A 56,465-nucleotide genomic window follows, 5' to 3' on the forward strand; every position below is an offset into this window, starting at 1 on the left:
GAACGGCAGCCCGACGCGGTAGCCCTCGCGGGCGCCGCCGGAGAAGTTGGCGATGCACGCCAGCACCGTCGGCTTCCCCTCGGCGTCGACGCCGTGGCGCAGGAAGCTGAACACGTTGCCCGCGGTGTCGTTGGCGTCGATCCAGGAGAAGCCCTCCGGCGACACGTCCTTCGTCCACAGCGCCGGGTGGGCCCGGTAGGCGCGGTTGAGGTCGCCGACCATCGTCTTGATCCCGCCGTGCAGCGGGTCGGCGAGGGTCTCCCAGTCCAGCGAGCGCTGCTCGGACCACTCCCGCGGCTGCCCGAACTCGCTGCCCATGAACAGCAGCTGCTTGCCCGGGTGGGCCCACATGAACGCCAGCAGCGCGCGGATGTTGGCGGCCTTGTTCCACGGGTCGCCGGGCATCCGCTCCCACAGCGAGCCCTTGCCGTGCACGACCTCGTCGTGGCTGATCGGCAGCACGTAGTTCTCGCTGAACGCGTACATCAGCGAGAACGTCATCTGGTTGTGGTGGAAGCCCCGGTAGACGGGGTCGCGCCCGGTGTAGTCGAGCGTGTCGTGCATCCAGCCCATGTTCCACTTGAACCCGAAGCCCAGGCCGCCCAGGTGCGTGGGGCGCGTGACGCCGGGCCACGCCGTCGACTCCTCGGCGATCATCACGGTGCCGGGGTGCTCGCGGTAGACCGTGGCGTTGACCTCCTGCAGGAACGCCACCGCGTCGAGGTTCTCGCGGCCGCCGTGGATGTTGGGCAGCCACTGCCCGTCCTTGCGCGAGTAGTCGAGGTAGAGCATCGAGGCGACGGCGTCGACGCGCAGCCCGTCGATGTGGAAGGACTCCAGCCAGTACAGGGCGTTGGCGACGAGGAAGTTGCGCACCTCCTTGCGCCCGAAGTCGAACACGAGCGTGCCCCAGTCGGGCTGCTCGCCGCGGCGGGGGTCGGCGTGCTCGTAGAGCGGGCCGCCGTCGAACCTGGCGAGCGCCCACTCGTCGCGCGGGAAGTGCGCGGGCACCCAGTCGACGATGACGCCGTAGCCGGCCCGGTGCAGGTGGTCGACGAACCACCGGAAGTCGTCGGGGGTGCCGAACCGCGCGGTCGGCGCGTAGTAGCTGGTGACCTGGTAGCCCCACGACCCGCCGAACGGGTGCTCGGCCACCGGCAGCAGCTCGACGTGGGTGAACGCGGTCTCGTCGAGGTAGTCGACGAGCTGGCGCGCGGCCTCGCGGTAGTCCAGGCCCTGGCGCCACGAGCCGAGGTGCAGCTCGTAGACGCTCATCGGCTCGGCGTGCGCCTGCTTCTGCGCCCGCGCGGTCATCCAGTCGCCGTCGGCCCACTCGTGCGCGGCGACGTCGACGACCGACGCGGTGGCCGGGGCCAGCTCGGCCCGGAACGCCATCGGGTCGGCCTTGTCGCGCCAGCGCCCGTCCTGCCCGAGCACGCGGAACTTGTAGCGCGTCCCCGGCTCGATGCCGGGGACGAACAGCTCCCACACGCCGGAGCTGCCGAGCACCCGCATCGGGTGCGCCCAGCCGCTCCAGCCGTCGAAGTCGCCGGTGACCCGGACGCCCTGCGCGGACGGGGCCCACACGGCGAAGCTGGTGCCGGTGACGGGACCGGCCGGGGTGTCGTAGGAACGGACGTGCGCGCCGAGCACGTCCCAGAGCCGTTCGTGACGCCCCTCGCCGATGAGGTGCAGGTCCATCTCGCCCAGGGTGGGCAGCCAGCGATAGGGATCGTCCACGATGTCGACGCGCTCGCCGTAGCGCACGGCCAGCCGGTAGTCCGCCGCCGGGCCGGGCACGACGCCGGAGAACAGCCCCGCGTCGTGCACGCGCACGAGCGGGTGGCCGTCACCGCCCTCGTGCACCACGTGCACCTCGTCGGCGTGCGGCCGAAGGACGCGGACCACGGTGCCGTCGGGGTGCGGATGGGCACCCAGCACGGAGTGCGGGTCGTGGTGCGCCCCGCCGAGGACCCGGTCGACGGTGGCCGGGTCGGGGGGGCAGGCGTCGATCATCGGGTCGATCGTCTGGGTTCGGTTCTCCTCGCGATCCACCCGCGCACCCTATTGCCCCGCTCTCCGCGTCGCCGACCCTGGCGGCAACGATCGGGTTGCCGATGCGGTGCCAGCCCCTGATCGGAGTATGGCCCGGGTCCCCGCCGCGCGGAACCCTCGGCCGCCGGATCCGGGGACGTGCGTCGCCGTGGGCGCCCGGGCGAGGTCCCGCACGGCCGCGGGGAACGCCCGCAGGCCGGCCCGTCGCAGGCGGACCGCGGTCGCCGCGACGTCCGCGGGCGCGGGTACGCGGTCAGCGCACCGTCTCCTCCGAGGTCAGCCGGGCGATCGAGGCCAGCGGGATCGGGGCCCAGGCGGGGCGGCTGCGGGTCTCGTAGAGCAGCTCGTAGACGGCCTTGTCGAGCTCGAAGGCGCGCAGCAGCATGCGCTGCTCCCGCGGGTCGCTGCCGGCCCGCAGCGCGTAGCCGTCGCAGAACGCCGACCGGTTGCGCTCGGCCCACTCGTTGGCCCGCCAGACCAGCTGCGAGTCGTGGTCCGGTTCGGCGAACGACGCCGGCTCCCACTGCAGGATCTGGTGGAACGCCGCGTAGTCGAAGGAGCGGAGCATCCCGGCGACGTCGCGCAGGGGCGAGTCGGGCCGCACCCGCTCCTCCAGCGGGGCCGCGGGCTCGCCCTCGAAGTCGATGACCAGCCAGCCGTAGGGGGTGCGCAGGGTCTGGCCCAGGTGCAGGTCGCCGTGGACGCGCTGCGCGGGCAGCGGCGCGCCCAGCCCGGCGACGGCGTCGTAGGTGGCCCGGATCGCGTCGACGTGCGGCGCGAGCGCGGGCACCTCCGCCGTGGTGACGGCGAGGCGCTGGTGCCACACCGCGGCGAGCTCGCGGGCGTCGCGCTCGGAGGTGCCCAGCGCGCGGCGCAGCTCGTCGTGCACGACGCCGACGGTCTCGCCCAGCCGGGACGCCTCCCCGGCGAAGTCGCCGCCCACCTCGTCGGCGCGCAGGTCGCCCTCCGCGAGCAGGTCGCGCACGCTCGCCAGGGCCATCGCCCAGCCGTCGGCGGAGTTGGCCGCGAAGTCCTGCAGCATCCCCAGCGTGGCGGGTGCGCCGCCGAGGGTGCCCTCGATCGCGCCCTGCAGCGCGGCGACCTCGCGCGAGTCGACCGACCGCAGCGCGCGGTGCAGCTCCAGGTCGGGGTTGAGCCCGGGGACGACCCGGCGGAACACCTTGAGGATCGACCTGTCGCCCCACGCCACCGACGTGTTGGACTGCTCGATGCCCAGCACCCGCCCCGGCACGCCCTCGGCGATCTCCGCGCCCGGCTCCGGCACGAACGCGATGCCGTCGACCGTGCGCCCGCCGCGGATCGCCTCGATCAGCCACGCGGTGACGTCGACGTCGAACAGGGCGTCGTAGGCGACGAGGCCGTCGAGGTGCCCGATGACGACGTGCTCCAGGTCGGCCCGCGACTGCTCGCGACGGCCCAGGAGGAGCTGGTAGTGCTGCACGGGCGAGCCGTCGTCGAAGGAGACGGCGAGCAGCAGGTGGTCGACGTGCGGCTCCCCGCCGGTGAGCAGCGGGGTGCGCTCGGCGATCTCGACCGACCGGACGGGCCGGCCCTTCGCGGCGAACCAGCGCTGCTGGGGCAGCCAGACGGAGAGCAGGTCGGGGAGTTCGTTCACGCAGATTCCTCCGCCGGGGTGATCGAGAACCAGTAGAAGCCGTGCCCCGGCAGCGTCAGCAGGTAGGGGAGCTCTCCGATCCTCGGGAACGGGACGCCGCCGGTCAGTTCGTGGGGTGCGCAGCCCACCCAGGCCGAGAGGTCGAGCTCGACGGGCTGCGGGAAGCGGGACATGTTGTTGACGCAGAGCACGACGTCGTCGCCGTGCTCGCGGACGTAGGCGAGCACGGTCGGGTTGGTGCCGCCCAGCTCGTGGTACTCGCCGAGCCCGAACGCCTGGTGGCGCTTGCGGACCTCGATCATGTGCCGCGTCCAGTGCAGCAGCGACGTGGAGGAGTTGAGCTGCGCCTCGACGTTGACGGCCTGGTAGCCGTAGAGCGGGTCCATGATGATCGGCAGGTAGAGCCGGCCGGGATCGGACATGGAGAACCCGGCGTTGCGGTCGGGGCTCCACTGCATCGGGCTGCGCACCGCGTCGCGGTCGCCGAGCCAGATGTTGTCGCCCATGCCGATCTCGTCGCCGTAGTACAGGACGGGGGAGCCGGGCAGCGACATCAGCAGCGCCGTGAACAGCTCCAGCTGGTTGCGGTCGTTGTCGAGCAGCGGCGCCAGCCGTCGCCGGATGCCGATGTTGGCCTTCATCCGCGGGTCCTTGGCGTACTCCGCGTACATGTAGTCGCGTTCCTCGTCGGTGACCATCTCGAGGGTCAGCTCGTCGTGGTTGCGCAGGAAGATGCCCCACTGCGCGTTCGCCGGGATCGCGGGCGTCTGCGCGAGGATCTCCGAGATCGGGAACCGGTTCTCCCGGCGCACCGCCATGAAGATGCGGGGCATCAGCGGGAAGTGGAACGCCATGTGGCACTCGTCGCCGCCGACCTCGGGGTCGCCGAAGTACTCCACGACGTCCGAGGGCCACTGGTTGGCCTCGGCGAGCATGACCCGGCCGGGGTACTCGTCCTCCATCACCTTGCGGGCGCGCTTGAGGAACTGGTGGGTCTCCGGCAGGTTCTCGCAGTTGGTGCCGTCGCGGGCGTAGAGGTAGGGCACCGCGTCGAGGCGGAAGCCGTCGATGCCGATGTCGAGCCAGAAGCGCAGGACGTCGAGCATCGCGTCCTGGACCTCGGCGTTGTCGTAGTTGAGGTCGGGCTGGTGGGAGAAGAACCGGTGCCAGTAGAACTGCCCGCGCACCGGGTCGTAGGTCCAGTTCGACTGCTCGGTGTCGACGAAGATGATCCGCGCGTCGGGGTAGCGGGAGTCGTCGTCCTCCCACATGTAGTAGTCGCCGTAGGGCCCGTCGGGGTTGCGGCGCGACTCCTCGAACCAGGGGTGCTGGTCGGAGGTGTGGTTCATGACGAGGTCGGTGATCACGCGGATGCCGCGCTTGTGCGCCTCGTCGAGCAGGTAGACGAAGTCCTCGACGGTGCCGAACTCGGGCAGCACCTGACGGAAGTCGCGGATGTCGTACCCGCCGTCGCGCAGCGGGGAGTCGTAGAACGGGGGCAGCCACAGGCAGTCGACGCCCAGCCACTGGAGGTAGTCCAGCTTGGACGTCAGCCCGCGCAGGTCGCCCGTGCCGTCGCGGTTGGAGTCGCTGAACGCGCGGACCAGCACCTCGTAGAAGACCGCGCGTTTGTACCAGTCGTGGTCGACGTCGAGGGTGCGCGCATGTCCGTAGTCATCGGCGTCCTGCTCGACCACGACGCCCGGCTCGACCTTGTCACTCATCGGGCCCGAGGCTAATCGGACTCGCCCCGGTTCACAGCACGTGGGGCGAGACCGATTCAGATCCCTACCGCCGGACCCGCAGGATGTGCGCCACGTGGTGCCACGGCTGCAGGTCGACGTAGTTGAACTGGCCCCAGTCCCACGTCTCGCCGCTGACCTCGTCGTGCACGGTGAACCGGTCGTTCCAGCCCAGGCCGAGCGCCGGCATGTCGAGCGAGGTGGTGCCGGACTGGCCGTTGTAGGAGTCCAGCGTGCAGATCACCAGCACCGTGTCGCCGGTGGCCGGCTCGGTCTTGGAGTAGGCGATGATCTGCTCGTTGTCGACGTGGTGGAACGTGATGTTCCGCAGCTGCTGCAGCGCGGGGTGCGCCCGGCGGATCTCGTTGAGCCGGGTCAGGTACGGCTCCAGCGAGTTGCCCGCCGCCGCGGCGGCCTCGAAGTCGCGCGGGCGCAGCTCGTACTTCTCGGAGTTGTTGTACTCCTCGCTGCCCGGCTTGACCGGGTCGCCCTCGTAGAGCTCGAAGCCGGAGTAGACGCCCCACGTGGGGGACATCGTGGCCGCCAGCGTGGCCCGGATCGCGAACATGCCCGGCCCGCCGGTCTGCAGCGACTCGTGGAGGATGTCGGGGGTGTTGACGAACAGGTTCGGCCGGGCCTCGTCGGCCCGCTCGGCGTGCATGAGGGCGAACTCGGTGAGCTCCGCCTTCGTGGTGCGCCAGGTGAAGTAGGTGTAGCTCTGGGTGAAGCCCAGCCGGGCGAGGCCGAACAGCCGCGCGGGACGGGTGAACGCCTCGGCCAGGAACAGCACCTCGGGGTGGCGGGACTTGACCTGCCAGATCAGCCAGTGCCAGAAGTTCGGCGGCTTGGTGTGCGGGTTGTCGACGCGGAAGATCTTCACGCCGTGCTCGACCCAGTGCAGCACCACGCGCAGCGACTCGGCGTAGATGCCGGCCGGGTCGTTGTCGAAGTTGACCGGGTAGATGTCCTGGTACTTCTTGGGCGGGTTCTCCGCGTAGGCGATCGAGCCGTCGGGGCGGACGGTGAACCACTCCGGGTGCTCGGTGACCCACGGGTGGTCGGGCGCGCACTGCAGCGCGAAGTCGAGCGCGATCTCCATGCCGAGGTCGTTGGCGCGCTGCACGAACGCGTCGAAGTCCTCCAGCGTGCCCAGCTCGGGGTCGATGGCGTCGTGGCCGCCGTCGGCCGAGCCGATCGCCCACGGCGAGCCGACGTCGCCGGGCCCGGCGTTGACGTTGTTGTTGCGGCCCTTGCGGTGCTTCGTGCCGACCGGGTGGATCGGGGGCAGGTACACCACGTCGAAGCCCATCGCGGCGACGCGGTCGAGCGCCTTCGCGGAGGTGACGAACGAGCCGTGCACGGCGCGGCCGGTCTCGTCGCGGCCGCCGGTGGAGCGGGGGAAGAACTCGTACCAGGAGCCGTAGAGCGCGCGCTCGCGGTCGACGTAGACCTGCTGGGCGCGGCCGCGCGTGATGAGCTCGCGGACGGGGCGCTCGGTCATGATCTGCTGCACGGCCGGGAACAGGGCCGGTGCGACGCGGGCGTGCAGCGGCATCGCGGTGTCGCGCAGCGCGTTGGCGGCGCCGAAGAGGAGGTCGCGGTTGCCGCGCTCGGCGGGGCGGCGGCCCACGCGCTGCAGCAGGCGGGCGCCGATCTCGAGGTCGTTGGCCAGCTCGTCGGGGCTCTGCCCGGCCTCCATCTTCTTGGTGACGGCGTGGCGCCAGGTCGCCCACGGGTCGCTCCACGCGTCGACCCGGAACGTCCACATCCCCGGCTCGTCGGCGGCGACGGTGGCGGCGAAGGTGTCGCCGCCGACCCCGACCGGCTCCATGCGCACGTGGTGCGCGGTGCCCTTGCTGCCGACGCGCTTCCAGACGACGTTGGCGGCGACCGCGTCGTGGCCCTCGCGCCACACCGCTGCGGTGATCGGGACGACCTCCCCGACCACGGCCTTGGCGGCCTGGCGGCCCCCACTGACCGAGGGCGTGACGTCGTCGATACCGATTCGTCCGGTCATCTCGGCACACACCCCCACTGAGCAGCCGTCGCAAGAGTCACAACCGTACCTACCCCGTCCAGCCACGAGAGGAACGGGTCGGAACCGATTCCGGAAGGTTCACGTGATCGTCACCCGGGCTCGCGGAAGCGCTGCTTGAACGATCACGGGATCGGTTCCTCTATCCTGCCGCGCGTGAGAGCTCTCCGCCGTTTCACCGTGCGCGCCCAGCTGCCTCCCGCCCTCGCGCCCCTGCAGGCGCTGGCCACCAACCTGCGGTGGAGCTGGCATCCGCCCACCCAGGACCTGTTCGCCGCGCTCGACCCCGACGCGTGGGAACGGGCCGGGCACGACCCCGTCCGGCTGCTCGGCGAGATCCCGACCGAGCGCTTCGAGGTGCTCGCCAAGGACGCCGACACCGTCGTCACCGTCCGGGAGCTGGCCGACGACCTCGCGGCCTACCTCGACGGCCCGCGCTGGTACCAGTCCGAGCGCGAGGACGACGAGACGCTGCCCGAGGCCGTCGGCTACTTCTCGATGGAGTTCGGCGTCTCGGAGGTGCTGCCCAACTACTCCGGCGGCCTCGGCGTGCTGGCCGGCGACCACCTCAAGGCGGCATCGGACCTCGGGGTGCCGCTGATCGCCGTCGGCCTGCTGTACCGCTCGGGCTACTTCCGCCAGTCGCTGTCGCTCGACGGCTGGCAGCTCGAGCACTACCCGGCGCTGGACCCGCAGGGCCTGCCGCTGCAGCTCGTCACCGCCGCCGACGGCAGCCCGGTGCTCGTGACGATCGCGATGCCCGCGGGCCGCACGCTGCACGCGCGGATCTGGCAGGCGGCGGTCGGGCGGGTCCCGCTGCTGCTGCTCGACTCCGACATCGAGGAGAACGACCCCGATCTGCGCGGCGTGACCGACCGCCTCTACGGCGGCGACCAGGACCAGCGCATCCGCCAGGAGATACTGGTCGGCGTCGGTGGCGTGCGGGCCGTCCGCGCGTTCTGCGAGGTCACCGGCCACCCCCGGCCAGCGGTGTTCCACACCAACGAGGGGCACGCCGGGTTCCTCGGCCTGGAGCGCATCCGCGAGCTGCAGGACGCCCACGGCCTGTCGTTCGACGAGTCGCTCGCCGCCGTCCGCGCCGGCACCGTGTTCACCACGCACACCCCGGTGCCGGCGGGCATCGACCGCTTCCCCGTCGACATGGTGCGGCACTACTTCGGCGAGACGCTGCTGCCCGGCGTCCCGATGCAGCGGGTCCTCGCGCTCGGCGCCGAGGACAACCCGAACATGTTCAACATGGCGCACATGGGGCTGCGGCTCGCGCAGCGCGCCAACGGCGTCTCGCAGCTGCACGGCGCGGTGTCCCGCGGCATGTTCGGCGGGCTGTGGGAGGGCTTCGACGCCGACGAGGTGCCGATCGGCTCGGTCACCAACGGCGTGCACGGCGCCACCTGGGAGGCCAGGGAGATCACCGAGCTGATCGGCACGCCCGACGCCCCGGCCGCCGAGGTCTCCGACGGCGAGCTGTGGGACCTGCGCACCGCGCTGCGCGCCCGGCTCGTCGCGGAGGTGCGCCGCCGGGTCCGCAAGGCGTGGCTGGAGCGCGGCGCGTCGCTGCCGGAGCTGGGCTGGACCGAGCACGTCTTCGACGAGAACGTGCTCACCGTCGGCTTCGCCCGCCGCGTGCCCACCTACAAGCGGCTCACGCTCATGCTGCGCGACAAGGACCGGCTGCGCGACCTGCTCCTGGACCCGCACCGCCCGGTGCAGCTCGTCGTCGCGGGCAAGAGCCACCCCGCCGACGACGGCGGCAAGGCGCTGATCCAGGAGATCGTGCGGTTCGCCGACGACCCCGCGGTGCGCCACCGCATCACGTTCCTGCCCGACTACGACATGTCGATGGCCCGCTACCTCTACTGGGGCTGCGACGTCTGGCTGAACAACCCGCTGCGCCCGCTGGAGGCGTGCGGGACCTCCGGCATGAAGTCGGCGCTCAACGGCGGGCTCAACCTGTCGATCCGCGACGGCTGGTGGGACGAGTTCTACGACGGCGCCAACGGCTGGGCGATCCCCACCGCCGACGGCATCGAGGACCCGACCCGTCGCGACGACCTCGAGGCCAACGCGCTCTACGAGCTGCTGGCCACGCAGGTCGGGCCGGCGTTCTACGACCGCACCGACGGCGTGCCGCCGCGCTGGGTCGAGCTGGTGCGCCACACGCTGACGACGCTGCGCCCGCAGGTGCAGGCCGCGCGGATGGTGCAGGAGTACACCGAGACGCTCTACGCCCCGGCCGCCCGCGCCGCGGCGGGGATCGTCGCCGACTCCTTCGGGCCCGCGCGCGAGCTGGCCGCCTACCGGCAGCGGCTCGGGGACGCCTGGAACCGGGTGCAGGTCGTGGGCGTCGACGCGTCCGGGCTCCCGGACACCCCCGTCGTCGGGGCGCCGATGACGGTGCGCGCGGTGGTGGAGCTGGCCGGGCTGGACCCGGCCGACGTCGTCGTCGAGGCGGTGGTGGGGCCGGTCGACGAGACCGACCAGCTCGACTCGCGCAAGCGCACGGCGGCGATGAAGCACGTCGGGCCCGCGGACGGGGCGGGGCAGCGGTTCGAGGCCGTCGTCCCCCTGCCGCACGCGGGGCTGACCGGCTACACGGTCCGCGTGCTGCCGTCGCACCCGCTGCTCGCCTCGCCGGCGGAGCTCGGCAAGGTGGTGCTGGCGGGCTGAGCACCACCCCGGGATTGCAGCAAGGCCACCTTCCCGCAACGAGAGTGCGGGAAGGTGGCCTTGCTGCGACGAGGGGGCGGGCCGCTCAGGGGATGAGCAGGTCCTGGCCCGGGTGGATCAGGTCGGGGTTCGCGATGTTGTTGGCCTGCGCGATGCGCGGGTACTCGCTCGCCTTGCCGTAGAACTCCTTGGCGATCTTGGACAGCGTGTCGCCGCGCTGCACGGTGTAGCGGCGCTCGGCGGGCGCCGGCGGGGCCGCGGCCGCGGCGGCGGCCGCCTCGGCCTCGGCGCGGCCCTTCGCCTCGGCGGCGTCCAGGGCGGCCTTGTCGGCCTCGCTGATGTAGGAGTTCGGCGACCAGGCCACCGACCGGTCGGCCTTGTAGATCACCAGGTTGCGGTCGTCCTGCAGCTCCAGCACGCCGCCGGGGGCGTCGGTGTCGGAGGCCCACACCACGCCGTTGTCGGCGGTGTAGAGCACGAAGTTGCCGTCGGCCTGGAAGTCGGCGCGCGCGGCGCCCTTGCCCGCGGTGCCGGAGTCCCAGGCGACCGTGCCCGAGGAGTCGGTCAGGGTCAGGTTGCCGTCGGCCTGCAGGGCCAGGCTGTAGCGGCCGTTCGCCGAGGTGATGCCCGCCTGGCCCGCGGCGAGGCTGCTTCCGCCGGTGAGAGTGCTCACGAAGTGTCCTCTGCTCGTCCCGGAGTCCCGCCCACGCCCGCGTCTGGACGCGGGCCGCTCCGGCCGCGGGCAGAGTAGTGGGGCCCCCGGCCCCGGGTGATCACGGGTCAGGGCTCAGCCGCAGCAGCCGCCCCCGCAGCACCCGCCCCCGCCGCCGCCCGTGCGGGCGGGCACGCGCGGGGCGCCGCTGCGGCCGCCGACGGCCACCGTCGTGAGCAGCTTGACGGTGTCGGCGTGGCCCGCCGGGCACGCCGCCGGGTCGCCGGACTCGCTCATCGGGCGGGTGACCACGAAGGTGTCGGCACACTCGCGGCAGCGGAAGTCGTAGCGCGGCATGGCGGGAGGATACCGCCCCGCGGCCCTCCTCAGGGGGTCCGCAGGAGCAGCAGGGAGCGCGGCGGCTGGGTGATCGTCGCACCGCCCGGCACCGGCCGGACGCTCGCGGGCGCGCCGTCGGGCCGGGTCGAGTCGAGCTCGGGGACGTACGGGCCGCCGTCGGGCAGCGTCACCGCGAGCGCTTCCCACCCGGCGTGCAGGAGCAGCAGCCACTCCCCGCGCAGCAGGCCGAGGCTGTGCAGCCCGCCGTCGTGCCAGTCGTGCCCGCGCAGCCGACGCCCGGCCGGGTGCCACCACAGCACCTCGCCGTCGCGGTAGAAGCTGTCGCGGTGCAGCGCGGGGGAGCTGCGCCGGATCGCGGTGACGCGCGCGACGAACGCGGTGAGCGCGTCGGCGTCGGCGCCGACGCCCCAGTCGACCCAGGACGTGGGGCCGTCGAGGCAGTAGGCGTTGTTGTTGCCGCCCTGGGTGCGCCAGAGCTCGTCGCCGCCGAGCAGCATGGGCGTGCCGGTCGAGAGCAGGGTCGTGGCGAGCAGCGCCCTGGCCGCCGACCGGCGCCGCTCCGCGATCACCGGCGACGTCGTCGGGCCCTCGACGCCGAAGTTCTGCGACCGGTTGTCGTCGGTGCCGTCGCGGTTGCCCTCGCCGTTCTCCTCGTTGTGCTTGTGGTGGTAGGACACCAGGTCGCGCAGGGTGAAGCCGTCGTGGGCGGTGACGAAGTTGACCGACGCCCACGGCCGGCGCCCGTTGGCGGCGTAGAGGTCGGAGCTGCCGGTCAACCGGGACGCCACCTCCCCGATGCCGCCGTGGCCGCGCCAGAAGTCGCGCACGGCGTCGCGGAAGCGCCCGTTCCACTCCGACCACGCCACGCCGAACCCGCCGACGCGGTAGCCCTCGCCGGTCGCGTCCCACGGCTCGGCGATCAGCTTGACCCGCGACAGGACCGGGTCGACGGCGATCGCGGTCAGCAGCGGGGCGTGCGGGTCGAACGCGCCCGACCGCGGCCGTCCGAGCACCGAGGCGAGGTCGATCCGGAACCCGTCGACGCCGAACGTCGTCACCCAGTGCCGCATGGCGTCGCAGACCAGCCGGATGACGGTGGGGGAGCCCGCGTCGAGGGTGTTGCCGGTGCCGGTGATGTCGGCGTCGTGGCCGTTGCCGCCGAGGGAGTAGTACGCGGGGGCGTCGAGGCCGCGGTAGGACAGCGTCGTGCCGCCGACCCCGCCCTCCGCGGTGTGGTTGGGGACGATGTCGAGGATCACCTCGATGCCCGCGGCGTGCAGCGCGCCGACCATCGTCGCGAACTCCTCGACCTCCCGCCCCGGCACGCTCGCGTACCCGGCGTGCGGGGCGAGGAAGCCGAGCGTCGCGTAGCCCCAGTAGTTGGGCAGCCCCCGCTCCAGCAGCGGCGGCTCGTCGGCGATGGACGTGACCGGCAGCAGCTCGACGGCCGTGACGCCGATCCGCGTGAGGTGCGCGACCACCGCAGGGTGGGCGAGGCCGAGGTAGGTGCCGCGGTGCTCCGGGGGGACGTCGGGGTGGCACTTCGTGTAGCCGCGGACGTGCAGCTCGGTGATCACCGTCTCCGACCACGGGACGTCCGGGCGCGGGTGCGCCGGCGAGCCGTCCGGCCCGCTGACCACCGACAGCGGCACGTGCCCCAGCGAGTCGCGCTCGTTGAGCGCCCCGGTCATCGGGTCGTCGACCCAGCCGCGCGCGGCGCCCAGGTCGGTGACGCGACCGGTGATCCGCCGGGCGTAGGGGTCGACGAGGATCTTCGCCGGGTTCGCCCGCAGGCCCTGCCACGGCCGGTAGGGCCCGTGCACGCGGTAGCCGTAGCGCTGCCCCGCGACGACGCCGGGGACGTGCCCGTGCCAGACGCCGAACGTGCGCTCGGTCAGCTCGACCCGCCGTTCGGTCGGCGCGTCGTCGGGCCCGTCGACCAGGCAGACCTCGACGGAGTCGGCACTCGTGGAGGCGACGGCGAACCGCACCCCGGCGTCGTCGACATGGGAACCCAGGGGGAAGACCGGCACGACGGGTCAGGATAGAGGGCACCTGGAGGGCGGGGCCGCACGATCGGCGAGGATGGCACCGTGGCTGCTCCCGGATCGCCCGCGCCCGACCTGACCGACCTCGTCGTCCGGATGGACGGCGTGTCCGTCCGCCGCGGCCCGGCCACGCTGGTCCGCGACGTCGACTGGCGCGTCGAGCTCGACGAGCGCTGGGTCGTGCTGGGCCCCAACGGCGCGGGCAAGACCACCCTGATGCGCCTCGCCGCGGCCGAGCTGCACCCGACCGTCGGCACCGTGCACGTGCTGGGGGAGCGGATCGGGCGGGTCAACCTCGCCGAGCTGCGCACCCGGATCGGCCTGACCTCGGCCGCGCTCGGCCTGCGCATCCCCAACGACGAGACGGTGCGCGACGTCGTCGTCAGCGCCGGCTACGGGGTGCTCGGCCGCTGGCGCGAGGACTACGAGAGCGCCGACACCGACCGCGCCGACCACCTCCTCGACGCCCTCGGCGTCCGCGCGCTCGCCGAGCGCACCTACGGCACGCTGAGCGAGGGCGAGCGCAAGCGCACCCTGATCGCCCGCGCGCTGATGACCGACCCGGAGCTGCTGCTGCTCGACGAGCCCGCCGCCGGCCTCGACCTCGGCGGCCGCGAGGACCTCGTCTCCCGGCTCACGGCGCTCGCCGCCGACCCCGACGCGCCCGCGTCGATCCTGGTCACCCACCACGTCGAGGAGATCCCGGTCGGGTACAGCCACGGGCTGCTGCTGCGCGACGGCGCCGTGGTCGCGGCGGGCCTGCTCGACGACGTGCTCACCGACGACAACCTCACCGCGACCTTCGGTCTGCCGCTCGGCGTGCTGCGCCGCCGCGGGCGGTACACGGCGTGGCTGCGCTGAACCCGGGTGCTGATCTAGGGTCCGGTCCGTGACCGAATTCGTGAAGCTCGAGGTCGAGGGTGGGGTCGGGACGATCCGGCTGGACCGCCCGCCGATGAACGCGATCAGCCGCCAGGTGCAGGAGGAGCTGCTCGCCGTCTCCGCCGAGGCCGCGCAGCGCGCGGACGTGCGCGCGGTGGTGCTCTACGGCGGGGAGAAGGTGCTCGCGGCGGGCGCCGACGTCAAGGAGATGGCGAACATGAGCTACGCCGACATGTCGGCGGTCGCCCGCCGGCTCTCGGCCGGCTTCGGCGCCCTCTCGACGATCCCGAAGCCGACGGTCGCGGCGATCACCGGCTACGCGCTCGGCGGCGGCCTGGAGGTCGCACTCGGCTGCGACCGGCGCGTCTGCGGCGACAACGCCAAGCTCGGACAGCCCGAGATCCTGCTCGGGATCATCCCCGGCGGTGGCGGCACGCAGCGCCTCACCCGCCTGATCGGCGCCCCGAAGGCCAAGGACCTGATCTTCACCGGCCGCATGGTGAAGGCGCAGGAGGCCCTGGAGATCGGGCTGGTCGACGAGGTCGTGCCGGCCGACGAGGTCTACGCCGCCGCCCGTCGCTGGGCCGAGCAGTTCGTCAACGCCCCGGCCGTGGCGCTGGCCGCAGCGAAGAAGGCCATCGACGGCGGCCTGGACACCGACCTGCGCACCGGGCTCGACCTGGAGGCCGAGGTGTTCGCCGCCCTGTTCGCCACGGACGACCGGAAGATCGGCATGGACTCCTTCGTGGCCAACGGCCCGGGCAAGGCGGAGTTCACCGGTCGCTGACGCGGCCGCCGCGCGCACCCCGCGTCGCCGCGGCGTGCGCGCGGCCGCTCTGGAATGCTGTTACCCATGAGTACGGACCCGGCCCCGAACCCGCACGCCACCGCCGAGCAGGTGGAGGCGGCGCGGCACGACGCCAAGCTCGCGAACGTGCTCTACCACGACTGGGAGGCCGGCTCCTACGACGAGAAGTGGTCGATCTCCTACGACGAGCGCTGCATCACCTACGCCGCCGACCGCTTCCGGCTCGTGGCCGGGGACACCGGGTGGCCGTACGGGCGGGCGTTGGAGCTGGGCAGCGGCACCGGGTTCTTCCTGCTCAACCTCATGCAGGCCGGGGTCGCGACGCGGGGGTCGGTCACCGACCTGTCGCCCGGGATGGTCGGGGCCGCGCTGCGCAACGCCGAGCACCTGGGCCTCGACGTCGACGGGCGGGTCGCCGACGCCGAGCGCATCCCCTACGACGACGCCACCTTCGACCTCGTCGTCGGGCACGCGGTGCTGCACCACATCCCCGACGTCGAGCTCGCGCTGCGCGAGGTGCTGCGGGTGCTCAAGCCGGGCGGGCGGTTCGTGTTCGCGGGCGAGCCGACGCGGATCGGCGACGCGTACGCCCGCCGGCTCGGGGCGCTCACCTGGAAGGCCACCACGACGCTGACGAAGCTGCCCCCGCTGCAGGGGTGGCGGCGGCCGCAGACCGAGCTCGACGAGTCGTCGCGGGCCGCGGCGCTCGAGGCCGTCGTCGACATCCACGTGTTCGACCCCGCCGAGCTGGAGGACACCGCACGGCGCGCCGGGGCGATGGACGCGCGGGTCGTCACCGAGGAGTTCAGCGCGGCGATGCTGGGCTGGCCGGTGCGCACGTTCGAGGCCGCGGTGCCCCCCGGGAAGCTCGGGATGCGCTGGGCGATGTTCGCCTACCGCAGCTGGCAGCGGCTGTCCTGGCTCGACGAGAACGTGCTGTCCCGGGTCGTGCCGCGCGCGTGGTTCTACAACGCGCTGGTGACCGGGATCAAGGGCGGGCCGGTCGGGTAGTCCTACGGATCCCGGCCACCGGCGCGGACGCGAGGATGGCGGCATGACCGCACTGCGCAGGCGCCTCCCCGTGCTCGTGGGCGCCGTCAGCGCGGCCCTCGCCGTGGTGCTGGCCGTCGCGGCCGGCCTGCTCGCCGCCCAGTCCGCGCCGACCGAGACCCTCGCCCAGGCGCGCACGCACCTGACCGGGCTCGTGCTCGGCGTCGGCGGGGCGGGGGAGCCAGTCGTCGCCGAGGGGGCCGCGTGCCCGTGGCTGGGGATCGGGCCGGCCAGCCGCCAGGTGCGCCCGCGGGTGGAGCTGCACGTGCCGGGCGACCCCTCCGCCGTCCTCGACGCGGCGGCGCGGGCGGGCGAGGTCGTCGAGCGCGGCGCGGCGGGGGTCGAGGTCCGGGCCGCGGGTGGCTACGTTCTCACCGTCCGGTCGTCGCAGGGGGGCGAGGTCGTGCTGGTGGGGGAGTCGCCGTGCGTGTGGCCGGGCGGGACGCGCACGCCGTGAACGAGGCCGAGCGCCCGCTGGAGCCGCTCTGGCGCGGGTTGCTGTTCTACCGCGTGCTGACGCTGGTCAGCACCACCGTCGTCGTGCTCGTGACGCTCGACGACTTCGCGTCCCCGGCCGGTGCCGTCGCGGTGCAGGCGGGGATGGCCGCGTGGACCGCGTTCCTCGCCCGCGGCTACTTCGGCGGGCGGCCGCGGCGGCGGCTCGCGCTCGTCGACCTGGTCGTCACCTGCGGGGTGATCGCGACGACGCCGCTGGTGCAGTCGGCCGCCCAGATCGCCGCGGACGCCCCCGTCTCCGGCTCGATCTGGACGCCGTGCGCGGTGCTCGCGTGCGCGCTGGCCTCCGGGCTGCGCGGCGGCCTCGGCGGCGCGGTGGTGCTGTGCTCGGTGCTGCTGGCGGTGTCGGCGCGCTGGCAGGACGAGGTCGGCGACATCCAGCTCATCGTGCTCGTCGCGGCGAGCATCGGGTTCGCCTCGACGGTGCTGCGCCGCCAGGCCGAGCGGCTGCGCGTCGCGGTGGCCTCGCAGGCCGCGATGGCCGAGCGCGAGCGCCTCGCCCGCGCCGTCCACGACGGGGTGCTGCAGGTGCTCGGCTACGTCCACCGGCGCGGCGCGGCCATGGGCGGCGACGCCGGGACGCTCGCGGTGCTGGCCGGGGAGCAGGAGGTCGCGCTGCGGACGCTGCTCACCACCGGCGGCGCCCCGACCGACGACCACGGCGACCGCGACCTCGCCGACGCCGTGCGCATGCTGGGGTCCGCCCGCGTCAGCGTCTCCACCCCCGCCTACGCGATCCGGATGCCGGCGCGCGTCGTCGAGGAGCTGGTGGCCGTCGTCGGGGCGGCGCTGGCGAACGTGGCGCTGCACGTCGGCCCGGACGCGCCCGCGTGGGTGCTCGTCGAGGACCTGGGCGACGCGGTCGAGGTCAGCGTGCGCGACGAGGGCCCCGGCATCCCCGACGGGCGGCTCGCGGCGGCGGCGGAGCAGGGGCGCCTCGGGGTGTCGCGGTCGATGGTCGGCCGCGTGCGCGACCTGGGGGGCACGATCACGTGCGAGACCGGGCCCGGCCGGGGCACCGAGTGGATCGTCCGGATGGCGAGGGAGAACGCATGACCGACGAGATCACCGTGATGGTCGTCGACGACCACCCGATCTGGCGCGAGGGCGTGGCCCGCGACCTCACCGAGCGCGGGCTGCAGGTCGTCGCCACCGCCCCCGACGCGGCGGCGGCCGTCCGGATCGCGCTGGCCACGCGCCCGCAGGTGGTGCTGATGGACCTCAACCTCGGCGCCACCTCCGGCGTCGAGGCCATCGAGGGGATCCTCGCGAAGCTGCCGGGGACCCGCGTGCTCGTGCTCTCGCAGAGCGGCGAGCAGGCCGACGTCCTCGAGGCGGTGAAGGCGGGGGCGACGGGCTACCTGGTGAAGTCGGCGGGGGTCGAGGAGCTGCTGGCCGCGGTGCGGCGCACGGCGGCCGGGTTCCCGGTGTTCACGCCGGGGCTGGCCGGGCTGGTGCTGGGGGAGTACCGGCGCCTCGCCGGCGAGCCCGCGGCCGAGGAGGCCCCGGTGCTGACCGAGCGCGAGACCGAGGTGCTGCGGCTGGTCGCGAAGGGCCTCACCGCCAAGCAGATCGGGGAGCGGCTCGTCGTCTCGCACCGCACGGTGGAGAGCCACGTGCAGAACACCCTGCGCAAGCTCCAGCTGCACAACCGCGTGCAGCTCGTGCGCTACGCGATCGACCAGGGGCTGGCCGACGACTGAGCCCCACCTCCCGGACGGGTGACCGGCCCGTCGGGAGGTCCGGCGTCGTGTCCGGGATGCCATGATCGGACCATGATCGGGCGGATGGCCGTGTCCGCCGTGCTGCTGCACGGCCACGCCCGCGCCGAGGGGCTGCGCGCCGAGGGGATCGCGGTGCTCGGCGTCGTCGACGCGGTGGCCGACGCGCTGGCCCTGCGCCCCGACGTGCTCGTCGTCGACCTGACCGGGCCCGACGCGCTCGCCGACATCGCGGCGGCCAGCGACGACGGCGCCGCCGTGCTGGCCGTGTCGGGCTCCGGGGAGCACACGGAGGTGCTCGCCGCGGTGCGGGCGGGCGCGACCGGGTACGTCGTCGACGGCGGCCGCCCGTGGGACGTCGCCGACGCCGTGGCGCGCCTGGCCGCGGGCGAGCCCGCGTACGGTCCGGGGCTCGCGGCGACCGTGCTGGAGGCGAGCGGCGGCGCGGCCCCCGACGTGCGGCTGACCGGGCGCGAGTCCGACGTGCTGCGGCTGGTCGTGGAGGGTCTGACGGCCCGCCAGGTCGCCACCCGGCTCGGCCTCTCGCCCCGGACGGTGGAGAACCACGTGCAGCACCTGCTGCGCAAGCTGCCGGTGAGCAACCGGGCCGCCCTCGTCCGGTACGCGATCGAGCACGGCCTGGCCTGAGCGGCGCGGCCGTCAGCCGAGCCGGCCCACCCGCTCCAGGACGTCGGCGAGCACCGCGTCGAACTCGGCGTCCAGCGCCACCCGCACGGCGGGCCCCTCGCCCCCGGGGACGGTCGCGCCGCGGGCGGGGCCGAGGTCGCAGGCCACCTGCACCGGCATCCCCTCGGGCCGCAGGGTGCCGGGCCGGATCGCCTCCAGCACCGCGACGGCGTCGTGCAGCGCCACCGCGTCGACGCCGTAGCGGGTGCGGAAGGCCGCCCGGTAGTGCCCGACGACCTCCGCCAGCCGGTGCCCGCGGGAGCCGCCCGCGTCGAGGGCGGCGACCCAGTCCGGCCCGGCCGTGCAGCGGTGCGTCAGGTCCAGCGGGACCATCGTGACCGGCACGTCGGCCTGGGTCAGCACGCGGTGCGCGGCCTCGGGGTCGCAGTGCGCGTTGAACTCCGCGGCCCCGGTGACGTTGCCCGCGCCCAGCGAGCCGCCCATCCACACGATCCGCCCGATCCGCGGCACCAGCTCGGGGTGCACGGCGAGCAGCAGCGCGACGTTGGTGAGCGGGCCGATCGGGGCGATCGTGACGGGCTCGGCCGCGTCCCGCAGCACCCCGGCCATCACGGCGACGGCGCCGCGCGGGTCGGGCTCCGCCGCGGGGTCGGGCAGGGCCGACGCGTGGCCGCCGAGGCCGTCGCCGCCGTGCCACTGCTCGGCGCGCTCGGCCCGGTCGTGCACCAGCGGCCGGGCGGCCCCCGCCGCGACCGGGACGTCGGGGCGACCGGCGAGCGCGAGCACCCGCCCCGCGTTGCGCGTGGTCTGCGTCAGCGCGACGTTGCCGAAGACGGTGGTGACGGCGCGCAGGTCCACCTCGGGCGAGGCCACGGCCAGCATCAGCGCGATGGCGTCGTCGACCCCGGGGTCGGTGTCGATGATCAACGGGATCGGCATGGCGTCAGCGTAGGGGGGTTTCCCGGCCGTAACCGTCCGTTAACCGCCTGGCGCCGTCGGGGTTCCTAGATTCACCGGGTCGACGGCCGTCCCCCGCTCGCCGTCACCCGATGTCAGGAGTCCCCGCATGATCGTGTCCCGTCGTGACGTGTTCCGCCTCACCGGCCTCGGCGCCGCCGGGTGGGTGCTGACGGCCTGCGGGGGCGGGTCGGCGTCGTCGGCCCCGGCGGCGGGGGGCGGATCGCTCGGCGAGGTCTCGGTGCAGCTGTCGTGGATCAAGAACATCGAGTTCGGCGGCGAGTTCATGGCCGACTCGAAGGGCTACTACACCGAGGCGGGCCTGTCCGGCGTCGAGCTGGTGAGCGGGCCCGTCGACAGCGCCGACGCCCTCGTGCTCGCCGGCAACGTCACCGTCGGCGTCTCCGCCCCGGACGCCACCGCCCGCTTCATCGTCGAGCAGGGCGCCCCGCTGAAGATCATCGGCAACACGTTCCAGAAGAACCCGTTCTGCATCCTCTCGCTCGAGGAGGGCACCCCGATCCGCACGCCGGCCGACCTCGTCGGCAAGCGCGTCGGCATCCAGGCCGGCACCAACCAGCAGATCTTCGCCGGGCTGCTGGCGGCGAACGGGATCGACCCGGCGTCGGTCGAGCAGGTCGTGGTCCAGTACGAGCCGACGCCGCTCACGGAGAAGACCGTCGACGGCTTCATGTCCTTCCTCACCAACGAGCCGTTCCTGGTGAAGGCCGACGGCTTCACGCCCGTCACGCTCGCCTTCGCCGACAACGGGCTGCCGCTGACGTCGGAGTCGTTCGTCGTGCTGCAGGAGACGATCGACGACCGGCGCGACACGCTCAAGGCCTTCCTGCTCGCCGAGGTCCGCGGCTGGAACGACGCCGTCGCCGACCCGGCCGCCGCGGCCGCGCTCGCCGTGAACACCTACGGCGCCGACCTCGGGCTCGACCTGCCCGGCCAGACCGAGCAGGCCATCGCGCAGAACGACCTGATCGTCAGCCCGGACACCGCCGTCAACGGCCTGTTCACCGCCACCGACGCCGCGATCGCCGACGTCATCGAGGCCCTGTCGGTCATCGGCATCACCATCACCGCCGAGGAGCTGTTCGACTTCTCGCTCCTCGACGAGGTGTACGCGGAGAACCCCGGGCTGATCGTCGGATGACCTCCACCGCCGCCCGCTCCACCCTCGACCCCGCCGCCCAGCCGGCGTCGGCCACCGGCATCCACATCCGGGGGCTGACGAAGACGTTCACGATGGGCCGCACCGCGGTGGAGGCGCTCGCGCCCGTCGACCTCGGCACGGTGCAGAACTCGTTCCTGTCGCTGCTGGGGCCGTCGGGGTGCGGGAAGTCGACGATCCTGCGGATCCTCGCCGGCCTGGAGTCCCCGACGGCGGGCGAGGCGCTGATCAACGGCCGCTCGACCCGCGAGATCCAGCGCGACCACCAGCTCGGCATCGCGTTCCAGGAGGCGGCGCTGCTGCCGTGGCGCAGCGTCGCGGGCAACATCCGGCTGCCGCTGGAGGTCGCCGGGATCACGCCGGAGCCCGGTCTGGTCGAGGGGCTGATCGAGCTGGTCGGGCTCACCGGGTTCGAGAGGGCGAAGCCCGCCCAGCTCTCCGGCGGCATGCGCCAGCGCGTCGCGATCGCCCGCTGCCTGGTCGTGCAGCCGACGGTGATGCTGCTCGACGAGCCCTTCGGCGCCCTCGACGACATGACGCGCCAGCGCCTCAACGTCGAGCTGCTGCGGATCTGGACCGAGCGCCCGGCCACCACGCTGATGGTCACGCACGGCATCTCCGAGGCGGTGTTCCTGTCCGACGTGGTGGCGGTGATGAGCGCGCGGCCGGGCCGGATCGCCGAGCTGGTGGAGATCGACCTGCCCCGGCCGCGGCACCCCGACCTCATGCGCACCCCGGAGTTCCACGCCTACGTCGACCGGCTCTCCGAGATCCTCTTCGGGGGCGCGGAATGACCCGTTCGCGGCTCGGCGGGCTCGCAGGCGTGCTGGTGATCGTCGCCGTCTGGTGGCTCGCCTCGATCGCGCTGTTCCGGGGCAGCGGGTCGATCCCGACCCCGCCGTCGGTGTTCGCCGAGTTCGCCGACCCGCAGCGCTGGTCCTCGACGGTCACCAACGCCACGTCGACGGTGTCGGCCGCCGCACAGGGCTACCTGTGGGGCAACCTCGCCGCGATCGCGCTGGCCGTGCTCGTGCTGCTGGTCCCGCGGCTGGAGGCACTGGCCAACCAGGTCGCGATCGTCAGCTACTGCATCCCGCTCGTCGCGATCGGGCCGGTGATCGTCATCGTCGCGGGCCGCGACGCGCCGAACGGCGCCTCGATCGTGCTGGCCGCGATGAGCGTGTTCTTCACGACGGTCGTCGGCTGCCTGGTCGGGCTGCGGGCGGCCCCGCGGGCCAGCATCGACCTGGTGCGGGCCTACGGCGGCTCGGCGTGGACGACGCTGCGCAAGGTCCGGGTGATCTCCGCGCTGCCCAGCCTGTTCGCCGCGCTGCGGATCGCCGCGCCCGCCGCGTTCCTCGGCGCGATCCTCGCCGAGTACCTGGGCAGCGGCGGGGACTCCACGCTGGGCCGGGCGCTGATCGCCGCGCAGACGCAGTCGGACGCCCCGCTGCTGTGGTACCTCGCGCTGGTCAGCGGCCTCATCTCGGGCATCGGGTACCTGCTGGTCGGGCTGGTCGCGCGGGTCGTGACGCCCTGGACGAGCGCGTGATCGCCGCGCGGCTGGGGCGGGCCGTCCTGACGATCGGGATCGCCGTCGTGGTGCTGGTGGCGCTGTGGGCGGCGCTGCTCGCCCTGTTCGACGTCTCGTCGTTCGTCGGCAAGTCGCCGTGGGACGTGTGGGCCTACCTGTTCTCCGACGCGCCCGCCCGCGGCGTCCGGCCGGCGTCGCTCACCGCGGAGCAGGCCCGCGCCGACAGCCTCGCGGCGCTGGGAACCACGCTGGTCAACGCGGCCATCGGGTTCGCCTCCGGCATGGTGGTCGCCACCGTCGTCGCGATCGGGTTCGTGCTGTGGCGCCCGTTCGAGGTGGCGTTCCTGCCGATCGCGATGCTGCTGCGCTCGGTCCCGCTCGTGGCGATGGCGCCGCTGCTGCTGCTGGTGTTCGGCCAGGGCAAGCTCGGGATCGCGGTGATCGCGGCGATCGTCGTGCTGTTCCCGGCGCTGGTGAACATCGTGCTCGGGCTCGGCGCGGCCCACCCCCAGGCCCTCGACGTCGTGCGCGTCAACGGCGGGTCCGCGATCACCGCGCTGGTGACGGTGCGGATCCCCTCGGCGCTGCCGCAGTTCCTCGCCTCGGCACGGATCTCGGTGCCCGGCGCGATCGTGGGCGCGATGCTCGCGGAGTGGCTCGTCGGGTTCGAGGGGATGGGCGGGGTGCTCTCGGGCTACAAGGGCTCGGGCAACTACGGCGGGGTGTGGACCGTCGTCGCGATGTCGGTGCTGGTGTCGATCGTGCTCTACGAGGTGATGACGGTGGTCGAGGCCGCGCTGCTCGCGCGCTGGGGCCCGGAGGCCGGGGTGGCCACCCGGGCGTGACCGCGCTCGGCACCACGGGACCCGCCGGGGACGCGCCCGTCGACACCGTGCGGGTGGGCCGGGTGCCGACGGGCGCGGACCGACGGGCTACTCCGACCGCGTGGGCTCGCTCTCGTCGTCGGAGTCGAGGTCGGTGGCGGCCCGCTCGGCCGCGCCCCCGCTGCCGCCGGAGTCGGTGTCGGGGGAGTCCTGCGCGGAGGCGTCCGCGGCGGCGTGCACGCGGTCGTCACCCGGCTCGGCCTCGGTGGGGTTGTCGACGCGGCGGGAGACGACGCGGTCGAGCTCCTCGTCAGATGTGCTCATCCCGCCGGGTACCCCGGCCGGCCCGGGACGACACCGTCCCCGGCCCGGTCCGGCCGCGTCCGGCATCATCGGCGCATGACGAGCATGTGGGGGTCGCCGCTGCGCGACCGCTGGGCCGGTCGGCGCGACCCGCGCCAGGCCCGCTTCCTCACCCTCGCCTCGCTGCGCTGGGTGCTGCGCAACCGGGCGTACACGCCCTGGTACCTGGTGCGCTACTGGCGGCTGCTGCGCTTCCGGGCGGCGAACCCGCACGTGGTGCTGCGCGGCATGGTGTTCCTCGGCAGGCGCGTCGAGCTGCACGCCCGCGCCGGCTACGGGCGCCTGGAGATCGGCCGGTGGGTGCACATCGGCGACGGCAACTCCCTGCGCTGCCACGAGGGGTCCCTGCGGATCGGTGACAAGGTCGTCTTCGGCAAGGACAACACCGTCAACTGCTACCTCGACGTCGAGATCGGGGCGGCCACGATCGTCGCCGACTGGGTGTACGTCACCGACTTCGACCACCGCATCGCCGACGTCACGATCCCGATCAAGGACCAGGGCATCGTCAAGACGCCGGTGCGGATCGGGCCGGACTGCTGGATCGGCACGAAGGTCTCGGTGCTGCGCGGCACGCGGGTGGGCCGGGGGTCGGTGCTGGGCGCGCACGCGGTGGCCCGCGGTGACATCCCCGAGTACTCGATCGCCGTCGGCGCGCCGGCGCGGGTCGTGCGCAACCGGCTCGACGACTACCGCGCCGCCGCCGACGAGCGCGCCGCGATCGCCGACATCGCCCGCAAGACGGCCGCGGCCGTGCAGGACCGGATCGCGCAGGCCGGATCCTGACGGACTGAATCGATGTGACCTGCGTCCGAGCTGGTAACAGCCGGCCCGTGCCGACCGTTGGCCAGGGTGGAAGCGCTCACCGATCCGAAGGAGCTCCCCGATGAACGACCGCACCGTCGCCCGCCTGCAGGAGCTCGAGGTGTCCTACACCGTCGCCGTCAACGAGGCTGTCGCCGAGGACCGCGACGACCTGGTCCGCGAGCTCGTCGCCGAGTACCCGAACGCGATCGCCGAGGCGCTCACGAGGGACGCCGCCTGACTCACCTGCCGAACACGTTCCCGGTGGGGATCTTCGGGCGGGCCAGTTCCCTGGGGCCGCCCGCCGTCGTGCGGTCGTAGACCTGCGCGGTCGCCGCGGCGATGTGCGCCCAGTCGAACTCGACGCCCAGCCGCGCCCGCGCGGTCCGGGCCCGCCGCCGTGCCGCCGCCGGATCGGCGAGGACCCGTCCGACCGCCCGCGCCAGCGCCGGGACGTCGCCGGGCGGGAACGAGACCCCACTGACGCCGTCGACGACGATGTCGCCCAGCCCGCCCGCGCTCGACGCCACCAGCGGCGCCCCGGCCGCGGCCGCCTCCAGCGCGACGATGCCGAACGGCTCGTAGCGGCTAGGGAGCACGACCGCGTCGACGCCCGCGAGCAGCGCGGCCAGGTCGGCGTCGGGCAGGTGCCCGAGGAACCCGACGCTGCGCCGCACGCGGTGGGTGCGCACGGCGTCGTCGAGCAGCTCCGTCGCGGTGCCGGTGCCGGCGACCAGCAGCCGCGTGCCCGGGTGGGCCCGCCTGATCCGGGGCAGTGCCGCGATCAGGTCGTGGACGCCCTTCTCGTACTCCAGGCGGCCGAAGTAGAGCAGCAGCGGGGCGCCGTCGGGGGAGTGGCGCTCGCGGGCCGCGGCGACCCGGCGGCGCGGGACCCGCCAGCCGCGGGGCTCGATCCCGTTGTGCAGCACCGCGATCGGGGCGGGGTCGAGGTCGAACAGCTCGGCCACCTCGGCCCGCATCGCCGCCGAGCAGGTGACGACGGTGTCGGCGCGGTTCGCCAGCCACCACTCCGTGGAGTGCACCTGGCGGCTCGTCGCCGAGGACAGCCAGCCGTTGAACCGGCCCGCCTCGGTGGCGTGGATCGTGGCGACGAGCGGGGTGCCCAGCACGTCGGCGAGCGCGATCGCGGGGTGGGCGACGAGCCAGTCGTGGGCGTGCACGACGTCCGGGCGCCAGTCGCCGAGGCGGGTGAGGGCGGCGCGGACCATCGCGTGGCCCATCGCGAGCGTCCACGCCACCATGTCGCGGGCGAACTCCAGGTGCGCGGGGTCCTCGGCGACGCGCAGCACGCGCACGGCGCCGTCGGTGTCGAGGCCGGTGGGGTGGGTCCCGGCGTCGCTGCCGGTGGGGTGGCGGGACAGCACGACGACCTCGTGCCCCGCCGCGGCCAGCTCGGTGGCCAGCGCGTGCACGTGCCGGCCCAGGCCGCCGACCACGACCGGGGGGTACTCCCAGGACACCATCAGCACCCGCATCGACAGAACCTACTAGCCGGTAAGCAACGCCCCGACACACCCCACCCCGGCGAGTTTGCCCACCGCCCTCGGCGAGTTTGCCCACCGCCCTCGGCGAGTTTGCCCACCGCCCTCGGCGAGTTTGCCGCTGGCGCCCGGTGAGTTGTCCGGCCGTGCAGGTCGGGCCGGGGCGGGCGGCGGAGGCCGGCCGGTCGGCCACCGGGTGGCCGCAGCGATGGGACGCCCCCGTTCCCGTGTTCGAGCCAGCCGACTCGCCGGACGGGGTCGGCCAATTCGCCGGGTGTGGGCGGCAAACTCGCCGGGTGTGGGCGGCAGACTCGCCGAGGGGAAGCGGCAGACTCGCCGGGGGCGACGGCACACTCGCGGGGTGGGGGGCGTCAGATCAGGGGGTTGAGTCCGCTCGCGACCACGGCCCCCGGCTCCGCGCCGGGGATGAACTTGCGCCAGTCCCCGCTCACCATCGTCGGGGCGTCGACCACGCGCACGCCGTCGGCGAAGTAGGTGGTGGCGAGCACCATGCGGGGAGCGGTCGTGCGGTTGGCGCCCGCGGTGTGGAAGCAGTGGGCGGAGTGGAAGCTCATCTCGCCCGCCGCGAACGGCCCGTCCTCGACGTCGACCTCGCCCGCCCGGAACGCCTCGGACACCCCACGGTCGTAGGACGTGCCGTGCTTGTCGAACGCGACGTCCTCCACCAGCCGCCACGTGTCGGCGCCGCGCGCGAACGCCAGCGGCCCCATCTCGCGCGGGGTGGGCTGCAGCGGGATCCACGCCGTGAGGACGTCGGCGGAGGCGAGTGGGAAGTGGTGGGCGTCGAAGTGCCACGGGGTCCGCCCCGCTCCGGGCTCCTTCGACAGCGCGTTGTCGTGGTAGAGCCGGACGTGCCCGACGCCGAGCAGCCCGGCCGCGATCCCGCCGATCCGCGGCGAGAGCACCGCGGCGCGCAGCAGCGGGTCGTCGAGCCACATCATCTCCAGGCTCTGGAACCCGACGGCCGGGTCGACGGCCGCGTCGAGCATCTCCCGCAGCCGCACCCGCAGCCGCTCCAGCCCGCCCGGCGAGAGCACCCCCGGCAGCTTGACGAACGAGTCGGCGCGGTACGCCGCGACCTGGGCGTCGCTGAGCGGGTAGGGCTCGGCCAGCTCGGCGGCCAGCGCGTCGTCGGAGGGGAGGGGGCCGGGGTCGTGCGGCGCGGGGTCGCTCAGCGGCCCGGACGGCGCGGGGCCGTCGGCCAGCGACATGTACCAGTCCCACCACTGGTCGTTGCCGCGGTCCCACTCCACCGCGACGTCCGATGCGGCACCCGCCGCGGTGGTGGCGGACAGGTACGGGTTCACCGGCTCTCCCAGGTCATCAGGTGGGTCTCGTGGGTGAAGGTGTAGGCGCCGTCGGCGTCGCGGCACCCGGCCAGGTAGATGCCCAGCGGGCCGTCGGACTCCATCGCGTCCAGCGAGACGGTGGAGTCGAACGCGCAGCGCTGCAGGAACCCCTCGACGACGCCCCGGTCGGCCGACCCCGTCGTGTAGTGGATCGGGACGGTCTGCGGCGCGACCCCCGCCGCGCGCAGGGCCGCGTCGACGCCCTCCGCGTCGGTGTAGGGCGTGACCTCCGGTGCGAACTGGGCCCGGTAGGCCTCGTAGAACGCGAGGTAGTGCGACCGCGCGCAGGCCTGGGCGATGACGCCGAACCCGCCGGGCCGCAGCGCCGCCACCATCCGCGCCACGCCCGCGTCGAGCTGGTCGGGCGGCAGTGCGTAGAGCGCGTGGGTGGCCCAGGCGACGTCGTAGGCGCCGCGCGCCCGGAAGTCCTGCAGGAACAGCTCGTGCTCACCGGCCGCGGCGAACGGGGTGCGCAGCACGGCGCGGGCCTCGGCGATGCTGAAGCCGGAGGGATCGAGCAGGTCGACGGCGACGGGCGGGTGCGACGGCAGGCCCTTCTTCAGCAGCGCGGCCGGGAACTTCCCGCTGCCGCACGCGACGTCGAGCAGGCGGATGCGGCCGTCGAGGGTGTGGTCGCGCAGGTCGGCGGCCCAGTCGCGGGCGTCGGCGAGCTGCCGGTAGTCCTCCGTGGCGAGCGCGTAGAAGGCCTCCATCTCCGTGCGGCCCGCCTCGCTCCAGTGGTCGAGACTGCGTCGGGCCGTGTCGGGAGTGGTCACCGACGAACCCAACCACGCCGTTCGCCGCGCCGCGACCGGTCCGGGCCCCTACGTTGAGGTGTGACCACCCTGGGCTCGACCCTCCCGCTGGACCGTCTGCGCGACGAGCTCCGCGGGGCGAGACCCCTGCCGGCGCTGACCGGCGAGCGGTACGCGCTCACCCACGCCGCCTACGAGGCGGCGAGCGACCAGCGTCCCCGGCTGCAGGAGTGGATCTCCACGGTCCTGCCGCCGCTGCTCGACGGGCACGACCCGGTGCGGGTCGTCGGGGTCGGGGTGGGCGACGGCAGCGTCGACGCCCGGCTCGCCGCCGCGCTCGCCACGGGCGAGCGCCGGGTCCACTACACGGGGGTGGAGCCGCACGGGCCGTCGGCGATGGGGTTCGTCGGACGGCTGGTGGCGCTGCCCGCCGTCGCGCTCACGCCGGCGGTCGTGGTGGGGGACTTCGCCGACCACGACGCGGGCACCCCCGCCGACCTCGTGCACTTCGTCCACTCCCTCTACTACGTCGACGACCTGGGCGCGGCCCTCGACCACGCGCTGACGATGCTGCGGCCCGGCGGCCTGCTCGTCGCCGCGACCGCCCCGCTCGCCCCGCTCTGCGTGCTCACCGAGCTGCTCTGCCCCTGGGGCGAGCACCGGCCGTGGTTCGCCGCCGACGTCCTCGACGAGCTCGACCTCCGCGCGCTGGACGTCCGCACCGAGACCCTGGTCGCCCACCTCGACGTCACCGACGTCCTCGCCGACCCGTGCGGACGGGGCGAGGCGGTGTTCGACTTCCTGGTCGGGGCCCGCACCGCGTCGATGACCCCGGCCGTCCGCGGTGCGGTGCTCGACTACCTGGGCGGCATCGTCGTGGACGGGCGCGTCCCGCACCCGCTGGACATCATGATCGCGCGGGTCCGCTGACGCACGAGGGGCGCGGGCCCCGCCGCCGCGCGGCTCAGCGGTCGAGGTCGCGCGCGTCGAGGTGGCCGAACGGCTGCGCGGGCCACCGGCCGACCAGGCGCGCTGCGGCCCCGCGGCGGCCGCCGTGCAGCAGGGCCGCCAGCTCGTCGACGCGGTGGGCGTGGCCGTGGGCGCGGTCGCGCGCGTACCCGGCCGCGGAGTCCTTGGTGACCATGAACGCCCAGTCGCTCGACAGCGCCAGCAGCGCCTCCTGGGCCAGCGCGTCGCGCAGCGGGTCGCGGCCGGGACCGGCCGGCGGCACCGACAGCAGCGTCTTCTGCACCGCCGCGTTGAGCGCGACGAGGTCCTCGACGCCCGCCCACACCCGCCAGTCCTTCCCCGACCCCCACGACGACGGCGGCAGGTCCACCGGAGCACCGACCAGGCCGGCGTCGACGGCCCCGCGCAGCGTCGTGACGCGCACCCCGGCGTCGGGCAGCGCGCGCAGCACCGCCTCCAGCCACGCCGGGCCCTCGTGCCACCAGTGGCCGAACAGCTCGGTGTCGAACGCGGCGACGGTCAGGGCGGGCCGGCCGTGCTCCGCGCGCAGGCCCGTCAGCCGCTCGCGGACCACGGCGACGAAGTCGGCGGCGTCGCGCGCCACCGCGGCGGCCGCCCGCCGCGGGTCGTAGGGCGCCTTGTCGCCCGGCTCGACGGCGTGGCCGGTGACGCGCGCCGGCTTGAGGCCCGACGGGTGGTCGTAGGTGTGGAAGTCGCGGTAGTCGCGCCCGCCCGGGTAGCCCTTGCGGGGCGACCACACGCGGTAGGTGACGTCGAGGTCGCGGGCGAACGCGAGCACCCCCGACCCCCCGACGGGGCGGGCGAACGCGGTGTCGCCGCGCACCGCCGGACCGTCGACGAGGAACCGCGCCACGCCCGCGTCGGCGTACCCGTGCTCCATCCCCGGCGCGTACCCGCACTCCGGCGCCCAGATCCCGGACGGGCGGGTCCCCAGGCGCAGCTGCGCGTCGGCCAGGCCCGTGGCCAGCGCGAACTCCCGCACCGGCGGTTCCAGCAGCGGTGCGAACGGGTGCGTCGCGGGCCCGCCGAGCAGCTCCAGTGCGCCGGCGTCGGACAGCCCGCGCAGCAGCGGCGACGCCCCGTGCCGCCAGCGCCGCCCGAACAGCTCCAGCGCGGCGGTCGCGGCGCGGTGCTCGTGCGCCCCCAGCTCCGGCAGCCGGGCGGCGGCCTCGTGGGCGCGCAGCAGCCAGCCGCCGAGCCAGTCGTGGACGCCGCGCAGCGAGTGCGGGTCGTCGAGCTGGGCGGCGAGGACGGGGGTGACGCCGAGCGTCAGCAGGTCGCGGCGGCCCTCGGCGGCCAGGCGCTCCACGACGTCGAGGACGGGGAGGTAGGAGTGCGCCCAGGACTGGTAGAGCCACTCCTCGCCGACCGGCCAGCGACCGTGGTGGGCCAGCCAGGGGAGGTGGCTGTGCAGGACGAGGCAGAAGGTGCCGACGGGTTCCGCCACCCCCGCACGCTACGGGAGGCCGCACTCAGGGGCGGACCGCGATCGCGAGCAGGTCGAGGCCGGCGTCGACGTCGTCGGTCCGCAGCTCGAAGTCGGCGCAGGTGACCGAGGCGACGTCCGCGCGCAGGTCGTCGGGCCACGGTGCGCCGTCGACCACCACCGCCACCTGCGCGTCGACGATCGACCCGCCGTGCCGGGCGTCGAGCTCGCGCAGGCGGGGCCCGTGGTGCAGCCCGAGCACCTCGACGTCGGCGAACCCGGCGTCGCGCACCAGCCCGGCCAGCTCCCCACCGGACAGCTCGCGCGTGTGGAACGGGTTGAGCGGGGTGTCGCGGCCGGGGGAGAAGGTGATCCGGTTGGGGGTGGACAGCAGCAGGGCACCGCCCGGGCGCAGCACGCGCAGGCACTCGCGCAGGAACCGCTCCTGCTCCCAGAGGTGCTCGACGACCTGCAGCGACACCACCGCGTCGACGGCCCCGTCGCGGACCGGCAGGGCGACGAGGTTGGTGCGCGCCACGTCGACGCGGGGGTAGCGGCGGGCGACGTGCGCGGCGGTCGGGGCGTCGTAGTCGAGCCCGACGACCCGGCGCGCGACCCCGGCCAGCAGGTCGGCGCCGTACCCCTCGCCGCAGCCCGCCTCCAGCACGACGGCGTCGCGGCACCGCTCGCGCAGGGCCTCGTAGACGACCTCGTGCCGGCGGAACCAGTAGTTCTCCTCGGCGATGCCGGGGACGGTGCGCTCGCCGGTCAGCGGCAGCGTCTCGACGTCGGACAACGACCCTCCCGCGGCGCCCCGGTCGGTCGCCGGGCCCCGGCGAACGTACCCGGTTCCCGGTCCCCCTCCGGACCGGGAACCGGGGGTCAGCGGGCGGTCACCCCGCGCGCAGCGGAGACCTGCGGGCCCCGGCGCTCGGCGCCGGTCGGCTCGTGCCTGGTCATCGTCGTCTCCGCGGCGTCGCACCGGGGTCACCCGGTCGTGGTCACTCGACCGGGGACGCTAGGGAGATCGGGCGGGCGGCGGAAGGGACCTGGGTCCCGTGTCCGGGCTCAGCGCTCCGGGCCGCCCGCGACCGTCAGCACGCCGCCGACGGTGTGCCGCAGCCACGCGAGGAGGACGCGGTCGTCGAAGGTGAGGGGCACCTCGGGGCCCGACCAGCCCAGCAGCGCGACGGGCCGGTGCGCGAGCGCGTCGCGCAGGGCGGCGGCGAGCTCGGGGGTGGCGCGGACGGTCACGCCGTCGTGCGTGACGGCCTGCGAGTGCGGTGTGGCGGAGGTGGCGTCCGGCCCGGTGCTGAGGACGTACCCGCAGCCGTGACGGTCGTCGTAGCCGGTCACCACCACGGCCGCACCCCTCTCACCCGCACCCCGTGGGCGGGTGTCCCCGCCGGCCTGTCCGGGACGTCCGGGAGGTACGCGCGGACCCTATCGGCTCCCGCGCCGGGCCGGGAGGGCCGAGCGCGGGCGGAGACGACGGACGGCGCCCGCTCATCCGGGCGCCGTCCGTCGGGGAGGAGTGGTCTACAGGCCGCGGCGGCGTCCGCGGTTGCCGAGCAGCGAGGTGACGAGGCCGGCCAGGCCGCCGCCGCTGCGTCCGCCGGCGGCGGGGGCGCCACCGGCCGGGCGGGCGCCGCCGCGGTGTCCGGGGTTGGCCGCACCGCGGAGGGCGCCGAGAAGTCGGTTCATGAGAGGCATGGGTAGCTCCAGTGTCCGTGCGGGGCGGTCCGGCCGGGACGAGCCGGACCGTCACCCGATCCGGTGAGGGGGTGCCCGGTTCGTCCGGTCCGGAAACCCGCGGTGCGGACCCGGTCACGCGCGGTTCCCGCCGGGTCGGTGAGCAGCCTCACCTCGCCGCCCGTTTGCCGCGGGGATACCGCCCGGTAACAATGGCGGGCAGAGCCGCCCGCCGTGCCCGACGGCGGCACCGGGTGGCAGAGTCGTTTCATCCGTGGGGCTCTACGACCCCGCGAGACCCACGAGCGGCAGCGGCCGCACCGGCAGGAGGTCGAAGAGGTCCGATGAACATCGTCGTGCTGGTCAAGCAGGTGCCCGACACCTACTCCGAACGCAAGCTGAACCCGTCGGACGGGGTCCTGGACCGGGACGCCACCGACGCGGTCCTGGACGAGATCAACGAGCGCGCGGTCGAGGCGGCGCTGGTCCTCAAGGAGGCCAACGACGGCTCCGAGGTCACCGTGCTGACGATGGGCCCGGACCGGGCCACCGACGCGATCCGCAAGGCGCTGTCGATGGGTGCGGACAAGGCCGTGCACCTGTCCGACGAGGCGCTGGCCGGGTCGGACGCGGTGTCCACCGCCAAGGCGCTCGCGAAGGCGATCGGCACCGTCGACGGCGTCGACCTGGTCATCGCCGGCAACGAGGCCTCCGACGGCCGCGGCGGCGCGATCCCCGCGATGGTCGCCGACGTGCTGGGCTTCCCGGCGCTGACCCACGCCCGCGAGATCACCGTCGACGGCTCCGCGATCACCGTGAAGCGCGAGACCGACGAGGGCGTCACGTTCCTCTCCGCCGAGCTGCCCGCCGTCGTCTCGGTCGGCGAGAAGATCAACGAGCCGCGGTACCCGTCGTTCAAGGGGATCATGGCGGCGAAGAAGAAGCCGGTCGCCACGATCACGCTGGCCGACGCCGGCATCGACGCCTCCGAGGTGGGCCTGGCCAACGCGCTCACCACGGTGACCTCGGCCTCGCCGAAGCCGCCGAAGAGCGCGGGCGAGAAGATCGAGGACGAGGGCGACGGCGGCTCGAAGATCGCCGCGTTCCTCGTGTCGCAGAAGCTCATCTGAGAGAGGGAGAAGAGAACATGGCTGAGGTTCTGGTCCTCGTCGACCACCTCGAAGGTGAGATCAAGAAGTCGACGTTCGAGCTGCTGACCGCCGCGCGGACCCTGGGCGAGCCGTCCGCGGTCGTCGTCGGCCCGGCGGGCACGGCGGCGAAGCTGGCCGACGGGCTCACCGAGCACGGCGCGGAGAAGATCTACGTGGCCGAGACCGACGACGCGGCGTTCCTGACGCCCGAGGTGTCGGTGCTGGCGTCGCTGATCGAGTCGGCGTCCCCGGCCGCGGTGCTGATCGGCGTCTCCGCCGACGGCAAGGAGATCGCCGGGCGCCTGTCGGTGCGCACGAACTCCGCGTGGCTCAACGACGTCGTCGGGATCTCCGGCGCCAGTGACGGTGGGGCGGGCGTCACGCACTCGGTGTTCGGCGGCGCGTACGTCGCGGAGGCCAAGGCCAACACCGAGCACCCGGTGATCACGCTGCGCCCGGGCTCGGTCGAGATCGAGGCCGCCGCGGGTGCGGGGGCCGAGGAGACCGTCACGGTGTCGGTCGACGGGCGCAACGCGTCGGTCACCAGCCGGGAGCCGATCGTGGGCGGTGACCGTCCGGAGCTCACCGAGGCCTCGGTGGTCGTCTCCGGTGGTCGCGGTGTGGGCTCGGCCGACGACTTCGGTGTCGTCGAGGGTCTGGCCGACACCCTCGGTGCCGCCGTGGGCGCCTCGCGCGCCGCGGTCGACTCGGGCTACTACCCGCACCAGTTCCAGGTGGGGCAGACCGGCAAGACGGTCTCGCCGCAGCTCTACATCGCGCTGGGCATCTCCGGTGCGATCCAGCACCGGGCCGGGATGCAGACGTCGAAGACGATCATCGCGGTCAACAAGGACACCGAGGCGCCGATCTTCGAGATCGCCGACTTCGGGGTCGTGGGCGACCTGTTCACCGTCGCCCCGCAGCTCAAGGACGAGATCGCCAAGCGCAAGTCCTGACGCTCGTCGCACGACCGGAAGGCCACCTTCACGTGAAGGTGGCCTTCCTGCAATGAGGGGGAGGGTCCCGGGCCACCTCCGGGGGCTACGAACACCGGTGTGACCGCATCGCAGGTACTCGCCGCGACCCCGCCGGCCGCCGCCTCCCGCTACTCGCTGCTGCTCACCACCGACGACGCCGAGGTCAGGGCCGCGCAGCGGCTGCGGCACCGGGTGTTCGCCGGCGAGCTCGGGGCCGTGCTGCACAGCCCCGAACCGGGTCTCGACGTCGACCGGTTCGACGCCTTCTGCGACCACCTCGTGGTCCGCGAGGACGCGACCGGCGAGATCGTCGGGACCTACCGGATGCTGCCGCCGCCGCGCGCCGCGGCCGCGGGCGGGCTCTACGCCGAGGGCGAGTTCGCGATCGACGCCCTCGACCCGCTGCGTCCCTCGCTCGTCGAGACCGGGCGGTCGTGCGTGCACCCCGACCACCGCGACGGCGCCGTCATCAACCTGGTGTGGGCCGGGATCGCGCGCTACATGCTGCTCACCGGCCACCGCTGGCTGGTCGGCTGCGCGAGCGTGCCGCTGGGCGACGGGGGCGCGCTCGCCGCGTCGGTCGCGGAGCGGGTGCGGACCTCGCACCGGGCGCCGGCGCACCACCGCGTGACGCCGCACCGGCCGTGGGTCGCGGACGTCCCCGCCGGGCGCGCCCCGCTGCCGCCCCTGCTGCGCGGCTACCTGCGCCTGGGCGCCTGGGTCTGCGGGGAACCCGCCCACGACCCCGACTTCGACTGCGCCGACTTCCCGGTCCTGCTCGGGCTCGACCACATGGACCCCCGCTACGCCCGCTTCTTCCTGGGCGCCGACGCATGACCCCCGCGAGCCGTGCCCTCCCCGTCCGCGGGTCGCGGTTCCCGGGCCCGCGGGTCGCGGGGCCCGCGGGTGGCGCGGTGCACGACGGCGCCGCGCCGGCGGCCTGGGTCCCGGCCCCGGTGTGCACCCCGTCCTGCCTGCCGCCGGCCGAGGGGTCCGTCGGGGTGCTGCGATTCGCGGCGCGGTTGGGGGCGCTGGTGGCGGTCCTCGGCGCGGCGGTGACGGGTGTGGCGGTGCTGCGCGGCCGGGCCCGACAGGCCTGGTTGCGGACCTGCGCGACCGGTGCCCTGCGCGCGGCGGGGGTGCGCCTGGTCGTCACCGGTGCGGACGGGCGCCGACCCGCGGGCGGCGCGACGGCGACCCGCGGGGGCGGGGTGCTCGTCGTCGCCAACCACCTGTCCTGGATCGACGTCCTCGCCCTCTTCGCGACGGCCCCGGTGCGGTTGCAGGCCAAGTGCGAGGTGCGGGACTGGCCGGTGATCGGGCCGCTCGCCGCCCGGACGGGGGCGCTGTTCGTCGACCGCGCGGGGCTGCGCGACCTGCCCCGCACCGTCTCCGGCACCGCCGACGCCCTGCGCGCCGGGGCCGTCGTCGGCGTCTTCCCGGAGGGCACGACGTGGTGCGGGGCCGCGGGCGGGACGTTCCGCCGGGCCGCGTTCCAGGCCGCGATCGACGCCGGCGCGCCCGTCCGGCCCGTGGCGCTCGTCCTGCGGCGCGCCGACGGCGGCCCCGGTACCGCGGGCGCGTTCGTCGGGGACCAGACCCTGTGGGACTCCCTGCGCCGCACCCTGCGCACACCCGGACTGACCTGTGAGCTGACGGTCCTGCCCGATCTCGACCCGGCCGGCGCCGACCGCCGGACGCTCGCCGCGGCGGCGGCCGCGGCCGTGGGCTCGGTCACCGGCGTGGCGCACCTCGCCCCGGCCCGCCGCCGGAGGATCCCCGTCGCCGCGTAGGTCCCCGGACGGGCGACTATCCTCGGGTCGACCCAGCGACACGGGAAGGCCATGTGACGTGACGCCACCGAGCGCCGGCTCCACCTACCTCGACCACGCGGCGACCACGCCGATGCTGCCCGAGGCCGTCGCCGCGATGAGCGGGGCGCTGTCCCGCACCGGGAACGCGTCGTCGCTGCACTCGGCCGGGCGCCGCGCCCGCCGCGACGTCGAGGAGTCCCGCGAGCGCATCGCCGCCGCCGTCGGCGCGCGGCCGTCGGAGGTCGTGCTCACCACGGGCGGCACCGAGAGCGACAACCTGGCGGTCAAGGGCCTGTTCTGGGCGCGGCACGCCGCCGACCCGCGCCGGGTCCGCGTCCTGATCCCCGGCATCGAGCACCACGCCGTCCTCGACTCCGCGCAGTGGCTCGCCGAGCACTCCGGCGCCACCGTCGAGCTGCTGCCCGTCGACGGCACCGGCCGCGTGCTCCCGGAGACGCTGCGGGCCGCGCTCGAACGGGCGCCGGAGACCGTGGCGCTCGTGTCGGTGATGTGGGCCAACAACGAGGTCGGCACCGTCAACCCGATCCGGGAGCTGGCCGCCGTCGCGCACGGGTTCGACGTGCCGCTGCACACCGACGCCGTGCAGGCCGTCGGGATCCTGCCGGTCGACTTCGCGGCCTCCGGCGTCGACGCGCTCACCCTCACCGGGCACAAGCTCGGCGGTCCGTACGGCGCGGGCGCGCTGCTGCTGGGCCGCACCGTCGAGCTGACGCCGCTGCTGCACGGCGGCGGCCAGGAGCGCGACGTGCGCTCCGGCACGCTCGACACCCCGGCCGTCGTCGGGCTGGCCACCGCCGTCGAGCTGTCGGTGGCCGACGCCCCGCGCCGCGCCGCGATGCTCAGCGGCCTGCGCGACGACCTGATCGGCAAGGTCCGGGCCACCGTCGGCGACGCCACCCTCAACGGCGACCCGGGCACCGGCGAGGTCGACGGGGGCCCGTCGCGGCTGCCCGGCAACGCCCACCTGTCCTTCCCCGGCTGCGAGGGCGACTCCCTTCTGATGCTGCTCGACGCGCACGGCATCGAGTGCTCCACCGGCTCGGCGTGCACGGCGGGCGTCGCGCAGCCCAGCCACGTGCTGCTCGCGATGGGCACCGACGAGGCGACGGCGCGCGGCTCCCTGCGGTTCTCACTCGGCCACACCTCCCGCCCCGAGGACGTCGACGCGGTGGCGGCGGTGATCGGTCAGGTCGTCGAGCGGGCACGGCGGGCGGGGGTCTCCCGCTGATGCGCGTGCTCGCGGCGATGAGCGGCGGCGTCGACTCCGCCGTGGCCGCCGCCCGGGCCGTCGACGCCGGGCACGACGTCGTCGGGGTGCACCTCGCGCTGTCGGAGACCCCGGCGGCGCTGCGGGGCGGGTCGCGCGGCTGCTGCTCCAAGGAGGACGCCGCCGACGCCCGTCGCGCCGCCGACGTCCTCGGCATCCCGTTCTACGTCTGGGACTTCGCCGCCCGGTTCGCCGAGGACGTCGTCGACGACTTCGTGGCGGCCTACGCGGCGGGGGAGACCCCGAACCCGTGCCTGCGGTGCAACGAGAAGATCAAGTTCGCGGCGCTGCTGGACCGGGCGCTGGCGCTGGGCTTCGACGCCGTCTGCACCGGGCACTACGCCCGCCTCCGCCAGGGCGAGCTGAGCCGGGCCGTCGACGGGGACAAGGACCAGTCCTACGTCCTCGCGGTGCTCACGGCGCACCAGCTGCGGCACGCGATGTTCCCGCTCGGCGACACCCCCAAGCCCGCGGTGCGCGCGGAGGCGGCGACGCGCGGGCTGCGCGTCGCCGACAAGCCCGACAGCCACGACATCTGCTTCATCCCCTCCGGCGACACCCGCGCGTTCCTGACCGAGCGGATCGGGACCCGCCCGGGGGCGATCGTCGACTCCTCGGGGGTCGAGCTGGGCCGCCACGACGGCGTGCACGGCTTCACCGTCGGCCAGCGCAGGGGGCTGGGCGTCGACGCCCCCGCCGCCGACGGCCGCCCCCGCTACGTGCTGGGGATCGAGCCGGTCTCGGGCACGGTGCGGGTGGGCCCGGCCGACGCGCTCGACGTGCACGGCATCGATGCGGTGGCCGCGGTGTGGAGCTCGGGCACGGCCCCCGCGGGTCCGTTCGACTGCACGGTGCAGGTCCGGGCGCACGGGGGGCTGGCCCCGGCGGTCGTCCACCCCGGCCCCGACGCCACCGTGCGCGTGGAGCTGGCCGAGCCCCTGCGCGGGGTGGCCCCGGGCCAGGCGGTGGCGCTGTACGACGGTGACCTGGTGCGCGGCAGCGCCCGCATCACGTCGACCCGCTGAGCCCGGCCGCGCCCCGCGGGTCCGCCCGGTCGCAGTGGGGTGGCTGCACTCCGACCGGACTGCAGTGAAGCCACCCCACTGCGACGTCCGAGCGGGCGTTCGGACGCATCCGGCCTCCACCGGTGGCGTCGCGGCGCCACCTGCTGCCACCATGCGGCGACCCCGGGAGGCCCGAGATGTCCGACATCACCGCCGATGTCACCCGCGACGACGCCGCGGAGGGGGTCGGTGTGGTCCTGCGGTCCGTCGGCCGCGTCGGTCTCGTGTCCTACGGCCTGGTCCACGTGCTGGTCGCGGCCCTGGCCGTGCAGGTCGCGTTCGGCGACCGCGAGCGCGCCGACAAGAAGGGCGCGCTGGCGGCCGTCGCCGCGACCGGGCCGGGGCTGGTGCTGCTGTGGGTCGTCACGGTCGGGCTGGTGGCGCTGGTGGTCTGGCAGCTCGCGGAGGCGGTGCTGGGCCACCGCGGCAGCCCGCCGCGGCAGCGCGCGCTGCGCATCGCGATCAACCTCGCCGAGGCCGGGCTGTTCGGGGTGCTCGCGTGGTCGGCCGGGTCGACGGCCGCGAAGGGCGGGGCACCGTCGACGGGGCCCTCGTTCACCTCGGTCGTGCTGGGCTGGCCGGGCGGGCCGTGGCTGGTGGGGATCGCGGGCGCCGGGGTCGTCGTCGGGTCGGCGTACGCGGTGCGCCGCGGCGTCCAGCACACGTTCCTGCGCGAGCTCGACCTCCGCGGGGTCGGCCTGCGCCGCTCCACCCTGGTCACGCGCGTCGGACAGGTCGGCTGGACGGCCCTCGGCGTCGCCTACGGCGTGCCCGGGGTGCTGATCGTCATCGCCGCGGTCCGCTACGACCCCGCCGCGCCCACCACGCTCGACGCCGGCCTGCAGGCCCTCGCCGACGAGCCGTACGGGCCGCCGCTGCTGGTGCTGCTCGCGCTCGGGCTCGTGGCGTTCGGCGTCCACTGCCTGTTCGACGCCCGCTACCGCAGGGCCTGACGGCCCGCCTGGTAGACAGCGCAGCATGAGCACCGACGATCCGCTGGCCGCCGCGCTCGCCGCCGCCGGGCTCGCCCCCGCCCCTCCCGAGCCGGAGGACCCGCTGGCCGCCGCCCTCGCGGCCGCCGGCCTCGGCGACGCGCGCCCCGGTGCCGCCCCGCCCCCGCGGGCCTCGGTGTCCGTCGTCGAGGAGGAGGACGCCGAGCCCGTCGCGCTGCCGCGGTGGCCCGACGGCGCCGCCACCGGCGTCGGCTCGATGCCCGGCACCGACGTCCGCGAGTCCGCCGGCGTCGTCGTGGGGGAGCTGCCGCTGCTGCCGCACCTGCCCGAGCTGCCCGCGCGCGGCGTCGGCGCCGACATGATCGGGCGCACCGCGGCGCTGCTCGTCGACATCGCGGTGGAGGTGCGGCCGTCGGGCTACCGGGTCGCGTCGCGGCCGGGTCGCGACCACTCCCGGGCCGTCGACCTGCTCCGCTTCGACCTCGACGCGCTCCAGGAGGCCTGCGAGCGCGTGCGTCCGGGCTGGGTGAAGGTGCAGGCCACCGGCCCGTGGACGCTGGCGGCGGGCGTCGAGCTGCGCACCGGGCACCGCGTCCTCACCGACCACGGGGCCGTGCGCGAGTTCGCCGCGAGCCTCACCGAGGGCCTGCGCGCGCACGTCGCCGAGGTCGCCGCCCGCACCGGCGCGCAGGTGCTCCTGCAGCTCGACGAGCCGTCGCTGCCCGCCGTCCTCGGCGCCCGCATCCCCACGCCGTCGGGCTACGGCACGGTGCGCGGGGTCAGCGACCAGGCGGCGTCGGACGTGCTGCGCGACCTGATCGCCGCCCTCGGGGTGCCCGTCGTGCTGCACTGCTGCGCCGACGACGCCCCGCTGCAGCTGCTGGCAGGCGTCGGGGCGTCGGCGGTGTCGGTCGACGCCACCCGGCCCGCGGTCTCCGGCCGCACCGCCGAGCCCGCCGCGCTCGACCGCATCGGCGAGATCTGGGACGCCGGCACGCCGCTGCTGCTCGGGCTGGTCCCGTCGGTCGAGCCGGCGGGGCGCGTCACGTCGCGGCGGCTCGCGCAGCCGGCGTTCGACCTCGCCGACCGGCTCGGCTTCGACCGCGTCCGCCTCTCCGCGCTGTGCGTCCCCACCCCCACCTGCGGTCTCGCGGGCGCCTCCCCGCACTGGGCCCGCCGCGCGCTGGCCCTGTGCCGCGAGCTGGGGGCGGCGTTCCTCGACCCGCCCGACGAGGACCCGTCCGTGGACGCCGACGGCCGGTGAGTGACAGGGGTCCTCGGTAACCTCCCGACCGTGAGTCCAGTCTCTGCCGCGGAGCGGCACGCGCAGCTGGCCGAAGAGGTGTCCGGACACCTCTTCCGCTACCACGTCCTCGACGCGCCGGTCATCTCCGACGGCCAGTTCGACGAGCTGTGGCGCGAGCTGCTGGCCCTGGAGGAGGAGCACCCGGAGCTGGTCACGCCCGCGTCGCCGACGCAGCGGGTCGGCGGCTTCTCCACGGTGTTCACCGCGCACGACCACCTGGAGCGGATGCTCAGCCTCGACAACGCCTTCGCCGCCGACGAGCTGCGCGCCTGGGCCGAGCGGGTGGCCCGCGACGTCGGGACGGAGGAGGTGCACTACCTCTGCGAGCTCAAGATCGACGGGCTCGCCGTCAACCTGCTCTACGAGGACGGGCGGCTCACCCGCGCGCTCACCCGCGGCGACGGGCGCACCGGCGAGGACATCACCCTCAACATGCGCACGCTCGAGGAGGTCCCCGAACAGCTCACCGGCACCGCCGAGTTCCCCGTCCCGGCGCTGGTGGAGGTCCGCGGGGAGGTCTACTTCCGGCTGGAGGACTTCCAGGCCCTCAACGCGCAGATGGTCGAGGCGGGCAAGCCGGTCTACGCCAACCCGCGCAACACCGCCGCCGGTTCGCTGCGGCAGAAGGACCCGCGCGTCACGGCCTCGCGGCACCTGCGGCTGATCTGCCACGGCTTCGGCAAGCGGGAGGGCTTCACGCCGGTCCGCCAGTCACAGGGCTACGACGCGCTGCGGGCGTGGGGGCTGCCGGTCTCGGAGCGCACGGTGGTGCTGTCGGGGGTCGACGAGGTCGTCGCGCACACCGTGCACTGGGGCGAGCACCGCCACGACATCGAGCACGAGATCGACGGCATCGTCGTCAAGGTCGACGAGGTCGCGCTGCAGCGGCGGCTCGGGTCCACCTCGCGCGCCCCCCGCTGGGCCATCGCCTACAAGTACCCGCCGGAGGAGGCCGTCACCACGCTCCTCGACATCCAGGTCAACGTGGGCCGCACCGGCCGCGTCACCCCGTTCGCGGTGATGGAGCCGGTGGTGGTGGCGGGGTCCACGGTGTCGATGGCCACGCTGCACAACGCGCAGGAGGTGGTGCGCAAGGGCGTGCTGATCGGCGACCGCGTCGTGATCCGGAAGGCGGGCGACGTCATCCCGGAGGTGCTGGGCCCGGTCGTCGACGTGCGTCCGGCCGACGCGCGCGCCTTCGTCATGCCCACCCACTGCCCGGAGTGCGGCACCGCGCTGGCCCAGCAGAAGGCGGGCGACGCCGACCTGCGCTGCCCCAACTCGCGGTCCTGCCCCGCGCAGCTGCGGGAGCGGCTGTTCCACGTGGCCGGGCGCGGCTCGTTCGACATCGAGGGGCTCGGCTACGAGGCCGCCGTCGCGCTGCTCGCGGCCGGCGTGGTGCGCGACGAGGGCGACGTCTTCGCCCTCACCGAGGACGACCTGCTGCGCACCGACCTGTTCCGCACCAAGGCGGGGGAGCTCTCGGCCAACGGGCGCAAGCTGCTGGTCAACCTGGAGGCGGCGAAGGACCGGCCGCTGTGGCGGGTGCTGGTCGGGCTCTCGATCCGCCACGTCGGTCCCACCGCGGCCCAGGCCCTGGCCCGCGAGTTCACCTCGATGGAGGCGATCGAGGCGGCGGCCGAGGAGGTGGCGCGGGCCACCGAGGCCGTCGGCCTGGCCATCACCTCCGACGGGTCCGCGGCCGAGGCGGAGGACCTGGCGGTCGTGGAGCCGACGGCCGCCACCGCCGCCGCCACCGATGCCGCCGCCACCGATGCCGACCCCACCGATGCCGACGCCACCGACGCCGCGGACACCGCCGCCCCGGACGTGGACGTCGACGCCCCAGATGCGGACGTCGACGCCGCCGCGGACGCCTCCGTGGACGCGACGGCCGGCGGGGAGGCCGCCGAAGGGGCCCCGGCCGAGCCGTCCGCCGAGGAGCGGGCGCTGGCCGCCGAGAAGCAGGCCAGGGCCGAGGCCCGGGCGCGGGCGAAGGAGCTGGCCGCGGCACTGGCGCCGATCGCCGGGGTCGAGGGCGTCGGGCCCACGATCGCCATGGCCCTGCGCGACTGGTTCTCCGTCGACTGGCACCGCGACGTCGTCGCCCGCTGGCGGGCGGCGGGCGTGCGGATGGTCGACGAGGTCGACACCTCGGTCGGCCGCACCCTCGAGGGCCTGTCGATCGTCGTCACCGGGTCGATGGAGTCCTTCTCCCGCGACGAGGCGAAGGAGGCCATCACCGCGCGCGGCGGCCGGGCCGCCGGGTCGGTGTCGAAGAAGACGGCGTTCGTCGTGGCGGGGGAGGCCCCCGGCTCGAAGTACGACAAGGCACTGGAGATCGGGGTCCCGATCCTCGACGAGGCCGGGTTCCGGATCCTGCTCGACCGCGGGCCCGACGCGGCCACGGAGGTGGCGACGATCGGCGGCTGACCCGCCGCCCGGCCACCACCCGCCCCGGATCGGCCCCGCCGTTCCCCGACCGTGACCCCGGCGCCGGGGCCGGTCGACGGGCTCTCCACTCGGACGGGGTGGGGGATCGGGGCGAGGGCTAGGATCCGCCTGTGACGGGGGTGCGCTGGTGCTGCAGGCAGTTCTGAACGGCTCGCGTCCCGCCGACGCGCACCCCGCGCTGCCCGTGCTGGCCCGCCACCTCGCGCGCGACGCGCGGGCGGTCGCCCTGCACGGCATCGCCTCGGTGCACGTCCACCCGCGGGGCCCGGACGCCGAGGAGACCCTCGACCCGGTGCACGTCGCCGACGCGGTGGCGGCGATCCGCAACGAGGTGCCGCACATGGAGATCGGGGTGACCACCGGCCGGTGGATCCAGCCCGACCCGCGGCTGCGGATCGAGGCGGTGCTGGCCTGGGGCCGGCTGGGCATGGGCAAGCCGGACGTCTGCTCGGTCAACGTCCACGAGAAGGGCTGGACCGACGTGTGCGCGGCCGCCGCGTCCGTCGGCATCGGCGTCGAGCTCGGGGTGTGGACCGGGGGCGACGCGGTCACCCTGCGCACCACCGGCGTCCCGCCCGGCACGGTGCGGGTCCTCGCGGAGTCCACGGTGCCGGATCCGGACACCGCCGTCGCCGAGGGCGTCCGCATCCTGCGTGCGCTGGGTCCGCTGCAGGTCCCGGTCCTGCTGCACGGCGAGGAGGACGGCGCGTGGCCGGTCCTCGAGTACGCCATGCGCAACAACCTCGACACCCGCATCGGGTTCGAGGACGTCCTGGTTCGGCCGGACGGCTGGCTGGGTACAGGTAACGACGACCTCGTGGAGACGGCCCTCAAACTGCGCTTCTGACAAGCGCTTTTGGCGTTCGCAACAGAAACGACCGCTTCGTCGTGGCTCAGGCCGTGGTGTCTCGTCGAAAAGCGCAATACCGTTGCGGACATGGGTGTTCTGGGTGCGATCGGCCGACAGGCCTACACGGCGGCGGGATGGCTGACTCAGCCCCTGCTGCCCGACGACGTGCTCGGCACGCTCAACCCGATGTGGTCCGCGAGCGAGCCGCACGCGCGGGTCGTGGGACTGCGTCGGGAGACCGCCGACACCACGACGCTGCTGCTCAAGCCCGGCCGCGCGCGGACCCGGCACCTGCCGGGCCAGTTCGTCGGCATCGGCGTGCGGCTCGACGGCGTGTGGAACTGGCGCACGTACTCGGCCACCTCCCGCCCCGCCGACGACCTGCTCGCCGTCACGGTCACCGCGATCCCCGGCGGAGCGGTCTCCGGGGCGCTGGCCCACCGCACCCCGGTGGGCACGGTGGTCCGCCTTGGACCGCCCGCGGGCGAGTTCGTGCTGCCGCACCCGGTGCCGGAGAAGCTGCTGTTCGTCACCGCGGGCAGCGGCATCACCCCCGTCATGGGGATGCTGCGCGAGCTCGCCGCGTCCCGTCCCGAGACCCTCGACGGAGCGGTGCTCGTGCACTGCGACCGCACGCCCCGCGACATGGTCTTCGGCCTGGAGCTGCGTGCCCTGGCCGCGTCCACCGGGCTGCGCCTGGTCGAGCGGCACACCGCGCTGGAGGGCCGCCTGACCCCCGAGTCGCTCGGCGACTGCGTGCCCGACTGGGCCGCGCGCCAGGCCTGGGTCTGCGGCCCGGCCGGGATGCTCGACGACCTCACCGCCCACTGGGCGCGCTCCGGCGACCCGGACGCGCTGCACGTCGAGCGCTTCGTCCCGCCGGCCTTCGCCGGGGACAGCACCGGCGGCACCGTCTCGTTCACCACCAGCGGCATCGCCGCCGAGGCCGCCCCGGGCACGCCGCTCATGGTGGCCGGGGAGGCCGCGGGAGCGGTCCTGCCCAACGGCTGCCGCATGGGCATCTGCCACACCTGCGTCGGGCGCCTGCGCTCGGGCGCGGTCCGTGACCTCAACACCGGCGAGCTGTACGACACCCCGGGCGACACCGTCCGGACCTGCGTGTCCGGCGCCGCCGGCGACGTCGAGATCGAGCTGTAGGGAGATCCGCATGACCATCGCCATCGACCGGCCCACCCCCCGCACCGCCCCGGTGCGCACCACCTCGGTGAAGAAGGTCGAGCCGCTCGTCGTCGAGAACCCGCTGCCGAGCCGCATCGCCGGCACGGTCCCGACGATCGCGCCCAGCGCGGCCGCACACCTGACCCCCGAGCAGCTCGACGCGCTCGCCGCCGAGCTCGACGGGATCCGCGACGAGGTGCTCGGCGGCCTCGGCGAGTCCGACGCCCGCTACATCCACAACGTCATCAAGCTGCAGCGCAGCCTGGAGATCGCCGGCCGCGGCGCGTTGATCTTCTCGTTGAACCCGGCGGCCTGGCTCGCGGGCACCGCCGCGCTCTCCGTGGCCAAGATCCTCGACAACATGGAGATCGGGCACAACGTCCTCCACGGCCAGTGGGACTGGATGAAGGACCCGAAGATCCACTCCACCACGTGGGAGTGGGACCACGCGTCCACGTCGAAGGCCTGGCAGAAGTCGCACAACTTCGAGCACCACACGTTCACCAACGTGCGGGGCAAGGACCGCGACCTGGGCTACGCGGTCATGCGCGTCACGCCCGAGCAGCCGTGGAAGCCCACGGACCTGTTCCAGCCGCTCACGAACGTCGGCCTCTCGCTGATCTTCGAGTGGGGCATCGCGATCTACGACATCGAGCTGGAGAAGGTCGGGGAGGGCACAAAGCCCTGGTCCGAGGCGAAGGCCGACCTGAAGAACCTCTGGCGCAAGACGCGCAAGCAGCTCGCGAAGGACTACGTGCTGTTCCCGCTGCTGTCCGGCCCGGGCTTCGTGCAGACCGCCGCCGCGAACCTCACGGCCAACACGATCCGCAACATCTGGTCGCACGCCGTGATCTTCTGCGGCCACTTCCCGGACGGCACGGAGACGTTCGAGGAGTCGCGGCTGGAGAACGAGACGCAGGGCGAGTGGTACGTCCGCCAGATGCTCGGTTCGGCCAACCTCACCGGCAGCCCGACGTTCCACCTGATGACGGGCAACCTGAGCCACCAGATCGAGCACCACCTGTTCCCGGACGTGCCGAGCAACCACTACGCGAAGATCGCCCCGCGGGTGCGCGAGATCTGCGACCGCTACGGCCTGCCCTACACCGCGGGCCCGCTGCCCAAGCAGTACTTCAAGGTGCTCCGCAAGATCTTCCGCTACGCGTTCCCGGGCGGGGCCCCGAAGACGGCCTGACCCGCCAGCCAGCTCGCAGCATGGCCACCTTCACGCAACCAGGTTGCGTGAAGGTGGCCATGCTGCAGTTCAGGGGGTCTCGTCCGGCGGCGCGCTCCGCAGCGCGATCGCCAGCTCCAGCCGGGCCAGCGGGTCGTCCAGCGCCCCCTCGAAGGCGTCGCGCAGCTGCGCGAGGCGGTAGCGCACGGTCTGCGGGTGCACGTGCAGCGCCCCGGCCGTGGCCGTCACGTCGCCGTGCGCGTCCAGCCAGGCCCGCAGCGTCTCCTCCGCGCGCGCCGCGGCCCCGGCGGGCAGCTCCTGCAGGGGGGACAGGGCGCGCCCGCGCAGGTCCTCGGCCAGCTCCGGTTCCCCGGCCAGCAGCAGGGCGAGCAGGTGCTCGTCGGCGCGCACCAGACGGTCGGACGTGCCGAGCCGCCCCGCGGCGTGCAGCGGCCACGCGGTGCGGGCGCGGGCGATCGAGCGGTGCGCCTGCGCGACGTCGACGACCGGCCCCAGCACGGCCCGCCGGTTGCCGACGCCGCTGCGGACGCGGTCGATCCACCCCGTCCGGTCGACGACGGGGATCAGCGCCAGCCCCACCGGGTCGACGTCCGCCGCCACGGCCGACGGGATCCGGGCCGCGACCTCCACGACGTCGGTGACGGCCAGCGCGGCGAGCTTCGGCGGCAGCGGCCAGCCCGCGGCCCCGGCGGCCCGCTCCACCTCGGCGGCGGGGGCGGGCGGCTGCTGGGAGAGCAGCTCGACGAGCGCGTGCCGCCGCGTCTGCAGCGACCCGGCCCGGCTCGACTCCTCCGCCGCCCATCCCGCGACCGAGGCGGCGGAGAGCTGCTCGATGTAGGTGAACAGGGCCTCGGCCAGCGCGAAGATGACCTCGGGCGGGAGCTGGCGGGCGGTGGCGCTGCTGCCGAGCCGGCGCCACAGCAGGCGGCTGCCGACCTGGTAGGCCGACTGCAGCGCGGCCAGCGTCCGCCCCTCGCGGTGCTCCAGCTGCCCCAGCGCGCGGTAGACGCGGGTGTCGGTGAGGGCCTCGTCGCGACCGAGCAGGTCGACGAACTGGCTCAGCGCCACCGACACGCCCTCGGTGATCCGCATCCCGAAGCGCCCGGTCAGTGGGCGGGTGTAGTCGGGCACCTCGGCCCGGACGACGGTGATGATCTCCTCGATGGCCCCGGACAGCTCGGGTCGCACCGCTGCGCCGACCCAGCTCGGCACCCGCGCCCAGGGGCGGTCCATCAGCTGCCGAGGATGGTCGTCACGATGCCGGCGAGGTGGGCCAGCCGGGCCAGCTCCGACGGCCGGAACGCCGGCCCGCCCGGGCGCCCGACGACCAGCGCGTGCGGCGTGGACGGCCCGAACGGGGCCGCGGCCAGCTCGGTGTCGAGGTCGGTCCACGGCGACGGGACCTGGTGGACCTCGGGGTCGACGGCGATCGCGCGCCGCAGCGGCAGCCACGGCAGGTCGGCGGCGCGGGTCTCGGGCGCGGCGCTGCTCTCGGCGATCCGGTAGGCGCGCGTGCCCTCCCGCGCCGCGACCAGCGCCCAGCCGGCCCGGAAGATCCGCGGCACGCCCTCGGCGAGCAGCTGCAGCCCGTGCCCGGGGTCGACGGTGATCGCCTCGATCAGCTCCAGCTCGCGGTGGGTCTCGAGCTTGCCCGAGTGCGGCCGCACCGACTCCACCTGCACGCCGGGCACCGACTCGGCCGCGGTGATGAGCACGTCCGGCGGGCGGCCCGACGGCAGCTCGACGGCGAGGTCGTCGACGGCGTGCCCGCGGGAGCGCTCGACCACGTCGACGCCGAGGATGTCGGCTCCCGCGGCGCCGAGGGCGGTGGCGACGGCCCCGAGGCTCCCCGGCTTGTCCGGGAGCACCACCCGGAGCAGGAACGACACGCCACGCCTCCTCGACCCGTCCCGCAGGCGCGGCACTGGGTGGCGATTCTGTCAGGATCCGGGGCTCCGCACGCAACAACGGAGCGTGTCGGGGTGGGGACTAGACTCGACGCGCCGACCGATGGTCGTGCCCCGGCGTCGCCGCCCCCGTTCATCCATCGCCCTGGAGGGTCCATTGTCCGCCGCGATCACCCGTGACGAGGTCGCGCACCTCGCCCGGCTGGCCCGGCTCGCCGTCACCGACGCCGAGCTCGATGTCTTCGCAGGCCAGCTCGACGTCATCCTCGGGTCGGTCGCGCGCGTCGGCGAGGTCGCGGCCGACGACATCCCCCCGACGTCGCACGCGGTGCCGCTGGAGAACGTCTTCCGCCCCGACGTGCTGCGCCCCGGCCTGAGCCAGGAGCAGGCGCTCTCCGGGGCCCCGGAGTCCGAGGACGGCCGGTTCCGCGTCCCGCAGATCCTGGGGGAGGAGGCCTGATGTCGGATCTCACCCGCCTCACCGCGGCCGACCTGGCCGCGAAGATCCACTCGCGCGAGGTCTCGGCCGTCGAGGTCGCGCAGGCCCACCTCGACCGCATCGACGCCGTCGACGGCACCGTCCACGCGTTCCTGCACGTCGCCGCCGACGCCGCGCTGGCCTCGGCCGCGCTGGTCGACGACTCGATCGCCGCGGGCACCGCCCCCGCGTCGCCGCTGGCCGGGGTGCCGCTGGCGCTCAAGGACGTCTTCACGACCTCCGACATGCCCACCACGGCGGGCTCGAGGATCCTCGAGGGCTGGCGCCCGCCCTACGACGCGACGGTGACGAGCCGGCTGCGCGCGGCCGGCGTCACGATCCTGGGCAAGACCAACATGGACGAGTTCGCGATGGGCTCGTCCACCGAGTACTCCGCCTACGGCGTCACGCACAACCCGTGGGACACCACACGCGTCCCCGGTGGCTCCGGCGGCGGTTCCGCCGCGGCGCTGGCCGCCTTCGAGGCCCCGCTCGCGATCGGCACCGACACCGGCGGCTCGATCCGCCAGCCCGCCGCGTTCACCGGCACCGTCGGCGTCAAGCCCACCTACGGCGGCGTCTCGCGCTACGGCCTCATCGCCTGCGCGTCCTCGCTCGACCAGGGCGGCCCGTGCGCGCGCACCGTGCTCGACACCGCGCTGCTGCACGAGGTCATCGGCGGCTACGACCCGCTCGACTCCACCTCGATCGACGCCCCGGTCCCCTCGGTCGTCGCGGCGGCCCGGGAGGGGGCGAACGGCGACCTGTCCGGCCTGCGCGTCGGCGTCGTCCGCGAGCTCACCGGTGAGGGCTACCAGCCGGGCGTCCAGGCCTCCTTCGACGCCGCGCTGCGCCAGCTGGAGAAGCTGGGCGCCGAGGTCGTCGAGGTCAGCTGCCCGCACTTCGAGTACGGGCTCGCGGCGTACTACCTGATCCTGCCGAGCGAGGTCTCGTCCAACCTGGCCCGCTTCGACGCCATGCGCTACGGCCTGCGGGTCTCCGAGGGCGCCTCGGCGGAGGCCGTGATGGCGGCGACCCGCGAGGCCGGCTTCGGCCCGGAGGTCAAGCGCCGCATCATCCTGGGCACCTACGCCCTGTCCAGCGGCTACTACGACGCCTACTACGGCCAGGCGCAGAAGGTCCGCACGCTCATCTCGCGCGACTTCGCCGCCGCCTTCGGCCGGGCCGACGTCCTGGTCTCCCCGGCCACGCCCACCACGGCGTTCCCGATCGGCGACAAGGTCGACGACCCGCTGGCGATGTACCTCAACGACCTCGCCACGATCCCGACCAACCTCGCCGGCACCGCCGCGATGTCGGTGCCGTCGGGGCTGTCCGACGGCCTGCCGGTCGGCCTGCAGATCATGGCGCCCGCGCTCGGCGAGGCCGTGATGTACCGCGTGGCCGCCGCCTACGAGTCCACCCGCGAAGCGCTCGTCGCCCCGGAGGTGTCCGCATGACCGCGTCACTGGTCGACTTCGACGACGTCGTCGCGCGCTACGACCCGATGCTCGGGCTCGAGGTGCACGTCGAGCTCAACACGAACACCAAGATGTTCTGCGGCTGCCCCACCGGCTTCGGCGCGGAGCCCAACACCCAGGTGTGCCCGACCTGCCTGGGCCTGCCCGGGTCGCTGCCCGTCGTCAACCGGACGGCGGTGGAGTCGGCGATGCGCATCGGGCTGGCGCTGAACTGCTCGATCGCCCCGTGGGGCCGGTTCGCCCGGAAGAACTACTTCTACCCGGACATGCCGAAGAACTTCCAGACCTCCCAGTACGACGAGCCGATCGCCGTCGACGGGTGGCTCGACGTCACCCTCGACGACGGCGAGGTCTTCCGCGTGGAGATCGAGCGCGCGCACATGGAGGAGGACACCGGCAAGTCGCTGCACGTCGGCGGCGCCACCGGGCGGATCCACGGCGCCGAGTACTCGCTGCTCGACTACAACCGCGCGGGCGTCCCGCTGATCGAGATCGTCACGAAGATGATCCCCGGCACCCGCGAACGGGCGCCGGAGGTGGCGCGCGCGTACGTCACCGCGCTGCGCGACCTGATCTCCGCGCTCGGGGTGTCCGACGTCCGGATGGACCAGGGCTCGATGCGCTGCGACGTCAACCTGTCGCTGTCGCCGCGCGGCTCCGGGATCCTCGGCACCCGGTCGGAGACGAAGAACGTCAACTCGCTGCGGTCGGTCGAGCGGGCCGTGCGCTACGAGATGAGCCGGCACGCCGCGGTCCTCGACGCGGGCGAGCAGGTCGTGCAGGAGACCCGGCACTTCCAGGAGGACACGGCCAGCACGCGGTCCGGCCGGATCAAGGAGACCTCCGAGGACTACCGGTACTTCCCGGAGCCCGACCTGGTGCCGATCGCCCCGTCGGCGGAGTGGGTCGAGGAGCTGCGGGCCACGCTGCCCGAGCTGCCCTGGGCCCGGCGCGCGCGGCTGCAGGCCGACTGGTCGCTGTCCGACGAGGAGCTGCGCGACCTGGTCAACGCCGGTGCGCTCGACCTCATCGAGGCGACCGTGGCCGAGGGCGCGCCCGCGGGCGACGCCCGGAGCTGGTGGGTCGCCTACCTGACGCAGCAGGCGAACTCCCGCGAGGTGGCGCTGGACGCCCTGCCGATCACCCCGGCGCAGGTGGCCCGGGTGATCGAGCTGGTGGCGTCGGGGGAGCTGAACAACAAGCTCGCCCGCCAGGTCGTCGACGGCGTGCTCGACGGCGAGGGCACGCCCGACGAGGTCGTCTCCGCGCGCGGGCTGGCGGTCGTCTCCGACGACGGCGCGCTCATCGCCGCGGTCGACGAGGCACTGGCCGCCCAGCCCGACGTGGCCCAGAAGATCCGCGACGGCAAGGTCCAGGCCGCGGGCGCGATCGTCGGGGCCGTGATGAAGGCGACCAAGGGCCAGGCCGACGCGAAGCGGGTGCGGGAGCTGATCATCGAGCGCTGCGGCTGACGCCGCACGCGGCTAGGGCGTGTCCTGTAAGTCGGTGCGCAGCCACAACACGGTCGCGGCGATGATGATCTCCGATCGGTAGTAGGCCACGCGCTTCGCGTAGCGGGTGGCGAGGGCGCGGAACTGTTTGAGCCGGTTGAAGCAGCGTTCGACCACGTTGCGACTGGCGTAGAGGGCCGGGTCGAACGCCGGTGGGCGACCGCCGCGGGGGCCCTTCGCGCGTCGGCGCTGGATCTGGTCGCTGCGTTCGGGGCTGGTGAACGCGATGCGGCGCCGGCGTAGCGCCGCGCGGGTCGAGGGGTGGGAGTAGGCCTTGTCGGCCAGCACCCGGTCGGGCCGGGTGCGTGGTCGGCCGGGTCCGTCTCGGCCGACCACGATCTGATCGAGCAGCGGGAGCAGTTGTGGGTTGTCCCCGGCCTGGACCGGGGTGAGGATCACCGACATCGGCAGTCCGCGCCCATCGACCGCGAGATGAATCTTGCTGGTCAGCCCGCCACGGGACCGTCCGAGGGCTTCTCCATCGACGGCGAGGGCTTCGACCCACCCAGTGGTGCAGCCCCCTTTTTCCGGGCACCGGCGGAGTGCTGGTGAGCCCGGACGCTGCTGGAATCGATGCTGAAGGTCCACTCCACGTTCCCGACGGCGTCATCCTTGACGATCACGTCGTCGAGGATGCGTTCCCAGGTGCCGTCCGCGGTCCAGATCCGCAGGCGTTCATGCGCGGTCTTCCAGGGTCCGTAGCGCTCGGGCAGGTCGCGCCACGGGGCGCCGGTGCGCAGCTTCCACAGGATCGCGTTGATCACCTGACGGTGATCGCGCCACCGCCGGCCTCGCCCTGCGACCGGGGGCAGCAACGGCTCGATTCGCGCCCAGGCCTTGTCCGTCAGCTCACCCCGACCCACCACCCGAGCATGATCACCGACAGCAGGTCAGAACCCTTACAAGACACGCCCTAGCCGGTCACCTCTGCCTCCGACGATCGGTGTGCACAGCTGTCCGGAGGATGACTCGTCCGACGCGCGCCGAATGTGACGGGGGTTCCGCTGCTCGAGGAACCTGCTGGGGCGAGGATCGGCAACCGTGCAGATCGAGTGGATTCACGCGTTCCTCGCAGTGGTCGACCGCGGCGGGTTCACCGCGGCCGCCGTGCACCTCTACCGGTCCCAGGGGCGGATCTCCAGCCACATCGCGTCCCTGGAACGTGAGCTCGGCGCGCAGCTGTTCGACCGCGACCAGCGGCCCGCCCGGCTCACCGCCGCGGGGGAGGCCCTCGTGACCCACGCACGGGCCATGGTCGAGGAACTCGACGCCGGGCGGGCCGCGATGGCCTCCGTGCAGGGCCTGATCCGGGGCGCCGTCACGCTCGCGACCTACCCGAGCGCCGGCGCCGCATTCGTGCCCGAGGTGCTCCGCCGCTTCTCCGAGGACTTCCCCGGCATCCGCGTCGAGCTGGTCGAACAGGCGGTGCGCGGCATCGACCGGGCCCTGGACCAGGGGCCCGCCCTGCTCGCGGTCCGGCCGACCCTGCCGCCGCCACGCAGCACCCACTCGTTGCGCCACAGGCTGCTGTGGCGGGAGCCGATGTGCCTCGTCGTCCCGTCGGGGCACCGCCTGGCGGACCAGGAGACAGCGGCGCTGGCGGATCTGCGCGGAGAGCAGCTCGTCGTCTCCGGGCACGACCTGCGCTACGACACCGAGGCCTTCCGGCTGCTCACCCGGGAGAGCATCGAACCCCAGATCCGGTTCCTGTCCGACCAGCCGCAGATCCTCGTCGGCCTGGTCCGCAGCGGGCTCGCGCTCGGCTTCACCAACCGGCTCGCGATCGACAGCGTCCGGACCGACGGCGTGGCGGTCGTCGGGGTCTCCCCGCGGGTGTACCGCGAGGTCGGCGTGTACTGGGCACCGGCCCTGGCCGGCTCCCCGGCGGCGTCGGCGCTGCTCGAGACCCTGCTCGGGACGCCCGTGCCGGACACGACCACCGATCTCCGGTAGCGCCGCGGGGCCATCCGGGTTCCGGATGTTCAGGACCGAGGAGTCGCCATTGACGGAGCGGGGCGTCCGGCCGAAGCTTGATACACGTTCCCGGACGGTGACGCGGACCACAGCGAGTGGCGTGGGGAGACCGCGCGTCCGGGCAGAAGAGCACACCCCCACCGGGGAGGCGCCGCCTCCTCGGGCGATGACCCCTGCGGTCAGAAGGGCCACCCCTTGGCGACAGTGCAGTCGAAACTCCCCGAAGCCTCGGTCGCCGGCCTGGTCGCGATCGTGACCGGCTCCAGCTCGGGCATCGGCAGGGCCATCGCCGGCCGGTTGGCCGCCGGAGGCGCCCGGGTCGTGGTCAACTCCCGCGACGACGGACGCGCGAAGGAGGCCGCCGACGAGATCGTGGCGGCCGGGTACGAGGCGGTCGGCGTCGCCGCGGACGTGAGCCTGCCCGAGGGCGGGCAGATCCTGGTCGACGCCGCCCTCGCGGCCTACGGCCGCCTCGACGTGCTGGTCAACAACGCCGGCATCCCGCTCGTGCGGGCCGCCGAGGAGATCACCCCCGAAGAGTGGGCGACCGTCCTCGCCACCAATCTCACCGGCCCGTTCCACTGCGCCCAGGCCGCGGCGCGGGTCATGCTGCCGGCCCGCAGCGGGACGATCATCAACGTCTCGTCGGTGCTCGGGGCGACCGCGATCCCCGGCCGCACCGGCTACTCCACCGCCAAGCACGGCCTGGACGGGCTGACGAAGTCGCTCGCCGTCGAGTGGGCCGCCCGCGGCGTCCGCGTGCTGTCGGTGAACCCCGGCTACGTGGCGACCCCGTTCGTCGAGCAGACCATGAGCAGCGGCCGCTTCTCGGCCGACGACATCGAGCGCCGCACCCCGCTGGGCCGCCTGGCGTCGCCGGCCGAGGTCGCCGGGGTCGTCGCGTTCCTCGCGTCCCCCGCGGCCTCCTACATGACCGGTGCCCAGATCCCGGTCGACGGCGGCTGGCTCGCCTACGGCGGCTGGTGACCGCAGTGTCTCCCGAGAACCCGGCTGCAGCGCAGCCATCACGAGAGGTGTCGATGTCCGGATTCGCCCCGCAGTTCCGCCCCGAGCAGGGGGAGGCGACCCCGTGGACGGTGCTGCGCCCCGACGGCGGGCTGGAGCCCGACCGCGCGGCCACGATGACCGACGAGCAGCTCCGCGAGGCCTGCGAGCTCATGCTGTTCTCCCGCGCCTTCGACGAGAAGGGCTTCAGCCTGCAGCGCCAGGGGCGTTTCGGCACGTTCTCGCCGGTCCGCGGGCAGGAGGCGTCCGTGGTGGGCGCGGCGTTCGCGCTCGACCCGGCCCGCGACTGGGTCGTCCCGCAGTACCGCGAGCTGCCCGCGCTGCTTCGCCAGGGCCTGCCGCTCGAGCAGTTCATGCTGACCTTCCTCGGTGACCCGCGCGGCGGCGCCGCACCCGAGGGCGTGAACGTGCTGCCCATCCAGATCGGCCTGGCCGCCCAGCTCCCGCAGGCCGTCGGGCTCGCGTGGGGCCACGCGCTGCAGGGCCGCGACAGCGTCGTCGCGGTCTTCTGCGGGGACGGCGCCTCGTCGGAGGGCGACTTCCACGAGGCCTGCAACCTCGCCGGCACCTTGCGCGCGCCCGTCGTCTTCGTCGTGCAGAACAACGGCTGGGCGATCTCCACCCCGCGCGCCCGGCAGTCCGCCGCGGCGACGCTCGCGGGCCGCGCGCCGGGCTACGGGATCCCCGGTGCCCTGGTCGACGGCAACGACCTGCTCGCCGTTCACCAGGTCGTGGCCGACGCCGTGGCCCGCGCCCGGGCCGGTGAGGGCCCGACGCTGGTCGAGACGCTGACCTACCGGCTCGGCGACCACAACACCGCGGACGACGCCAGCCGCTACCAGCCCGCGGAGGAGCTGGAGGCGTGGGCGCCGCGGGACCCGATCAGTCGCGTCCTGACCCACCTGCGGACGCGCGAGCTGTGGGACGACGCCCACGACACCGCGGTGCGCGAGCGGATCGCCGCCCGGATCGACGAGGCGGTGCGGACCGTCGAGGCGATGGAACCGCCCGGTGTCGAGCACCTCTTCGAGCACGTGACCGAGACGCTGTCGTCCCGGCTGCAGGGCCAGCGCGCCGAACTCCAGGCCCAGGTGAGAACCCGATGACCCGGCTCAACATGCTGCAGGCGATCAACACGACGCTGCGTGGCGAGCTCGCCCGCGACGAGCGGACCCTCGTCCTCGGGCAGGACGTCGGCCGGCTCGGCGGCGTCTTCCGCGCCACCGACGGCCTGCTCGACGAGTTCGGCCCGGACCGCGTCGTCGACATGCCTCTCGCCGAGGCCTCGATCGTCGGCGCGGCGATCGGCCTCGCGGCCGCCGGGCTGGTGCCCATCGCCGAGATGCAGTTCCTCGGCTTCAGCCACCAGGCCTTCCACCAGATCGGCGCCCAGCTGGCCCGGATGCGCTACCGCTCGCAGGGCCGCTTCCCGATGCCGGTGGTGATCCGCGCTCCGTTCGGCGGCGGGGTCCGGACCCCGGAGCTGCACTCCGAGGCCCTCGAGGCGCAGTTCGTGCAGAGCCCCGGGCTTTCCGTGGTCATGCCGGCCACCCCGGCCGACGCCAAGGGGCTCCTGCAGACCGCGGTCCGGTCGTCGGACCCGGTGCTGTTCTGCGAGC

At 74.3% G+C, this 56,465-nt stretch carries 51 protein-coding genes and 2 pseudogenes (2 of these 53 only partly in view); 34 read left to right on the forward strand and 19 right to left on the reverse strand.

What is annotated here, in order from left to right; translation table 11 throughout:
- The 4 genes and pseudogenes from glgB to H6H00_RS14205 all read right to left on the reverse strand — a co-directional run.
- A pseudogene (gene glgB / locus H6H00_RS14190) lies at nt 1-2,016 on the reverse strand (1,4-alpha-glucan branching protein GlgB) (its annotated part extends 165 nt beyond the left edge of the window); the annotation flags it as partial.
- 292 nt (nt 2,017-2,308) lie between these two features.
- Nucleotides 2,309-3,691, reverse strand: a complete 1,383-nt coding sequence (locus H6H00_RS14195) for a maltokinase N-terminal cap-like domain-containing protein (RefSeq protein ID WP_255425750.1) — start codon at nt 3,689-3,691, stop codon at nt 2,309-2,311.
- Nucleotides 3,688-5,415 (reverse strand): maltose alpha-D-glucosyltransferase, encoded by a 1,728-nt coding sequence (treS, locus tag H6H00_RS14200; protein WP_185721717.1) that lies wholly within the window; start codon nt 5,413-5,415, stop codon nt 3,688-3,690. The genes H6H00_RS14195 and treS overlap by 4 nt, the downstream gene beginning before the upstream one ends.
- A 64-nt stretch (nt 5,416-5,479) precedes the next feature.
- Nucleotides 5,480-7,450, reverse strand: a complete 1,971-nt coding sequence (locus tag H6H00_RS14205) for an alpha-1,4-glucan--maltose-1-phosphate maltosyltransferase (protein ID WP_185721718.1) — start codon at nt 7,448-7,450, stop codon at nt 5,480-5,482.
- A 174-nt stretch (nt 7,451-7,624) separates the two neighbouring features.
- Here H6H00_RS14205 and glgP point away from each other — a divergent pair, with 174 nt between their 5' ends.
- Nucleotides 7,625-10,156, forward strand: a complete 2,532-nt coding sequence (glgP, locus tag H6H00_RS14210) for an alpha-glucan family phosphorylase (protein WP_185721719.1) — start codon at nt 7,625-7,627, stop codon at nt 10,154-10,156.
- A gap of 85 nt (nt 10,157-10,241) precedes the next feature.
- Here glgP and H6H00_RS14215 read toward each other — a convergent pair whose 3' ends face one another.
- From H6H00_RS14215 to glgX, 3 genes are all read right to left on the reverse strand, one after another.
- Nucleotides 10,242-10,829 carry a LysM peptidoglycan-binding domain-containing protein gene (locus tag H6H00_RS14215; RefSeq protein WP_185721720.1) on the reverse strand — a complete coding sequence of 196 codons (588 nt, stop codon included), beginning with the start codon at nt 10,827-10,829 and terminating at the stop codon, nt 10,242-10,244.
- A 114-nt stretch (nt 10,830-10,943) separates the two neighbouring features.
- A complete protein-coding gene (locus H6H00_RS14220; RefSeq protein ID WP_185721721.1) occupies nt 10,944-11,165 on the reverse strand; it encodes an FmdB family zinc ribbon protein in 222 nt (73 codons plus the stop codon).
- A 29-nt stretch (nt 11,166-11,194) separates the two neighbouring features.
- Complete coding sequence (glgX, locus tag H6H00_RS14225) at nt 11,195-13,201, reverse strand: glycogen debranching protein GlgX (protein WP_185721722.1); 2,007 nt, start codon at nt 13,199-13,201, stop codon at nt 11,195-11,197.
- Between the two features lie 111 nt (nt 13,202-13,312).
- On the opposite strand from glgX, the gene H6H00_RS14230 reads away from it, so the two are divergent.
- The 7 genes from H6H00_RS14230 (at nt 13,313) to H6H00_RS14260 (ending at nt 18,841) form a co-directional block, all read left to right on the forward strand.
- The gene (locus H6H00_RS14230; protein ID WP_185722444.1) at nt 13,313-14,077 is read left to right on the forward strand and encodes an ABC transporter ATP-binding protein; all 765 of its coding nucleotides are present in this window, start codon (nt 13,313-13,315) and stop codon (nt 14,075-14,077) included.
- 28 nt (nt 14,078-14,105) lie between these two features.
- Nucleotides 14,106-14,885 carry an enoyl-CoA hydratase/isomerase family protein gene (locus H6H00_RS14235; protein ID WP_185721723.1) on the forward strand — a complete coding sequence of 260 codons (780 nt, stop codon included), beginning with the start codon at nt 14,106-14,108 and terminating at the stop codon, nt 14,883-14,885.
- Between the two features lie 66 nt (nt 14,886-14,951).
- Nucleotides 14,952-15,917 (forward strand): class I SAM-dependent methyltransferase, encoded by a 966-nt coding sequence (locus H6H00_RS14240; RefSeq protein WP_185721724.1) that lies wholly within the window; start codon nt 14,952-14,954, stop codon nt 15,915-15,917.
- A gap of 43 nt (nt 15,918-15,960) precedes the next feature.
- Nucleotides 15,961-16,413: a hypothetical protein gene (locus H6H00_RS14245; protein ID WP_185721725.1), complete on the forward strand. Its 453-nt coding sequence runs from the start codon at nt 15,961-15,963 to the stop codon at nt 16,411-16,413.
- Entirely contained in the window at nt 16,380-17,528 is a 1,149-nt protein-coding gene (gene macS, locus H6H00_RS14250) for a MacS family sensor histidine kinase (protein WP_255425751.1), read from the forward strand. Before H6H00_RS14245 ends, macS begins: the two co-directional genes overlap by 34 nt.
- Nucleotides 17,525-18,175: a response regulator gene (locus tag H6H00_RS14255; protein WP_185721726.1), complete on the forward strand. Its 651-nt coding sequence runs from the start codon at nt 17,525-17,527 to the stop codon at nt 18,173-18,175. The genes macS and H6H00_RS14255 overlap by 4 nt, the downstream gene beginning before the upstream one ends.
- Before the next feature lie 72 nt (nt 18,176-18,247).
- The gene (locus H6H00_RS14260; protein WP_221775874.1) at nt 18,248-18,841 is read left to right on the forward strand and encodes a response regulator transcription factor; all 594 of its coding nucleotides are present in this window, start codon (nt 18,248-18,250) and stop codon (nt 18,839-18,841) included.
- Between the two features lie 12 nt (nt 18,842-18,853).
- On the opposite strand, the gene H6H00_RS14265 is transcribed toward H6H00_RS14260, so the two are convergent.
- Complete coding sequence (locus H6H00_RS14265; protein ID WP_185721727.1) at nt 18,854-19,780, reverse strand: nucleoside hydrolase; 927 nt, start codon at nt 19,778-19,780, stop codon at nt 18,854-18,856.
- Nucleotides 19,781-19,907: 127 nt separating this feature from the next.
- Here H6H00_RS14265 and H6H00_RS14270 point away from each other — a divergent pair, with 127 nt between their 5' ends.
- Genes H6H00_RS14270 through H6H00_RS14285 form a run of 4 tightly spaced genes read left to right on the forward strand, consistent with a single transcriptional unit; the run spans nt 19,908 to nt 23,357 of the window.
- Nucleotides 19,908-20,960: an ABC transporter substrate-binding protein gene (locus H6H00_RS14270; protein ID WP_185721728.1), complete on the forward strand. Its 1,053-nt coding sequence runs from the start codon at nt 19,908-19,910 to the stop codon at nt 20,958-20,960.
- A complete protein-coding gene (locus H6H00_RS14275) occupies nt 20,957-21,772 on the forward strand; it encodes an ABC transporter ATP-binding protein (RefSeq protein WP_185721729.1) in 816 nt (271 codons plus the stop codon). The genes H6H00_RS14270 and H6H00_RS14275 overlap by 4 nt, the downstream gene beginning before the upstream one ends.
- The gene (locus H6H00_RS14280; RefSeq protein WP_185721730.1) at nt 21,769-22,530 is read left to right on the forward strand and encodes an ABC transporter permease; all 762 of its coding nucleotides are present in this window, start codon (nt 21,769-21,771) and stop codon (nt 22,528-22,530) included. Before H6H00_RS14275 ends, H6H00_RS14280 begins: the two co-directional genes overlap by 4 nt.
- On the forward strand, nt 22,527-23,357 hold the full coding sequence (locus H6H00_RS14285; protein ID WP_185721731.1) for an ABC transporter permease: 831 nt from the start codon (nt 22,527-22,529) through the stop codon (nt 23,355-23,357). The genes H6H00_RS14280 and H6H00_RS14285 overlap by 4 nt, the downstream gene beginning before the upstream one ends.
- Nucleotides 23,358-23,444: 87 nt before the next feature.
- Here the strand turns inward: H6H00_RS14285 and H6H00_RS14290 are convergent, their stop codons facing one another.
- The gene (locus H6H00_RS14290; RefSeq protein WP_185721732.1) at nt 23,445-23,660 is read right to left on the reverse strand and encodes a hypothetical protein; all 216 of its coding nucleotides are present in this window, start codon (nt 23,658-23,660) and stop codon (nt 23,445-23,447) included.
- Between the two features lie 75 nt (nt 23,661-23,735).
- On the opposite strand from H6H00_RS14290, the gene H6H00_RS14295 reads away from it, so the two are divergent.
- Nucleotides 23,736-24,485: an acyltransferase gene (locus tag H6H00_RS14295; RefSeq protein WP_185721733.1), complete on the forward strand. Its 750-nt coding sequence runs from the start codon at nt 23,736-23,738 to the stop codon at nt 24,483-24,485.
- 100 nt (nt 24,486-24,585) lie between these two features.
- Complete coding sequence (locus tag H6H00_RS14300; RefSeq protein WP_185721734.1) at nt 24,586-24,744, forward strand: hypothetical protein; 159 nt, start codon at nt 24,586-24,588, stop codon at nt 24,742-24,744.
- A gap of 1 nt (nt 24,745) precedes the next feature.
- Here the strand turns inward: H6H00_RS14300 and H6H00_RS14305 are convergent, their stop codons facing one another.
- The 3 genes from H6H00_RS14305 to H6H00_RS14315 form a co-directional block, all read right to left on the reverse strand.
- Entirely contained in the window at nt 24,746-25,999 is a 1,254-nt protein-coding gene (locus tag H6H00_RS14305) for a glycosyltransferase family 4 protein (protein WP_185721735.1), read from the reverse strand.
- 377 nt (nt 26,000-26,376) lie between these two features.
- On the reverse strand, nt 26,377-27,333 hold the full coding sequence (locus H6H00_RS14310) for a phytanoyl-CoA dioxygenase family protein (RefSeq protein ID WP_185721736.1): 957 nt from the start codon (nt 27,331-27,333) through the stop codon (nt 26,377-26,379).
- Entirely contained in the window at nt 27,330-28,151 is an 822-nt protein-coding gene (locus tag H6H00_RS14315) for a class I SAM-dependent methyltransferase (RefSeq protein WP_185721737.1), read from the reverse strand. The genes H6H00_RS14310 and H6H00_RS14315 overlap by 4 nt, the downstream gene beginning before the upstream one ends.
- Nucleotides 28,152-28,211: 60 nt before the next feature.
- Between H6H00_RS14315 and H6H00_RS14320 the strand changes: the two genes are divergently transcribed.
- Nucleotides 28,212-29,060 carry a methyltransferase domain-containing protein gene (locus H6H00_RS14320; protein ID WP_185721738.1) on the forward strand — a complete coding sequence of 283 codons (849 nt, stop codon included), beginning with the start codon at nt 28,212-28,214 and terminating at the stop codon, nt 29,058-29,060.
- 34 nt (nt 29,061-29,094) lie between these two features.
- Here the strand turns inward: H6H00_RS14320 and H6H00_RS14325 are convergent, their stop codons facing one another.
- From H6H00_RS14325 to H6H00_RS14340, 4 genes are all read right to left on the reverse strand, one after another.
- Nucleotides 29,095-30,567, reverse strand: coding sequence for a 1,4-alpha-glucan branching protein domain-containing protein (locus H6H00_RS14325; RefSeq protein ID WP_185721739.1), 1,473 nt, complete (start codon nt 30,565-30,567; stop codon nt 29,095-29,097).
- 25 nt (nt 30,568-30,592) lie between these two features.
- Nucleotides 30,593-31,342 (reverse strand): class I SAM-dependent methyltransferase, encoded by a 750-nt coding sequence (locus H6H00_RS14330; protein WP_185721740.1) that lies wholly within the window; start codon nt 31,340-31,342, stop codon nt 30,593-30,595.
- Nucleotides 31,343-31,614: 272 nt separating this feature from the next.
- On the reverse strand, nt 31,615-31,908 hold the full coding sequence (locus tag H6H00_RS14335) for a hypothetical protein (protein WP_185721741.1): 294 nt from the start codon (nt 31,906-31,908) through the stop codon (nt 31,615-31,617).
- 177 nt (nt 31,909-32,085) lie between these two features.
- Entirely contained in the window at nt 32,086-32,250 is a 165-nt protein-coding gene (locus H6H00_RS14340; RefSeq protein ID WP_185721742.1) for a hypothetical protein, read from the reverse strand.
- 332 nt (nt 32,251-32,582) lie between these two features.
- Between H6H00_RS14340 and H6H00_RS14345 the strand changes: the two genes are divergently transcribed.
- From H6H00_RS14345 to H6H00_RS14400, 12 genes are all read left to right on the forward strand, one after another.
- Complete coding sequence (locus H6H00_RS14345; protein ID WP_185721743.1) at nt 32,583-33,368, forward strand: electron transfer flavoprotein subunit beta/FixA family protein; 786 nt, start codon at nt 32,583-32,585, stop codon at nt 33,366-33,368.
- A gap of 17 nt (nt 33,369-33,385) precedes the next feature.
- Nucleotides 33,386-34,345, forward strand: a complete 960-nt coding sequence (locus H6H00_RS14350; RefSeq protein ID WP_185721744.1) for an electron transfer flavoprotein subunit alpha/FixB family protein — start codon at nt 33,386-33,388, stop codon at nt 34,343-34,345.
- 99 nt (nt 34,346-34,444) lie between these two features.
- Complete coding sequence (locus H6H00_RS14355) at nt 34,445-35,203, forward strand: GNAT family N-acetyltransferase (protein WP_185721745.1); 759 nt, start codon at nt 34,445-34,447, stop codon at nt 35,201-35,203.
- Complete coding sequence (locus H6H00_RS14360) at nt 35,200-36,159, forward strand: lysophospholipid acyltransferase family protein (RefSeq protein WP_185721746.1); 960 nt, start codon at nt 35,200-35,202, stop codon at nt 36,157-36,159. Before H6H00_RS14355 ends, H6H00_RS14360 begins: the two co-directional genes overlap by 4 nt.
- A gap of 58 nt (nt 36,160-36,217) precedes the next feature.
- Complete coding sequence (locus H6H00_RS14365) at nt 36,218-37,429, forward strand: cysteine desulfurase family protein (protein WP_255425752.1); 1,212 nt, start codon at nt 36,218-36,220, stop codon at nt 37,427-37,429.
- Nucleotides 37,429-38,493 (forward strand): tRNA 2-thiouridine(34) synthase MnmA, encoded by a 1,065-nt coding sequence (gene mnmA, locus H6H00_RS14370; RefSeq protein WP_185721747.1) that lies wholly within the window; start codon nt 37,429-37,431, stop codon nt 38,491-38,493. The genes H6H00_RS14365 and mnmA overlap by 1 nt, the downstream gene beginning before the upstream one ends.
- Nucleotides 38,494-38,669: 176 nt before the next feature.
- Entirely contained in the window at nt 38,670-39,485 is an 816-nt protein-coding gene (locus H6H00_RS14375) for a DUF1206 domain-containing protein (RefSeq protein ID WP_185721748.1), read from the forward strand.
- A 256-nt stretch (nt 39,486-39,741) separates the two neighbouring features.
- Nucleotides 39,742-40,749 (forward strand): uroporphyrinogen decarboxylase/cobalamine-independent methonine synthase family protein, encoded by a 1,008-nt coding sequence (locus tag H6H00_RS14380; RefSeq protein WP_379539755.1) that lies wholly within the window; start codon nt 39,742-39,744, stop codon nt 40,747-40,749.
- A 30-nt stretch (nt 40,750-40,779) separates the two neighbouring features.
- A complete protein-coding gene (gene ligA / locus H6H00_RS14385) occupies nt 40,780-43,224 on the forward strand; it encodes an NAD-dependent DNA ligase LigA (protein WP_185721750.1) in 2,445 nt (814 codons plus the stop codon).
- 148 nt (nt 43,225-43,372) lie between these two features.
- On the forward strand, nt 43,373-44,092 hold the full coding sequence (locus H6H00_RS14390) for a 3-keto-5-aminohexanoate cleavage protein (RefSeq protein WP_185721751.1): 720 nt from the start codon (nt 43,373-43,375) through the stop codon (nt 44,090-44,092).
- A gap of 90 nt (nt 44,093-44,182) precedes the next feature.
- Nucleotides 44,183-45,253, forward strand: a complete 1,071-nt coding sequence (locus H6H00_RS14395) for a ferredoxin reductase (protein ID WP_185721752.1) — start codon at nt 44,183-44,185, stop codon at nt 45,251-45,253.
- Between the two features lie 10 nt (nt 45,254-45,263).
- On the forward strand, nt 45,264-46,469 hold the full coding sequence (locus tag H6H00_RS14400; RefSeq protein WP_185721753.1) for a fatty acid desaturase family protein: 1,206 nt from the start codon (nt 45,264-45,266) through the stop codon (nt 46,467-46,469).
- A gap of 69 nt (nt 46,470-46,538) precedes the next feature.
- On the opposite strand, the gene H6H00_RS14405 is transcribed toward H6H00_RS14400, so the two are convergent.
- Together H6H00_RS14405 and H6H00_RS14410 are read right to left on the reverse strand one after the other, a co-directional pair.
- Nucleotides 46,539-47,702, reverse strand: coding sequence for a PucR family transcriptional regulator (locus H6H00_RS14405; protein ID WP_185721754.1), 1,164 nt, complete (start codon nt 47,700-47,702; stop codon nt 46,539-46,541).
- On the reverse strand, nt 47,702-48,358 hold the full coding sequence (locus H6H00_RS14410) for an ACT domain-containing protein (RefSeq protein WP_185721755.1): 657 nt from the start codon (nt 48,356-48,358) through the stop codon (nt 47,702-47,704). Before H6H00_RS14410 ends, H6H00_RS14405 begins: the two co-directional genes overlap by 1 nt.
- Before the next feature lie 175 nt (nt 48,359-48,533).
- Here H6H00_RS14410 and gatC point away from each other — a divergent pair, with 175 nt between their 5' ends.
- The 3 genes from gatC to gatB are packed head-to-tail and all read left to right on the forward strand — an operon-like array spanning nt 48,534 to nt 51,807.
- The gene (gene gatC, locus H6H00_RS14415) at nt 48,534-48,836 is read left to right on the forward strand and encodes an Asp-tRNA(Asn)/Glu-tRNA(Gln) amidotransferase subunit GatC (protein ID WP_185721756.1); all 303 of its coding nucleotides are present in this window, start codon (nt 48,534-48,536) and stop codon (nt 48,834-48,836) included.
- Nucleotides 48,836-50,314, forward strand: a complete 1,479-nt coding sequence (gatA, locus tag H6H00_RS14420; protein ID WP_185721757.1) for an Asp-tRNA(Asn)/Glu-tRNA(Gln) amidotransferase subunit GatA — start codon at nt 48,836-48,838, stop codon at nt 50,312-50,314. The genes gatC and gatA overlap by 1 nt, the downstream gene beginning before the upstream one ends.
- Nucleotides 50,311-51,807, forward strand: coding sequence for an Asp-tRNA(Asn)/Glu-tRNA(Gln) amidotransferase subunit GatB (gene gatB / locus H6H00_RS14425; protein WP_185721758.1), 1,497 nt, complete (start codon nt 50,311-50,313; stop codon nt 51,805-51,807). Before gatA ends, gatB begins: the two co-directional genes overlap by 4 nt.
- A 12-nt stretch (nt 51,808-51,819) precedes the next feature.
- Here gatB and H6H00_RS14430 read toward each other — a convergent pair.
- A pseudogene (locus H6H00_RS14430) lies at nt 51,820-52,712 on the reverse strand (IS5 family transposase).
- A 175-nt stretch (nt 52,713-52,887) separates the two neighbouring features.
- Here H6H00_RS14430 and H6H00_RS14435 point away from each other — a divergent pair.
- The 4 genes from H6H00_RS14435 to H6H00_RS14450 all read left to right on the forward strand — a co-directional run.
- Complete coding sequence (locus tag H6H00_RS14435) at nt 52,888-53,799, forward strand: LysR family transcriptional regulator (RefSeq protein ID WP_185721759.1); 912 nt, start codon at nt 52,888-52,890, stop codon at nt 53,797-53,799.
- A gap of 225 nt (nt 53,800-54,024) precedes the next feature.
- Nucleotides 54,025-54,807: an SDR family NAD(P)-dependent oxidoreductase gene (locus H6H00_RS14440; protein ID WP_255425836.1), complete on the forward strand. Its 783-nt coding sequence runs from the start codon at nt 54,025-54,027 to the stop codon at nt 54,805-54,807.
- Nucleotides 54,808-54,860: 53 nt separating this feature from the next.
- The gene (locus H6H00_RS14445; RefSeq protein WP_185721761.1) at nt 54,861-55,952 is read left to right on the forward strand and encodes a thiamine pyrophosphate-dependent enzyme; all 1,092 of its coding nucleotides are present in this window, start codon (nt 54,861-54,863) and stop codon (nt 55,950-55,952) included.
- A protein-coding gene (locus H6H00_RS14450) for an alpha-ketoacid dehydrogenase subunit beta (protein WP_185721762.1) crosses the window boundary here: on the forward strand, nt 55,949-56,465 show its 5' portion. The gene runs 464 nt beyond the window's last position; 517 of the gene's 981 nt are visible here — the first part of the coding sequence; it begins with the start codon at nt 55,949-55,951; the stop codon falls past the right edge of the window. Before H6H00_RS14445 ends, H6H00_RS14450 begins: the two co-directional genes overlap by 4 nt.

The organism is Pseudonocardia petroleophila (genome assembly GCF_014235185.1).
GTDB classification, from domain to species: Bacteria; Actinomycetota; Actinomycetes; order Mycobacteriales; family Pseudonocardiaceae; genus Pseudonocardia; species Pseudonocardia petroleophila.

What these genes read in the sequence shown, in the direction of transcription:
- gatB (WP_185721758.1), top strand. Translation starts at nt 50,311, where the DNA reads ATGACCGCGTCACTGGTCGACTTCGACGACGTCGTCGCGCGCTACGAC.
- H6H00_RS14220 (WP_185721721.1), bottom strand. Translation starts at nt 11,165, where the DNA reads ATGCCGCGCTACGACTTCCGCTGCCGCGAGTGTGCCGACACCTTCGTG.
- H6H00_RS14375 (WP_185721748.1), top strand. Translation starts at nt 38,670, where the DNA reads ATGTCCGACATCACCGCCGATGTCACCCGCGACGACGCCGCGGAGGGG.
- mnmA (WP_185721747.1), top strand. Translation starts at nt 37,429, where the DNA reads ATGCGCGTGCTCGCGGCGATGAGCGGCGGCGTCGACTCCGCCGTGGCC.
- H6H00_RS14400 (WP_185721753.1), top strand. Translation starts at nt 45,264, where the DNA reads ATGACCATCGCCATCGACCGGCCCACCCCCCGCACCGCCCCGGTGCGC.
- H6H00_RS14275 (WP_185721729.1), top strand. Translation starts at nt 20,957, where the DNA reads ATGACCTCCACCGCCGCCCGCTCCACCCTCGACCCCGCCGCCCAGCCG.
- H6H00_RS14445 (WP_185721761.1), top strand. Translation starts at nt 54,861, where the DNA reads ATGTCCGGATTCGCCCCGCAGTTCCGCCCCGAGCAGGGGGAGGCGACC.
- H6H00_RS14205 (WP_185721718.1), bottom strand. Translation starts at nt 7,450, where the DNA reads ATGACCGGACGAATCGGTATCGACGACGTCACGCCCTCGGTCAGTGGG.
- H6H00_RS14245 (WP_185721725.1), top strand. Translation starts at nt 15,961, where the DNA reads ATGACCGCACTGCGCAGGCGCCTCCCCGTGCTCGTGGGCGCCGTCAGC.
- H6H00_RS14360 (WP_185721746.1), top strand. Translation starts at nt 35,200, where the DNA reads ATGACCCCCGCGAGCCGTGCCCTCCCCGTCCGCGGGTCGCGGTTCCCG.
- H6H00_RS14260 (WP_221775874.1), top strand. Translation starts at nt 18,248, where the DNA reads ATGATCGGGCGGATGGCCGTGTCCGCCGTGCTGCTGCACGGCCACGCC.
- H6H00_RS14380 (WP_379539755.1), top strand. Translation starts at nt 39,742, where the DNA reads ATGCCCGGCACCGACGTCCGCGAGTCCGCCGGCGTCGTCGTGGGGGAG.
- H6H00_RS14405 (WP_185721754.1), bottom strand. Translation starts at nt 47,702, where the DNA reads ATGGACCGCCCCTGGGCGCGGGTGCCGAGCTGGGTCGGCGCAGCGGTG.
- H6H00_RS14305 (WP_185721735.1), bottom strand. Translation starts at nt 25,999, where the DNA reads ATGCGGGTGCTGATGGTGTCCTGGGAGTACCCCCCGGTCGTGGTCGGC.
- H6H00_RS14255 (WP_185721726.1), top strand. Translation starts at nt 17,525, where the DNA reads ATGACCGACGAGATCACCGTGATGGTCGTCGACGACCACCCGATCTGG.
- H6H00_RS14395 (WP_185721752.1), top strand. Translation starts at nt 44,183, where the DNA reads ATGGGTGTTCTGGGTGCGATCGGCCGACAGGCCTACACGGCGGCGGGA.
- H6H00_RS14300 (WP_185721734.1), top strand. Translation starts at nt 24,586, where the DNA reads ATGAACGACCGCACCGTCGCCCGCCTGCAGGAGCTCGAGGTGTCCTAC.
- treS (WP_185721717.1), bottom strand. Translation starts at nt 5,415, where the DNA reads ATGAGTGACAAGGTCGAGCCGGGCGTCGTGGTCGAGCAGGACGCCGAT.
- H6H00_RS14340 (WP_185721742.1), bottom strand. Translation starts at nt 32,250, where the DNA reads ATGAACCGACTTCTCGGCGCCCTCCGCGGTGCGGCCAACCCCGGACAC.
- H6H00_RS14240 (WP_185721724.1), top strand. Translation starts at nt 14,952, where the DNA reads ATGAGTACGGACCCGGCCCCGAACCCGCACGCCACCGCCGAGCAGGTG.
- H6H00_RS14280 (WP_185721730.1), top strand. Translation starts at nt 21,769, where the DNA reads ATGACCCGTTCGCGGCTCGGCGGGCTCGCAGGCGTGCTGGTGATCGTC.
- H6H00_RS14290 (WP_185721732.1), bottom strand. Translation starts at nt 23,660, where the DNA reads ATGAGCACATCTGACGAGGAGCTCGACCGCGTCGTCTCCCGCCGCGTC.
- H6H00_RS14345 (WP_185721743.1), top strand. Translation starts at nt 32,583, where the DNA reads ATGAACATCGTCGTGCTGGTCAAGCAGGTGCCCGACACCTACTCCGAA.
- H6H00_RS14265 (WP_185721727.1), bottom strand. Translation starts at nt 19,780, where the DNA reads ATGCCGATCCCGTTGATCATCGACACCGACCCCGGGGTCGACGACGCC.
- H6H00_RS14350 (WP_185721744.1), top strand. Translation starts at nt 33,386, where the DNA reads ATGGCTGAGGTTCTGGTCCTCGTCGACCACCTCGAAGGTGAGATCAAG.
- H6H00_RS14230 (WP_185722444.1), top strand. Translation starts at nt 13,313, where the DNA reads ATGGACGGCGTGTCCGTCCGCCGCGGCCCGGCCACGCTGGTCCGCGAC.
- H6H00_RS14270 (WP_185721728.1), top strand. Translation starts at nt 19,908, where the DNA reads ATGATCGTGTCCCGTCGTGACGTGTTCCGCCTCACCGGCCTCGGCGCC.
- H6H00_RS14295 (WP_185721733.1), top strand. Translation starts at nt 23,736, where the DNA reads ATGACGAGCATGTGGGGGTCGCCGCTGCGCGACCGCTGGGCCGGTCGG.
- gatA (WP_185721757.1), top strand. Translation starts at nt 48,836, where the DNA reads ATGTCGGATCTCACCCGCCTCACCGCGGCCGACCTGGCCGCGAAGATC.